This is a genomic window from Hamadaea tsunoensis DSM 44101, assembly GCF_000428945.1.
Taxonomy (GTDB): domain Bacteria; phylum Actinomycetota; class Actinomycetes; order Mycobacteriales; family Micromonosporaceae; genus Hamadaea; species Hamadaea tsunoensis.
Map to the genome: position 1 here is coordinate 1 of NZ_KE386822.1, position 57671 is coordinate 57671.

Below are 57671 nucleotides of genomic sequence, written 5' to 3' on the forward strand. Positions count from 1 at the left end.
CCCCCAGCCCCCAGCCCCCAGCCCCCAGCCCCCAGCCCCCAGCCCCCAGCCTCCAAGATTCCGCTTGGATCAGGGAAATCACCCGAATCATGGCCCAAGATTCGGGTGGTAACCGTGATCCAAGCGGGATCTTGGAGGCGAGGCGCGGCGGCGAGGCGAGGCGAGGCGAGGCGGCGGGGTGAGGGGCGGGGGAGTCAGGCGGCGATCTCGCGGACGACGCCGGCCATCACCTCGTGCAGCGGCAGCCGGAGGCGTACGCTCGCCCGCGCGCCGAGTTCCTCGCCGAGATCGGGGGCGTCCCGGAAGCACGGCGTGATCGCCCGCCAGACGCGTACGCGGGTCTCCGGTTCGCGCAGGTCCAGCGTTGCCGGGTCGAGCCGGTCGAGGATGTGCTCGAGCCGGGCCACCGGCAGTGGCCTGAGCCGGCCGAGCATGATCCGGCTGGCCGCGGCCGGTCCGTGGCCCGCGAGGAGGCTCGCCGGATCGGCCTGGTCGGGCAGCGCCGCGGCCTCCACGATCCCCGGCCACGTACGCAGCAGCGGCACCCACCGCTCGAACGCCTGCCGGCCGGCCGCGTCGCCGTCGAGCACGACGGACAGCGGCGGATGCTCGGGCAGCCACTCGCCGAGCAGGGCCAGGTGCTCGGGCGTCAGCATGGTCCCGCACAGCGCCACCGGGATCACGAGTTCGGGGCGGCCCTCGTGGAGCATCCGGTGGACGGCGATCGCGTCCGTCGGGCCCTCGACGACGACCACGCGCACGGCCCGGATGTCGTCCGGGTCGCGCAGGGCGAGCTGGCGGCCGAGCCCGAACAGCGCGGCGCTCTTCTGGTAGACCGCGGTGGTCGGTGTGTTGAGGTACTTCGGCGCGGCCGGTCGCCCGGACAGGTCGCGCCCGGTGAACCCGACGACGTCGCAGGCCATGTCGTGGATCGGGAACACCACCCGGTGCCGGAAGTAGTCCACGGCCCGCCCGTTGTACGCGCGGTGGGCCAGACCGGCCGCGATCAGCTCGGCGACGGTGAAGCCGCGGCGGGTCAGGTTGTCGATGAGGGCGGTCCAGTGCTTCGGCGCGTAGCCGGGCTGCCACCAGGAGCCGATCGCGCCCTCGATGCCCTGCCGGCGCAGGTAGCGGACGGCCGCCGGCGCATGGGGGAGCCGCGCGGCGTAGTAGGCCGCGGCGGCTGCGTTGGCCGCCCGCAGGCGGTCCGGGGCGACGGGCTCCATCGGAGCTCATTTTAGTACAGGTGTTCTGAAGTTATCCAGGCTTCCATCACATTTCGTTGATGGATGGTGACGGGGGGTGTCGCAGTGCCCCCCGTCGGCGCGTCTGAGGTCAGGGCAGCGGGCGGCGGAGCGAGTACGTCACGGCGAACAGCCGGTGCGGTTCGTTCGCGTGGAAGACCGCGTTGCGGTGGTACGCCTCCCACCCGTCGGCGCCCGCCCGGTTGAGGTGGATCAGGTCGTCGTACCGCTCGTCGGTGCCCCAGCGCTGGACTCCGGAGCCGGTGTAGAAGATGGCGTCCCAGTCCATGAAGCGGTCCGTGCCGAGGGTGCCGGCGGAGCGGTATTCGAGGCGTGCGTACTCCCATCGGGTCATGAACGCATTGTGCCGCATAGGTAGCCGAGCGCCACCGCTGTACGCCGCGCGGGTCCGGTTTCCGTCTACAGAGGCCGGTCAAACCGGGCGGTGGCAGACCGCCTCGACGTTGTTGCCGTCCGGGTCGCGCACATAGGCCGCGTAGTAGTGGGCGTGGTATTCGGGGCGCGGCCGGGGTTCGTGCAGCACGGGCGCGCCCAGCCCGACGGCGGCCGCGAAGAACGCGTCGACGGCCGCCCGCGACGGGGCGTGGAAGGCGATGTGCGCCTCCTTGGCCACCCCCTCGGCGGTCGCCAGGCCGATCCAGAAGTCGGGCCGGGGACCGTCCTGCCCGACCGTGCCGTAACCGATCGTGTCGTCGTAGTCGAACAGCCGCTTGCCGCCCAGCGGGGCGAGCACCGCGTCGTAGAACGCGATGCTCGCGGCCAGGTCGTCGCACGGGATCGCGACATGATCAATCACGGCGATGATTGTCCGTGAGGGGTACGACAATCCTTCCGCCCCAGGCTGTCGGGGCCGGATCAGTGGTCGTAGCCGGATCAGCTGTCGGTGCCGGATCAGACGGTGACGGGCTCGGCCGCCGCCGCGCGCGGCCGGGTCCGCACGCCCCAGGCCACCACCGCCGGGTACGCGAGCGCGGCGCCGGCGAAGACCAGCCCGGTCGCGATCCAGCCGAAGCCGCCGAGCCCGAGCACGAGCGCGGTGACGAGCGGCGGGGCGACCATGTTGCCGAGCTGCCGCCCGGTGAGCCAGGTGCCCTGATACTGGCCCTGCGCCCAGTCCGGCGCGAGCTCGAAGACGACCGCCCAGGTGGCCGAGGAGAGCAGCAGCTCGCCGAGCACGTGGACGACGGCGGCGGCCAGCACCGCCACGATCACCCCGGCCACCGGCAGGACGCCGATCAGTCCCAGCAGGACGCACGAGGCGGCCACGACCAGGGCGCCCCGGCGGCTGGCCCGGGCCGCGGCGGCCGGACCCTCGATCCCGCGGGAGGCGCGTACCTGGAGCAGGACGCAGCCGGCGGTGTTGACGACGAGGGACGCCGACACCAGCCACAGCGGCGCACCGCCCCGGGCGACCAGCCACAGCGGCAGTCCGACCACGAACATGGCGTTGTACAGCGCCGACAGCAGCCCGTCGATCGCCGCGAACACGAGGAACGGCCGGTCCCGCAGGGCCACCAGCCTCGGCCCCGTCGCGGGCGCGGCCACCGGCGCGACCCGGCCGGCCCGGGCCACGATCGCGGCCGCGATCACGAAGGAGACCGCGTCGGCCAGCAGCAGCACCACGTATCCGGCCCGCGTGTCGAGCGCCAGGGGCACGGCGGCGGCGAGCGTACCGAGGCCGATGCCAAGGTTGTTGGCCGACCGGGTGTACGCGCGCAGGCGTACCCGTTCACCGGGAGCGGCGGCCGCGGCCACCATGGCACCGCTCGCACTGCGCGCGGCCGCGTCGGCGGCGCCGACCAGACAGGTGAGGACGGCGTACGACCAGAATCCGTCGATCAGGGTGAGGCCCGCGAAGCCGGCCGCGGAGACGAGGAGCGCGCCGATGTACATGCCCTTGGGGCCGGCGCGGTCGGCGAGATAGCCGAGCGGGGTGGAAAGGACGATGCTGACCGCGGCGGCGGCGCTCAGCCCGAGGGCGACCTGGGCGGGGGTGAGCCCGATGACGCGGGTGAGGAACAGGACGCTGGTCGCCAGGTACGCGCCGTTCCCGACCGTGTTGACCAGGGTCGCGGTGACGAGGACGCGGGCGGTACCGGGCGGTGGCAGCAGGGGCATGCCCTGATTAAACAATACGTACGTACGGTTTGCAATCCCACCCCCTCGCCCCGCCCCCTACCTCGACGATCTTGCGCGAATGTCCGGGCTTTTCCGACATCGCGGACGGAATGCGAGACACTCGCGCAAGATCGTCGCAGCGGGGGCGCGGGGGTCAGTGGGCTGAGAGGAGGGCGGCCAGGGCGGGCGCGAACTCCGCCGGGCTCGTCGCGTATCCGATGTGGTCGCCGGGGAGGTCGGTCACCCGCGACCCGAGCCAGTCCGCGATCACCAGGTTGGGCCGGTACGGCACGAACTCGCGGCCCGCGGCGCCGCCCACGAGCAGGATCCGGTCCGAGATCCGGCCGAGCGCGTCGAAGTCGGGCGCGTACCGGGTGTACTGCCGCAGTTCCGTCTCCAGGAACAGGTCCAGGTTCCGGTTCATCCGCTCGATCAGCTCCACGACGTGCGGCGGCAGCTCGCCCGCGGCGGGGCGCATGGGCGGCGGCGCCCCGATGCGCGCGTTGAACTTCGCCATCGCCGCGATCGCGCCGTTGGCCTGGTACTCGGCGTGGACCTCGTCGAGGAAGGCGAGCCACTCGTCGCCGTCGGGCAGGAGGTGGAGCAGGGGCGGCTCGTGGCAGACGAAGGCGCGTACCAGGTCGGGGCGCCGGGTCGCCAGGTCGAGGCCGACGATCGCGCCTGAACTGGACCCGAACACGTACGCGGGCCCGTCGCCGAGCTGCTCGATCAGCATGGCCGCGTCGGCCGAGTCCTGCGCGAGGCGGTCCCCGGATCCGGAACCGGGGGCGCTGCGCGAGAACCCCCGGCGGTCGTACGCGACGGTCGTGAACCTGTCGGCGAGAAGCTGGGCGGTCGGGGCGAAGGGGCCGGCGTCGCCGTTGCCGCCGGCGATGAAGAGCAGCAGGGGACCGCTGCCCCGGGACTCGTAGTAGATGCCGTTGAGCTCCATGCTGTTGGCCTGCATGCGTCAACCGTAGTTGACACACGGAGTCACTGTCAACCAAAGTTGACGCCAGCTCTTGCGGCTGCCACAGCTCCTATGGCTGCCGCAGCTGTTACAGCGGCTGCACCGCCACCGGCTCCCCGCTGCGGGCGGCCTCGTCGATCGCGAGGCTGAGCAGGTGGTCGTGGCACGCCTCCGCCAGGGGGTACGGCGCTTCGCCCACGCCCCGGCACCAGTCGCCCATGCGGGACAGGAGCGTGGCGATGGCGATCTCCTCATCGGACAGTCGCGCGCCCGCGAACGGGTTGCGCCACACGACCGTGCCGTCGTAGGAGATGTGGTCGAGGTCGAAGCCCTCCAGGTTGAGGTCCCGGCCGAGCTGGCGGCGGCGGAAGCTCGACTGCACCGGCGTACGCGGATCGGCCATGCGCACGACGGTGTCGTCGGCCAGCTCGCCGGCGCTGCCCCGGACCACCACCCGGCGGCTGCGCAACGGATTCCACCACTGGCCGTCGGTGAAGTCGTAGAGGCCCGCCCGGCCGCCGAAGTCCAGCGTCGCCAGCGTCGTCACGGCCGGCCGCGGCGTCAGGTCGTCGCGCCAGCCGTCGCGGTCCAGCGGGTCGGCGAGCGGCGCGGTGAAGGCGGTCGCGCGTACGGTCGCGGGCGTCCGGCCCACTCCCAGGAATCCGCGCAGCATCGACACCGCGTGATATCCGTGGGTCGACGACACCTGCGCCGACGTCCGCTCGCCGATCGCGCCCGCCTGCAGGACCGCGAGCCGCGCGGCGTGGTCGGGCAGCATCAGGTACTGCTCCGCGACCTGCACGAGCTCCGCGTTCTCCGCGCGCAGCAGGTCCGCGAGGCCGTCGCGGTCCGGCGCGGGCGGCGTCTCCGAGAGCACGCGTACGCCTTGCGCCGCCAGTGTTTTCACCAGACCGGGATTCGTGTCCCACGGCACGGAGGTGATCACGAATTCCGGCGATCCCGTACGCACGGCCGACTCGACGTCGTGCACGACGGGAATCGGCCGGTCGACGCCCGCGTCGGGAGACCTCGTCAGCACCGAGGTGACCGTGAACCGCTCGGGCAGCACCGCCGCGAGCTTGAAGAAGAACTGTGCCCGCCAGCCGCGGCCGATCACCGCGTAACGGATGGGGTCGGATGCCACCCGCGTACCCTATGCCACATGATCCGCTGGGTATACGCCTTCCTCGACCTGCCGGCGGCGGCCTTCGACCGGGGTGCCGCGTTCTGGACCGCGGCGACCGGGACGGCGCTGTCGCCGTCGCGCGGCGAGCGGGACGAGTTCGCCACCCTGGTGCCGGCGGGCGCGGACCCGCACCTCAAGGCGCAGGCGGTGGGCGGTGACGGCGGTGTGCACGTGGACCTGTGCGCGGACGACCCGATGGCGCTGGCCGGATCGGCGGTCGCACTGGGCGCCGGGCTGGTGGCCAACCACGGCGACTGGGCCGTCCTGCGCTCGCCGGGCGGCGTCCTGTTCTGCGCGGTCGCCTGGCACGGTGAGACCACCCGCGCCCAGCCGTACGCCGGCAGCCGCGCCGATCAGATCGCGCTCGACGTCGCCCCCGACCGGTACGCCGCCGAGATCGCCTTCTGGGCGGAGCTCACGGGATGGCCCGGGCGGCCCGGATCGCGGCCGGAGTTCCACCTGCTGTGGGATCGGGACCTCCCGTTCCGCCTGCTGATCCAGCGCCTCGACGAGCCCCGGCCGGGCGGTGCCCACCTCGATCTGGCGGCCGGCCCGATCGAGCAGGTACGCGTCCGCCACGAGGAGCTCGGCGCGACCGTGATCGCCGAATATCCGATGTGGACAGTCATGCGTGACCCGGCCGGCCGGACCTACTGCCTGACAGTCCGCGACCCGCACACCGGCGCCCTGTAGCCCCAGGGCGCCGGGGCGGGTCAGGGGCAGACCGGGCGGTAGGGGACCGAGGGAAGGTGGGCGGTCCACTCCTGCGGGGTGAGGTCGCGGCGGACCTGGGCGCAGATCGTGCGGGTCGCCGTCGCCGGGTCCAGCCGCCAGTGGATGATCCGGCCGTCCTCCCCGCCGGAGAGCAGGTCGCCGCCCGGCAGGAAGGCCAGCCCGCGGATCCGGCCGGTGTGCCCGGCGAGCGTGGCGACGAGCCGCCGGCTGCCCACGTCCCAGATCGCGACCGTCCGGTCGTCGCCCGCCGAGGCCAGGAACCGGCCGTCCGGGCTGAACGCGAGTACCTGCACCGGCGCGCTGTGTCCACTGAGGACGGCGAGCGGTTCCAGCGTACGCGCGTCCCAGAGTTTCACCGTCCGGCCGTCCCCGGCGGTGGCGAGCAGGGTGGCGTCGGGACTGAGGGCCAGGTTCTGCAGCGCGCCCTGGCGACCCGGCACGGCCTTGTAGTCCGCGGTCGCCACGTTCCAGGTCTGGATCATGCCGTTGAGGCCGCTGCCGAGCAGCCGTCCGTCCGGCGTGAACACCAGCGAACCGGACAGGTGGCTGGGGTACCTGTCGAGGTAGTGGGGTGCGGCCGGGTCGGCGACGTCGAACACGAACGCGCCGAGCGTCGCCGCGGCGAGCAGATCGCCCCGGGGCGCGTACGCGACGCCGGTCGTGGCGCCGAAGCCGGGCATGACGACGGGGGGACCGAGCCGGTGCCCGGTCGCCGGGTCCCACAGGGTGAGGCTCATGCTCCTCGTCACGACGGCGAGGACCTTGCCGTCCGGGCTGAAGGCCGTCGAGGCGACCTGATCGCCGAGCCCGTCGAGGGTCGCGCGGGGGCGGCCGTCGGCGTTCCAGAGGCGTACGGAACCGTCGCCGCCGGCCGTCGCGACGATCGTGCCGTCCGGGCTGACGTCGACGTCGTTGACCGGTGCGTCCACGGTGAACGGCACGGTCGTGAGGTCGTGCAGCACGATCGAGCCGTTGTAGCCGGCCGAGGCCAGCGCGCCGCCGTCGGCCGCGAGGGCGAGCGCGATCGTCTCGGTCCGCCCCCGGTCCAGGAAGGCCGCCACCCGGCGCCGCTGCGCGATGTCCCACAAGGAGACGACGCCGGTCTCGTCGGCGATCGCGATCCGCCCGCCGACCGGTGCCGAGACGGTCCAGCCGTAGGTTCCCCCGAGCGGGAGGGCGGGCAGTTGCACAGGTGCGGCACCGGACAGGTCCCACAGGAAGGCGCCCTGGTCGTCGCCGGAACCGGAGATCATCGGCCGGTCCGGCCCGAACGCGACGGAAAAGACGTGCGTACGCTTGCCGCCGAGGCGGAACGTCGGTTCCCCGGTCGCCAGGTTCCAGACGATCGGCTGGTCGGCGCCGGTCGCGGAGACCAGCCACCGGCCGTCGGCGCTGAAACTCAGCGAGGTGACGGCGCCCGCACTGCCCGACAGCAGCATACGCCGCCCGGAGTCCAGGTCGTGGACGGCGATCCTGAACCGGTCGTCCTTGCCGAGGCCGACGGCCACCCGGTTGCCGTCGGCCGACACCGCGATCGTGCCGGTCGCGCCCTTCTCCGCCAGCTCCGTACGCCGTGACCAGTCGGCCGCGTTCCACACCACGGTCTGGGGCGCGTCGCCGCGCTTGCCGGCGGTGACGAGCGTACGGCCGTCGCCGCTGAACATGACCCCGGCGGCGTGCGAGAAGCCGGCGTCGAGGGTGGCGCGTTCCGTGCCGGCGGCGGTGTCCCAGATGGACAGCCGCCCGTCCGTCCGGCCCGACGCGAGCAGCTGGTGGTCGGGGGAGAGGGAGACCGAGCCGATCGTCGGACCGTCGAGATTGAACACCCGCCGGTCCGGCACGGAGGCCGCGCTGACGAGCGCGCCGCGGGTCTCGGTGTCGCCGTGCAGGCCGGCGGCCGCCAGGGCGAGCAGGCCGGCCAGGTCGGGGTCGGTCGCCAGCATCGTCTTGGCCTGCAACGCGACCGCATCCGCGAGCGCCGCCAGCTGCTGGTCGCGGGCCTGCTGGCGCTGCCGCAGGGCGACCACGCCGCCGGTGACCGCCAGCACCAGCAGCACCGAGATCGCCGCCACCAGCCGCTTGAGCTGCGTCGCCCGCCGCCGGGCCCGGTCCGCCTCCGACTCGGCGAGATCGCCGCTCGCCGCGAGGAAGGCATGCTCCAGCTTGTTCAGCTCCGCCGGATGCTCGCGCGCCCAGGCCCGCGCGGCGTACAGCTGGGTGCCGCGCAGCAGCGCGCCGTCGTCGCGTTCGAGCGCGTTCCAGGTGTACGCGGCATCCGTCAGCCGGCGCTGGACGACCACGGTCGCCCGGTCGTCGGTCAGCCAGCGGTGCAGCCGCGGCCAGGCCCGGATCAGCGCCTCGTGGGCGACGTCCACGGTGTTCCCGCCGGTGCCGGTGCCGGTGCCGGTGCCGCCCGTGCCGCCGGTGCCGGTGCCGGTGCCGTCGTGGCCCGGGACGGAGTCGTGGCCGAGCACCACGAGGCGCGCCTCGGCGAGCCGGTCGAGGACGGCGTCGACGACTTCGGGCTCGGCCACGCCGTCGAGCTCGTCCCGGGAGATCGGCCGCCGGGTGTCCTCGGTGCCGTCGCCGAGGGCCGTCAACCGCAGCGCGATCTGCTTCATGGCGCGCTGCTCGGCCGGGGTGCAGTTCGCGTACAGGCGTTCGGCGGTCTGCGCTATCGCACCGCGTACGCCGCCCGTCTCCTGGTACGCCGCCAGCGTCAGGGTCGGCCCCCGGCGCAGCCGCCACGTCTCCAGGAGCGCGTGCGAGACCAGGGGCAGCGCGCCGGGCTGCCCGGCCGCGTCGGCGAGCACGGTCGTCAGCAGGTCCGGCTCCACGCCGATGCCGGCATGCGCCGCCGGCTGGACGATGATGTCGCGCAACTCGTCCGGGGTCATCGGGCCGACGAGCGTACTGGCGTCGCCGGCGAGGGCCGCCACGATCCGGGGATGCTGGCTGACATGGGCCAGGAAGTCCGCGCGTACGCCGAGAATCACGGTCGTACGCCGATCGGGCCCCAGGCTGACGTCGAGCAGCGCGTCGAGGAAGCGCGACCGTTCGTCCTCGTCCGCGCAGAGGGTGAAGATCTCCTCGAACTGGTCGACGATGAGCAGCGCCCGGGTGTCGGCGGGACCCGCGGCGAGCGCGCCGCGGATGGCTATGTCGAGCGCGGCCGGATCGGCCGCGTAGGCCTCGGCCACCGGCTCGGCGTCGTCGCCGGACAACTTCGCGACCTGCTCGGACAATGCGCGCACGGGGTGTTCGCCCGGGGTCATGAGCATGATCCGCCAGCGCCGCGCGCGGGCGCGGTCGGCCTGGATCCGGCCGATCAGCCCGGCGCGCAGCAGCGAGGACTTGCCGCTGCCGGAGGCGCCGAAGACGCCGCTGAAGGGCCGCCGCTCGACCTGGCCGAGCAGCTGGTCGACGAGCGCCCGGCGGCCGAAGAACCACTCGGCCCGCTCCGGCTGGAACGGCGCGAGTCCCTGGTAGGGGCAGGGCTCCTGGGTCGGCGGCACCGGCCGCGCGGCCTCCTGGTCGGCGGTCGCCTCCCAGCGGGCCTGCCATTCGGCGGCGTCACCCCCGCACGCCGCCACGTACGCCAGCGTCACTTCGAGCGAGGCCAGCCGGTCGCCCTTGGCCGCCTCGGCGAGCGTGCTGGGTGAGTAGTGGGCGAGCTTGGCCAGCCGCCGATAGCTGGGATTGCCCGCCCGTTCCCGCAGCTGCCGTAGCTGCCAGGCGAATCGGGGCACCGGCCCCGCATCCGGGTCGACCGGCTTCTCCGGACGTCCCATGCTCCGCACCTCCGTCGCGACCGGCCCGCCCGACCCCGGGAGACACCGTCCCAGCTGGACAGATCCAGGTGGACAGTGGCTCATGGTTGTCCGGGGTTGTTTGTCCGGCGGGCGCTACCGTAGCGCACAAGGTCCACAACTCGGCATGCTGCATTCGTTCCACCTTCCTCTCCAAGGGGGCGGCGGCCCGGGGGCGATCCCTGTCCGGCCGCCGCCCCGGCGGGGCCCTGCGACTAACGGGGGAGCAGGGCCCCCGCTCACCTCATCGCTTCCGGATCAGCCGCTTCAGCATCAGCCGCTTCCGGATCAGCCGGTTCAGCATCAGCCGGTTCCGCATTAGCCGCTTCCGGTGGAACGGGGCACCATGGTGAGGTGACGATTCCCGCCCTGCGGCCCGCGACCACCCTGGAAGCGGCCACCCTCGATCAACTCGAACAGCTCGCCGATCTGATGGCGGCCGGCGGGGTGACCGTCCTGAGCGGGGCCGGGCTCTCCACGGAATCGGGCATCCCCGACTATCGCGGCCCGAGCGGCGTAGCACGTCGGCATACGCCCATGACGTATCAAACGTTCACCGGCGACGTGCTCGCCCGGCGGCGCTACTGGGCCCGCAGCCACCTCGGCTGGCGCCGGATCGCCCGCGCCGAGCCGAACGCCGGCCACCGGGCGGTCGCCGATCTGGCGGCGGCCGGGATCGTCGGCGGCATCATCACGCAGAACGTCGACGGCCTGCACCAGGCCGGCGGCGCGCGTACCGTCGTCGAACTGCACGGCAACCTCGACCGGGTGGTCTGCCTCGACTGCGGCGCCTCGACCGGCCGCCTCGAGCACGACGAGCGGCTCCGGACGGCCAACCCCGCCTTCGCGCCCGAGATCCTCGCCGTGAACCCGGACGGCGACGTCACCCTCGACGACGGCGCGCTCGACGGCTTCCAGATCGTCGACTGCACCGCCTGCCCCGGCGGGACCCTCAAACCCGACGTCGTCTTCTTCGGCGAGACCGTGCCACTCGACCGGGTGAGTCACAGCTACGCGCTGGTCGCCCAGGCCCGCCTGCTGCTCGTGCTCGGCTCGTCCCTGACCGTCATGTCCGGGCGCCGGTTCGTCATCCGCGCGGCCAAGCTGGGCATCCCGGTCGCCATCGTCAACCAGGGACCGACGCGCGGGGACGACTACGCCTCGCTCCGGGTGGACGCTCCGCTCGGCGAGATCCTGCCGGAACTCGCGGCCCGATTGCGCTGACCTCTGGAGATTCAAGATATTCAGGTCCCGGGTTCGTCGATCTCACCTCCGCTCCTCGCGCGGGAGACCGTTCCGGCCCTGGGGGCCTCCACTGCCAGGTGAGTGGGGCGACGCATCGTCCGCCGCGGTTCGGTCGCGCTTCCCCGTCGGTCTTTGTCGCGGCTGTCCGCCATGGGCGGCTGAAGCGCGGTCGGCGGTTCGTTCGCGTGGATCTTGACGGATGCCCGGAAGGCGACGTCATCCGGGCCGGGACGATGTTTCTTTCCGGACATCCGTCAAGATCTCAAGAGGTTTCGCCCGCCACGCTGAAGGAGCGCAGCCGGTCGACCGCCAGCACCGTGAACGCGACGCTCACCACGAGCGCCAGGGCCGCCGCCACCGGTAGCGAGATCGAGCTGTGCACCGGCATCTGGGGGGACTGCGCGATGTGGTCGGCGATGGAGACCGCGTACTGCTGGATGGACAGGAAGCGGGTGCCCTTCAGAACGTTGCCGAGCAGCCCCTCCCAGAGCAGCACGTACGCGAGCCCGACCAGCACCGGCCGCCGCGTGAGCAGGCTGAGCGCCAGGAACAGGGCGGAGTACGCGAGCGAGCCGGCCGCCGCCGCCGCGAGCAGTCCGAGTGCGAGCTGCCCCGATCCGGCGATGAGCCCGATGAGGAACATAGGTACGCCGGTCACCAGCGTCGACACCGCGAAGGCGACGGCCAGCTTGGCGAGGATGATGTCCCGGCGGGGCAGCGGCTTGGTGAGGACGTGCACGAGGGTGCCGTCGTCGATCTCGGAGCCGAGCACCCCGGTCCCGACGATCAGGGCCATCACCGGCAGCACCACGGCGAAGCCGAGGCCGACGACGATCGGCGGGGTCCAGTCCTCGGCCGCGGCGCCGAGCGCGTCGGCGAGCCAGGCCAGGCCGAGCAGCATCAGCGGCATCGGCAGCAGCAGCAGGAAACGGCGCCGGCCGAACAGCCCCCGCAGGGTGATCGACGCGATGGTCATGTTCATCTTTCGTCTCCCTCAGGCCGCGACGAGGTAGGAGAAGACGCTTTCCAGCGACTCGTCGGTGGGCAGCAGCTGCTCGACGCGTACGCCGGTGGTCAGCGCGATCTTCGGCAGCGCGCGGGTGAACGTGCCGTAGTCGGAGGCGCGGACGGTGAGTCCGAGTGCCGGGTCGATGTCCACGCCGGCGACGCTGGCCTCGTTCACGAGCGCGACCGCGAGCCGTCTGTCGTCTGTGGACCTGATGGTGAAGACGTGCGGCCGGTTGGTCATGAGCCGGCGGATGCCGCGGTAGTCGCCCGACGCGGCGAGCCGGCCCGCCACGATCACCTGGACGGTGCCCGAGACCTGCTCGACCTCTTCGAGGATGTGCGAGCTGAACAGCACGGTACGCCCGTTCGCGCCCATGTCGTGCAGCAGGCGCATCATGTGCATGCGCTGGCGCGGATCCATGCCGTTGAACGGCTCGTCGAGCAGGAGCACGGCCGGATCGTGGACCAGGGCCGCCGCCACGCGCGTACGCTGCCGCATGCCCTTGGAGTAGGTCTCGATCCGGCGGTCCTGGGCGTCGGTCATCTCGACGAGTTCCAGGGCCCGGCGGGCGGCGGCCTCCGGCTGGGGCAGCTTGTGCAGCTTCGCGCTGGCCAGCACGAACTGCCACGCGGTGAGGAAGCCGTGGACCGCCTCGCGCTCGCTGACCAGCCCGAGCTTGGCGTAGACCGGCGGGTTGCGCCAGGTCGGCTCGCCGTCGAGCAGCACCCGGCCGCGCGACGGGGCGAGGAACCCGGCCATCATGTGCAGCACCGTGGTCTTGCCGGCGCCGTTCGGCCCGAGCAGGCCGGTCACGCCCGGCTCCAGCACCATCGACACGTCGTTGACGGCGACCAGGTTGCCGTACCACTTGGAGACGCCGTTCAGCTCCACCTTCATCGGGCGACCTTCCGGTAGCGCAGCAGGGTCAGCAGGACGCAGGCGGCGATGAACGCCGCCGTCAGCAGGGTGTACGCGAGGCCGAGCCCGCCGACGGGCAGCGCCTGCCAGTCGCCGGGGCCCCGCCGGAACAGCCACCCCCGGACGCCCTGGATCATCAGGTCCGGGCTGAGCAGGCCGCCCGCGTGCTGGATCTTCTCGTTGCCGGTGCCGGCCCCGATACCGATCACCGCCCCGGCGACCGCGCTGGTCACCAGGAAGTACGCCGCGATGATGGCGGCCGCCACGGCCCGCCGCCCGGACAGGGAGCCGACCAGGGTGGCCAGGCTGCCGAAGAGGGCCGCGCAGACCGCCGCGTACCCGAGCCCGGCCGCGTAGTGCCCGGCCTCCTGCCAGATCGCCTTGCCGCCCGGGGCCGAGAAGAGGCCGCCGAGGAACATCAGGGTCAGCGGGGCGGCCAGCACCAGCCAGGCGGCCGAGACGACGGCGGCGAGCTTCGCCAGGGCGTAGTCGCGGCGGGTCAGCGGCCGGGAGAAGTACAGCGGCAGCACCCCGGTACGCAGATCCCGCGAGACCAGTTCCGGCCCGATGATCGCGCAGAACAGCACGACCAGGATCGACACCGAGTCCGTGTAGGCCAGGTAGCCGAGGACGGGCTCGCCCTGGATGGCGCGTACGGCGGTGACGATCACGGCGATGCCGAGCGCGACCGCGACGACGAACCACGGGAAGATCTTGGCCTTGGCGCTGCGCCCGAACCCGAACGCGGTACGCAGCCCGTGGACGTAGAGCGACCGGGCGGCGTACGCGCGGCCGAGGCGCGGGCCGTCGTAGCGCTGGTAGCCGATGTCGTGGATGACGCCTGTCTCAGTGGACAACTTCGGCCTCCGGTGCGGTCGGTGCGGCGGCGTCGGCGAACAGCTCCGCGATGCGGTGGCGGCGCAGGTCCAGCCGGTGCAGGGGCAGGTCCAGCCGGGCCACCTCGCCCATGATCTGGTCGTAGGTCCCCGGTCCGGTCAGCGGGACCAGCAGCAGGTGGTTGTCGCGGGTGACCGGCAGGCCGAGCGCGTCCAGCGCGGCCGCCAGGTCGTCCTGGCCCTCGGCGACCTCGACCGCGAGGACCTCGCTGGAGGTGGTCATCGACGAGACGAGGTCGGCCCGCAGCAGCCGGCCGCCGTCGATCGCGATCAGCGAGTCGCAGATCCGTTCGACCTCGCCGAGCAGGTGCGAGCAGACGATCAGCGAGATGCCGAACTCGGTGCCGATCCGGTGGATCAGGCCGAGCATCGCGTCCCGCCCGGCCGGGTCCAGCCCGTTCGTCGGCTCGTCGAGCAGCAGCAGGTCGGGGTCGTGCACGAGAGCCTGGGCGAGTTTCACCCGCTGCTTCATGCCGGTGGAGTAGCCGCCGATCTGGCGGTAGCGCTCCTCGTACAGGCCGACGTGGCGCAGGGCCTCCGAGGCGCGCTCGCGCGCGGCCACCTTCGGCAGCCCGCTCATGCGGGCCATGTGCGTCACGAACTCGGCGGCGATCAGGTCCGGCGGGAGGCAGTCGTGCTCGGGCATGTAGCCCACGCGGGCGCGGATCTGCTCCGCGTCGGCGCGGGGGTCGAGCCCCAGAACGCTCACGCGCCCCGAGGTCGGCTCGACCAGCCCGAGCAGCATCTTGATCAGCGTCGACTTGCCGGCGCCGTTCGCCCCGACGAGGCCGATGACGCCCGGCTGCACCCGGACCGTGAAATCGCTGAGCGCCAGCACGCCGTTGGCGTACCGCTTGGTGAGCGACTCGGTCGCGATCAGTGTCACCTCGACACCGTAGGCGCCCGCGAGCATGGTGAACATCCGGCGGCAACCCTGAGTTATCCCCCAGGAAACACGCAGCCCACATCCTGTGTGAGTGACGATGTGAGTGATGCCCGCGCATGCCTTTCTCGGCTGCGGGGGTGCCCGGAAGGGAAGAGTTGCGCCTATTATCCGCAACGTGAACGACGCTGATCGGCTGACCTGCATCCGGACCACCCCTTGGATCTCCGAGCTGCTCGCGCGGCTTTTCGACTTCGACATCACCCGCAGCGTCGCGGGGCCGCTGCACGACCTGCAGCTTCCCGGCGGCCAGCCGCTGGAGATGATCGCCGGTGACGCGGGCGGCGGCGCATTCCTCCTGACCGACACCGGTGCCGTGGTGTACGCCGGCTCCGAGGGCGAGGGCGGCCTGGTCGCGTACACGCTGCGGGACGCGATGGCGCTCGTCGTCGGGCTGCCCAGCCTGCACGACGCGCTGGCCAAGCCGCTCGACGAGGAACTGCTCACCTGGATCCTGGCGGCCGACCTGTTCATCCGGGACGACTGGCCGGAGCTGGACGAGCAGCGCGCGCGGCTGCGCGAGACGCTCGACCTGCCGAGGGCCGAGAACCTGCTGGCGCAGCTGCACGAGGCGGCGGCGGACGAGGCCTACCGCCCGGTCAGCCAGTACGGCCCCTACGAGCCGATGCTGGCCAGCCTGCGCGACTGAGCCGTCAGGCCCGGTTGGACTGGGCGGGGATGCGCGGCGCGGCCTCGGCCCGCCACGCCCGCCCGGTGTTGTAAACGATCCGGAACCCCAGGTAGGCCGAGAGCTGCGCCCAGTGCGCCGAGCCCATCCGCAGCTCGACGGAGTTGCTGCGCTGGCCGTTGGCGAGCACGTCGAGCAGCACGGTCTCGAACGCGGCCGACTCCACCCAGCCGACCTGCCGGGTGTAGCCGCACATCATCGCCGCGCCCGTGGTGATGAGGAACTTCTGCAGCGTGGTGGTGGTGGCGTTCATGACCGAGCAGCTGCCGAAGAACAGCCGCTTGCCCTCCAGCTTGCCGGCGAGCTGATCGGCGAGCTCGTCGAGCTCGACGCTGTGCCAGTCGGTCAGGCACAGCCGGGTGGGCTCGCCGTGCATCGCGAAGAAGCCGACGGTGAAGTCCTGGTACTCGCGCAGCGTCCACCGGTCGAGGTAGAACCACAGCTCATCGGGGGTGGCGACGTCCTTGTGGATGAACCGGATGGTCCCGAGCCGCTCCAGCAGCTCCAGCGTCGGCAGGACGGAGCCGCGCTTGCGCAGATCGCGGTTCCATTGCCCTTCGAAGCAGAAGATCCCACGGCCCATGTGCCACGCCCTCCCCGGTCGGCTTCTCCGCACGGTAGCGCAGGCGACCGACATTCGTTTCCCCTCGCCGCGCGGATTGCCGGGCCGATGTGAAGATCCGTCAGTAGGGTTGACGGCATGGCGACGATCGGATTCATCGGCAGCGGGCACATCGGGAGCACGGTCGCGCGGCTGGCCGTGGCGGCCGGGCACGACGTGATCATGAGCAACTCGCGCGGCCCGGAGACCCTCGCCGAGCTCGTGGCCGAGCTGGGCCCCCTGGCCAGCGCCGCAACCCCCGAGGCCGCGGCCGAGCAGGGCGACCTCGTGGTGGTGAGCATCCCGCTCAAGGCGATCGACAGCGTCCCGGTCGCCCCGCTGGACGGCAAGGTCGTGATGGACACCAACAACTACTACCCGCAGCGGGACGGTCACGTCGCGGCGCTGGACGACGACTCGACCACCGGCAGCGAGCTGCTCCAGCAGCACCTGCCGGACGCGTTCGTGGTGAAGGTGTTCAACAACATCAACTACAAGCACCTCGGTACGCTCGCCCGCCCCGACGGCGCGCCCGACCGCAGCGCGCTGCTCGTCGCGGGGGACAGCGAGCCGGCGAAGCAGCAGGTGACCGACTTTCTCGACCAGATCGGCTACGACACCGTCGACGCCGGCGCGCTCGGGGAGGGCGGCCGTAAGTTTCAGGTGGGCTCGGCGGCGTACGGGAACCTCTACGGCGACCTGAGCTCCCCCGACGGTACGCCGGCCGACGCGGCGACGGTCTTGTCCGTCCTCATGAAGGACGCATGATCCACAGGATGATCCACAACTGACCACGACACGTGACGCCGTCCGGATGACAACATCCGGGCGGCGTCGTCATACGTACGCGTGACGCCCGTCCTCGGGTGCCGCGACCGTCCATCTGCTCGTGCATGTTCGTCAATGTCCGAGTCTTCCTTTCGGCGCCTTCGCCTGGTATTCCTGGTGCACCCTCGTTCCCACTACCCCCGCGTTCCCCCGACACCAGGGAGTACCACGTGCGTACCCTGCTCCGCTCGGCCGCCGTCACCCTCGCGGCAGCCGGCCTCGTCCTCGGCTTCGGCCTACCCGCCGCGGCCGCGTCCAGCGTCAACTACGTAGCGCTCGGCGATTCCTACTCCTCCGGCGTGGGCGCCGGGAGCTACATCAGCTCCAGCGGCTCCTGCGACCGCAGCACGAAGGCGTACTCGGCACTCTGGGCGACCGCCCACGCCCCCGCGTCGTACACCTCCGTCGCCTGCTCCGGCGCGACCACCTCCACGGTCAACAGCTCGCAGCTGTCGGCCCTGACGGCGAGCACCACGCTCGTCAGCATCACCATCGGCGGCAACGACGCCGGGTTCTCCAACATCATGTCGACCTGCGTCCTGCAGGGCACGTCGGCGTGTGTCGCGGCGGTCCAGTCCGCCGAGAACTTCGCCAACTCGACGCTGCCCGGCCGGCTCGACACGACCTACGACAACATCCGGTCGCACGCCCCCAACGCCCGTGTGGTGGTGCTCGCGTACCCGGTGTTCTACCTGCTCAACCAGCCGCTGTGCGTCGGCCTCTCGGAGACCTCGCGGGCGAAGATCGACGAGGGCATCAACCTCGTCGACAACGTGATCAAGACCCGGGCCACCGCCCACGGCTTCGTGTTCGCCGACGTCCGCTCGATCTTCGTCGGCCACCAGCTGTGCAGCGGCGGCACCAAGTGGCTGCACGCGCTGAACTTCGCGTCGCTCGACGTGTCCTACCACCCCACCGCCGACGGCCAGGCCGGCGGCTACCTCCCGGTCTTCACCAGCGCGGCCGGCTGACCCGTCGTACCGGGCGCCCCCGCCCGGTACCCTCACCTCGTGATACGTGCGGTGGTCACCGATCTCGACGGAACGATCGTCCGGACCGACGGAACGATCAGCCCCCGGATGGCGGCCGCCGCGCGTACCCTCGCGGAACGCGGGATCCCGCTCATCGCCGCGACGGCCCGCACCCACTACGGCGTCGCCGCCGCGGGTCTCGACTTCACCCTCTCCGTCTGCTCCGCCGGCGCCATCGGCTGGGACCACGACACCCGCGTGTGGCGCGAGACCTTTCCCCACCCGGCCGTACGCGAGGTCGCCGAGGCGATCCTGCGGCTACCGGGCGCCGGTGTCGGAGCGCACGACGGCGACCAGTGGTTCATGACGGCGGCGTACGCGACCCTCAACGGCTGGCGCAGCCGCGGCCCGAGGACCGTCGTCGAGCCGGGGGAACTGCCGCCGTCGGCCTGTGTCATGGCCGCGTGCGCCCCGGATCTCAGCCCGTTCGCGCTGATCGAGGAGCTGGGCGTCGACCCCGCGATCGCCACCCTCAGCACCGCCGGGCGCAACGTCGTCGACATCACCCCGTCCGGTGTGGACAAGGGGACCGGGGTGCTGCGCGCGCTCGCGTACCTGGGGATCGCCCCGGAGGAGACGGTGGCCTTCGGCGACATGGTCGCCGACATCCCGATGTTCGGCGTGGTCGGTCTGGGCGTCTCCGTCGGCACGGCCCACCCGGACGTGGTCGCGGCCGCCCAGCACGTGGCCCCCGACGCCGACTCCGACGGCGTCCCCGAAACCCTCACCCTCCTGGGCCTCCTCTAACAGTTCCGACGATCTTGCGCGAATATCCGGGCTTTTCGGACATAGGTCGCGAAATTCGGGACACTCGCGCAAGATCGTCGGAAGGGGGCGGGTGGGTGTGAGGGATTCACGCGAACGGTGTCGGGGAGGCGGCAGCGCGGGGGAGCGGACGGGCGTGTGATGAACCATGGCCGACATCGACCCACCCGTATGGAAGCTCCGCTGGACGGACCTGTGGTGGCTGCTCGCCTACCCGGTCTACCAGACCCTCGGCACGATCCGGCACGAGGGCAGCCACGCCCTGGTCGCGAAGCTGGAAGGCGCGGACGTCACGAAGTTCGTCATCTACCCGCAGACCGACCTCGGCCGGTTCACGTGGGGATACACGCAGTGGAACAACGCGGACACGGACTGGGTGACGCTCGCGGCGCCCTACCTCTGCGACCTGCTGTGGTTCGTGGGCTTCTTCTTCCTGCTGACCCGGCTGCCCTGGCGCAACCACCTGATCTGGCTCAACCTCGCGATCCTCGGTCTGCTGTCGCCCCTGCTCAACTCGGGCGTGCAGTGGATCGAGGGCTTCATCAACCCCGACAGCGACGTCGCCCGGATCCGCGAGAGCGTGCCCGACGTTCTCGTGCAGCTGTACTTCCTGCTGACACTGACGACCTACGTCATCGGGATCCTGGCGATCTACTGGCGTGACTGGAAGCTCTCCCAGGCACTCCTGCCCGCCACCACCTGAGAATCAGGCGGACGGCACCGGGTCGGGCGTTCCCCACGGGACCGACGCCCGGCACCGGGCCAGCCGCCGCAGGATCAGCCAGCCGCCGCGCAGCAGGCCGAAACGCTCCAGCGCGCCGACCCCGTAATGGCTGCACGAGGGTGTGAAGTGGCAGATCGCGGGCCGGTGTGCCGAGATCTCCGTCTGGTAGCGCCGGATCGCCCGGATCGCCTGTGCCCGCCCCTCCGTCAGCCACACGGTCGGATGGTGGGTCAGCATGGTCATGAGGGCGTCGGGCACCTGCTGGCCGCACATGACCGCGCAGCAGTCGAAGTCGCCCAGGCAGATCCAGCACGGGCAGAACGGGAACGGCGGCTCGGTCAGCATCTCAGTGCCCGGTGGCCCCGTCGGTACGCTCGCGCAGCAGATCCAGGTGGCCGCAGTGCCGGGCCGTCTCCTCGATCATGTGGACGAGCGCGTACCGGAGGGTGAACGTCTGGTCCTCGCCCCGGGCGACCTCGTCGAGATCGGCGTCCACGATGGACGAACGGGACCGCTCGCACTCCGCCGCGTACGCCGAGGCGAGTTCTTCGATGGTCTCGCCCGGCGCGATCGGGAAGCCGCCGTGGGGGTCCTCCTCGCTCCACGGCCAGGGCAGGTCGAGGCCGGCGAAGTCGATGCTGAACCAGAAGCGCTCGACGCCGGTGAGGTGCTTGACGATGCCGGCCGGGGTGAGCGTGGAGGGCGGGACGGGCGCGGCGAAGGCCTGCTCGTCGGTGAGGCCGGCGACCTTCTGGAGCACGGTCGCGCGGGAGAAGTCGAGCATCGCGGTCAAGGTCTCGCGTTCGCCGGCGGCCTGCGGCGGCCGGCGTCGTTCCATCCCCGTCGTCATGCGGCACAGACTAAGGCCGGCCACCGACAAAGGGTGCCCCGCCCGGACGGGCGGTCCGGGCGGGGCGGTGTGGGAGCGGTCAGCTGCCGGTGATGTGGAAGTTGGACCCCGGTTCGATCACGATGTCCCCGGTGGACGAGTTCGTGATGGTCACGCCGGACAGCGTCGCGCTGCCGTTCGACCCGTTCTGGGCGAGGATCCCCGCGCCGTTGTTAGACTTGTCGATCTTCACGTTGGTGATGGTGACGCCGAGCGTCCCGCCACCGGACTTGAACTGGATGCCGTCGTAGGTCGAGTCCGAGATGTCGGTGTCGCGGATGACGACGCCGGGGATGCCGGTACTCGGCGCGTACAGGGTGATGGCACCGAACTTCTGGTTCTCGCCCCAGAAGACGCCGCCGCAGCGGAACAGGGCGTTGTTGGCGATCGTCGTCGTGCCCGAGAACGCGATCGGCGAGTGGTCGGTGGCGAGCATGATGCCCGGGTAGTTCATCGTGTCGTAGACGAGGTTGTTCTCGATCGCGTTGCCGTAGCCGCCGTAGATCGCGATGCCGTTGGCCCGCCACGGGAGCTGGATCGTGTTGTTGGTGAAGTGGTTGTCGTGGCCGATGTCCACCGACTGGTCCTTCACGAACGTGCTGGACCACACCGCGAGGCTGTCGTCACCGGTGGTGCGGAACGACGAGTTGAACACCTTCGAGTTGCGGCTGCCGTTGGACAGGTTGATGCCGTCGGCGTACGTGTCGCGGATGCGCATGCCGGTGAACTCGAGCCCGTCGGCCGGGTTCCAGTACGCCGGGGTGTCGGTGTAGTCGCGGCCGACCCAGGCGCCCACGTTGACGTGCTCGATCCACACGTTGCTGATCTTCGTGTTCTTGCCGAAGCGCCCGTTGAGGCCGTGGCCGCGGTTGGCCCGGTTCTTGGTGGCACCGAAGATGGCGAGGTCGGAGATCTGGGCGTTGTCGTCGATGTCGAAGCCGACGTTGCCCTCGTGCGGGTGGTTGATGTTGCCGACCACGTTCTGCGGCTCGGTGTCGGTGTAGAGCTGGGTGTACCACATGCCGGCGCCGCGGATGACGACGTTGCGGATGCCCTTCTGGTTGTACTGGCCGCGGGCGGGGTCGGGGGTCAGGATCTTCTGCTCCTGCCGCCACTGCCCGGCCGGGATCCAGACGCAGCTGATGACGCCGTTCTGGTCGTCCATCACGGCCTGCTGGATCGCGGTGGTGTCGTCGATCCCGTCGTTCGGCACGGCGCCGTAGGTGGTGATCGACGTGCAGCCGGCCGGCTGGCTGATCTGCGGCGCGACCTGTTCGAGGTCGATGAAGTCGATGATGTAGAACGACGCGCTGTCGGCCGCGTCGCGCTGCAGCTTGAACTTGGTGCCGCTCGGGTAGCTCTGGGCGAGCAGGGCGTGCGACTCGTCGAAGAGCCGGCGGGCCGCGTTCGCCTGCGGGGTCTGCGACAGGCCCTCAGTGTCGTCGGTCTGGCCGTAGAGCCAGCTGAACTTCGACGACAGCGTGATCTTCCGGTCGAAGACGCCGTTGATGTAGAGGCTCAGGCTGTAGTCCTGGCCGCCGCCGCTCGCGCTGTCGGGCACCGAGTTGCGCACGACGATCGAGTTGGTGGCCGCCGTCGAGGTGAACTCGACGTACTGGCCGGTCGTGTTCAGCTGCACCGACTTGCGGCCCGAGGACTCGGTGGCGAAGTTGGTGTGGCCGAACGTCCGCAGCGGGTCGGCGGTGAGCAGCGTACCGGTGTAGTTGGCGTTCTCCGCCTCGTACTCGGTCCACGGCACGGCCGCGCCGCGACCGACCACGATCGGCTGGGCCAGGCTGTTGTTCGTCTCGTTGGTCTCGGCGACCGCGTTGGCCGCGTCGGCTGTGGCGGTGATGGTCGCCCCGCCGGCCACCGCGATCCAGCTGCCGTTGACCGCGACGTTCACGGTCGCGCCGGCGGCCACGGCCGCGGTCGGAGTGTCCAGTGTGGTCGAACCGACGACCACGCGGGTGGTGGTCGTGACGCCGGTCGACGTGGTGCCCCGGTTCTTCAGCGTCACGCTGAACGACACCGGTACGCCGGCCGCCGGGCTCGCCGGGTTGGCGGAGACGCTCAGCACCTGCAGATCGGGGCCGGGCGCCTGGGCGACCGTCATCGAGGTCGGGTTGGCGGCCGTGTTGTTGGATTCGTTCTTCTCGAAGACCGTGTTGCCCGGGTCGACCCGGACCGACACCGCGTACGCGCCCATGGGCAGGGCGCCGACGGACTTCGTGACGGCCGCCGACGCGCCGGCGTTGAGCGCGCCCACGTTGGCCGTGCCCTTGAGCTCGCCGTTGAGGTAGAAGCCGACCGTGGTGGCGGCGGAGGCGAGGTCACCCGTGTTGGTCACCGTCGTCGAGAGCGTGACGGAACTGGTCTCGTCCGGCGAGGCGGGCGTCCACGTCGGGTTCGACACCGTGAGATCCGGGTTCGGGGCCGGCGTACCGCAGACTTCGAGTTCGGCCACCTGGCCCGAGGGGGCGCCGGTGTTGGCGGAGAACTTCAGCTGCACGTCGGCGGTCGTGGCCGTCACCGGGATGCTGACGACGTTGTTGCCCTGGACGAACTGGTAGTCGGCCGCGTTCACCAGGTTCGTGTACGTGGTGGCCGCCTGGTCCCGGCCGAGCACCTGGATGTTCTGCGTACGCGTACCCCACGAGGCGTCGGGGTTGAGCTTCACGTTGACGCCGGTCAGCGTGTGGTTCGCACCGAGCGCGACGGTCAGCGTGGCCGGGTAGCCCGCCGCGCCCTCCCAGTAGGTGGTGAGGTTGCCGTCGACGGCGTTCTGCGGCACGAACGTGAAGACCGAGCCGCTCGCGGTCACCGTCTTGCCCTGCGCCACGTTCGTGCAGCCGGGCGGCTGGGTGCCCGTGCGCGTGACCGTGTTGCCCTGCCCCGAGAGGTTGCCCGCGCCATCGCGCGCGCGGACGAAGTACGACACCGTCGCCGTCGGCGGCTGACCGTCCGAATAGGTCAGCACCGTGCCCAGCGTCGCGACCAGGTTGCCGTCGCGGTAGACGTTGTAGCCCGCCAGGCCGCTGCCGCCGGTGTCCGTCGACGCGCCCCAGGTCAGGATCACCGTGCTGCCCGCCGTGCTCGCGCTCAGCGTGCCGGGCACGCTCGGCGGTGTCGTGTCCCCTTGTCCTGTACGCGTCGCGGTGTTGCTGTTGCCCGACACGTTCCCCGCGACGTCGCGCGCCCGGACGAAGTAGGACACGGTCGCACTGGCCGGCTGGGTGTCGGCGTAGGTGAGCGTGCCCGCGCCGACGGAGGCGATCTGCGTACCGTCACGGAAGACGTCGTAGCCGGCCAGGCCCGAGCCGCTGTCGGTCGACGCGCCCCAGGCGAGCGTGATCGTCGTCCCCGAGGTGCTCAGCGACAGGGTGCCCGGAACCGAGGGCGGTGTGACGTCGCCGCCGCCGCTCGCCGCGTACACCTCGAATTCGGAGATCTGACCCGCGGGCCAGGCGGTGTTCGCGGTGATGTTGATCCGCACGTAGCGGGCGGTGGCCGCGGTGAAGGTGATCGTCTTGGTGTTCCCGGCGGCCGGGTCGAACGCGTAGGCCGCGGATGCCGCGATCGTGGTGAACGTGCTTCCGTTGGTGCTGCCCTGCACGCTCAGCGTCTGTGTACGCGCGCCCCAGCCGGCCGGGACCTTCAGCACGACCTTGCCCACGGACTGGGCCGAGCCGAGGTCCACGCCGAGCCACTGCGGGAAGGCGTTGTTGGTCGACTCCCAGTAGGTGGCCTGATTCGCGTCGACCGTCCGGGACGAGTCGTAGACGTCGGCGTGCCCGCTCTCGGTCGTCGGCCGCCCCTGGGCGAGGTTCGTGCCGGCCGTCGCGGTTCCGTAGACCTCGAACTCGGACAGCTGCGCGGCGGTCCAGCCGGTGTTGGCCGTGATGTTGACGCGGAGGTAGCGGGCGGTCGCGGCCGTGAAGTTGATCGTCACGGCGTTGCCGGTGGACGGGTTGAAGGCGTACGCGGCCGACGCCACGACGTCGCCGAAGGTCGTCCCGTCCGAACTGGACTGCACGGCCAGGGTCTGCGTACGCGCGCCCCAGCCGGTCGGCAGCTTCAGCACGACCTGGTCGACGGCCGTGGCCGCGCCGAGGTCGATCCGCGCCCACTGCGGGAACGTGCTCCCGGCCGACTCCCAGTAGGTGGCCTGGTTGCCGTCGTTGAGATTCCCGGCACCGTACGCGCCGTTGACAGAACTTGCGCCGGCGGCCTTGCCGAGCGCGAGGTTGGGTCCACCGGCGGCATGCCCGCCGACGGATCCGAGGAAGGTGGACACGAGGGTCGCGGCCAGGGCCAAGGCCGCCCCTCGAAGAAGCGGTGATCGATACATGACTGTCCTTGTCGCTGAGGGGTGGAGCGGGCAGTCGTTCTCTGTACTCGCCAGCGAAAGAAGTGAACATTCATTTGTCGAAATTTTGCGCTGACTTGGCCAGGAACGTTACCGGCGTGCTACAACGAAATCAACAGTCATGAAAGGACAAGGTCAGGACGCGACCCTGCCCCCCGTAGGGGTGGGCGGCCGGGGGCTTTCTCCGGGAACCCGCCTGATGCGCCTCGGGATCCGCCCTTCCTACGGTCGATCCGTGAAGACGAATCCCCTCGCCGCGGCCGGCGTCGTCGCCGGTCCGCTCTTCCTCGCGGCCGCGACCGTCGAGGCCGCCACCCGCCCGGACTACCGGACGCTGCGCCACCCCATCAGCTCGCTCGCCCTCGGCCCCGGCGGCTGGACGCAGTCGGTCCTCTTCGTCGTCGCCGGCGTCCTGTGTGTACTGCTGACGATCGCCCTCGCGCGTACGCCGGGAGCGGGCACGCGCTGGGGCGTCTTCTGGCTCGGCCTGTGGAGTGTCAGCCTGGTCGGCGTCGGCCTCTTCGTCACCGACGCGGTCAGCGGCTACCCGGCGGGTACGCCCGACTACCCCGTCGGCACCCTAAGCGGTGCCCTGCACAACGTGTTCGCCCTGCTCGGCGCGATCGGCCTCGTCGGCTCCTTCGTCACGTGGCGGCGACGGGGCGGGGCGGCCTGGAAGGCGTACTCGATGGTGACGCTCTTGATCTTCGTCCTGACGTTCCTGCCGGCGGCGGCCGGCCTGGGGCAGGCGGCGGGCCTGGTGGAGATCGCGGGCGGCCTCGAACGCGTCGCCGTGTACGCGGCCTGGGCATGGATCACGGTGCTCGCCTGGAAGCTCTACGGTGGACGCTTGGCGCTCAGCCAGGCCTCACGTGTTTTAGATCTGCCGGGTACCCGCTTTTAGATTTGCCGGTGATCGGTTTTGGATCTGCCGGGATGAGGGACGTGCTTCTGCCGGCGGGTCGATGCGTCGTGTGACCCCATCTCCCAATGTCTGGCCTGGTGGTTTGCGTGTGAGCGGAATGTGAGGAGCGCTCCGCCAGACTGGCCGGTGGAGCGGGGGCGGGCCGAGCCGTCACTCGCCCATAGCCTTTTTGGGGGGATGACGTGGGGGAGTCGGGCGAACAGCTGGGGGCCGACCTGAATCGCATGTGGAAGGTCGCGAACCGGATCCTGCCGGACCTGTCGGCCGAGTTCGCGGCGGCCCGGCGCGCGGTCTGCGGTACGCGGTCGACGCTGGCCGGATTTCCGTCGGTGCCGGAGGTCAACAACGGCCTGGCGCGATGCGCGTCCGAGCAGCCGTGGCTGGATCTGCGGGACGAGCTGGACAAGATCCTGCTGGACACCGTCGACAACATGAACGACACCGCGACGGCGCTCGACATGGCCACGAAGGCGTACGCGAGCACGGACGCGGCGGCCGCCGCGGAGTTCGACCGCGAGCGCGACCAGATCGGTTACACCCCGCCGAAAACGGGCCACCTCTGGCGGGAGGACTTCTGACATGGGCTTCGCCGAGGATCTGATGGGCAAGGCGGCCGAGATCGAGAAGCAGGCGTTCGAGATCGGTTTCGGCGAGATGGGCGGCGAGATGGACTTCGGCTTCCTGCCGTTCGTCGACCACAACCACAACTGGGACGGCTTCATGGCGAACGTCCAGGGCGTCGCCGGACTGTTCGCACCGTTCACGGCGATGCCGACGGACGATCACTTCGAGGCGGCCATGGCCGAGCTGCGGTCGGCCATGCAGACGCTGAGCCCGGGGGACATGATGAACGACCCCATGGGCGGTGGCGTGGGCGTCCCGGCCAATCCCTACCTGACCATGAGCGAGGTCCACGATCTCATGCACGTCTGGACCGGCGCCGCGGCCGACGACTTCCAGAAGCACTTCGTGGCTCCGTTCCCGGCGTACAGCCACAACCAGTTCATGCTGGCGACCGTGCTGCACAGCGGGCTGGCGGCCCAGCAGGTGCTCTGGAACACCGCGCGGACGGACATCATGAAGGTCGCCGACAACACGCTTGAGGCGCTGAACTGCATCAAGCACGCGGACCACCAGCGGACGTCCATGCAGTGGACCATCCTCGGCGCGGTGGTCGCCACGATCTCGGCACCGGAAGGCGGTGCGGCGATCGTCTTCTACACCGGGCTGTCCAGCGCCTTCTCGCTCGCGGGCGCCAAGGAGGGGCAGATGAAGGACAAGGAGCCGACCGGCTCGGTCGACGGCGACACCGCCGCGGCGGTCCTGCGCAGCATGAAGGAGGCGATCGACACGACCAAGGCCCAGGTCGCGGCCGGCGACCAGAAGATCGCGGAGGTCATGGGGCAGGCCCTGGAGGCGGCCCGGACGCAGCGGGAGCACTTCATCGCGCCGCGGCCCGATCTGGATCAGGCGACGCCGGCCACGGTGATGTCGCAGACATTCCTCGGCAAACCACTGTAGGCAGAAGGCTGTAGACAGAAGAAAGCAGGGGCCGTCCGGATCGGGCGGCCCCTCCTCGGCTCACCAGCCCCGCGCGCGCCATTCGGGGATCGAGGGCCGCTCCGCGCCCAGCGTCGTCGGCTTGCCGTGCCCCGGCCACACCACGGTCCCGTCCGGCAGCCGGTCGAAGATCTTCGTGGTGACGTCCCGCAGCAGCGACGCGAACGCGGCCGCGTCACCCCACGTGTTGCCGACTCCGCCCGGGAACAGGCTGTCCCCGGTGAAGATCTGCGGCGGATCGCCCCGGTGGAGGAGCGCCACCGAGCCCGGCGTGTGCCCCACGAGGTGGATGACCTCCAGGTCCACGTCCCCGACGCGTACCGTGTCGCCGTCGGTGATCGGGTCCGTGGCGACCGGGAGCGCGCCGGCGTCGGCCGGATGGGCGAGCACCCGCGCTCCCGTCGCCGCCACGACCTCCGCCAGCGCGCCCCAGTGGTCGCCGTGGCGGTGGGTGGTGACGATCGTCGCCAGGGGCTCGGGCCCGATCCACGCGAGCAGTCTCGCCGGTTCGGCGGCCGCGTCGATCAACAGCCGGTCACCGCCGGCCTCCAGCAGGTACGCGTTGTTGTCGCCGGGACCGACCGAGAGTGAGCGTACGCGCAAGGTCATATCGGCCAGCGTAACGAAATTGGGGTGCGCCCGCGTCAGCGGCCGTTGACCATGGTGTCAGGTCGGCGCGTGGCCGGCCCGGGAGAAACGAGGAAGATGAAACAGCTGGGGTGGGATGACCGCTTCGCGGACGCGTACGCCCGCTATGACCGGATCGACACGCGACCCGGCCGGGTGATGCGTGTGGACAGGGGCGTGTGCACGGTGCTGACCGAATCCGGCAGCGACCGTGCGAGCCTGGGTGGTGGCGTACTGGCGCAGGGAGCGTCCGACCCGGTACATCTTCCCTGCGTGGGCGACTGGGTCGTGGTACGCGACTGGCCCGATCGGCGTACGACGCTGGAGGCCGTGCTGCCGCGCCGGACGGCCATCGTGCGGCGTACCGCCGACAAGGATTCGACCGGCCAGGTGCTGGCCGCGAACCTGGACGTGGCCGCAGTCGTGGAGCCGCTGGACAGCGGGCCGGATTTCGGGCGTATCGAGCGCCTGCTCGCGCTGGCCTGGGACTCGGGCGCGCGGCCGCTCGTGGTGCTGACGAAGGCCGACGTGACCGCGCACGCGGAAGCCGTCGCCGACCAGGTACGCGAGGTCGCCCCGAACGTCGAGGTGCTGACGGTCAGCGCGGACACCGGCCAGGGCCTGGACACGCTGCGCCCGTACGTGGCGCCGGGTCGCACCCTGGCGCTCATGGGCCGCTCCGGTGCGGGCAAGTCGTCGCTGGTCAACGCGTTGGCCGGGGCGACGGTCATGATGACCCAGTCCGTACGCCGGGTCGACGGCAAGGGCCGCCACACGACGACCTACCGCGCGCTCGTGCCGATGCCGAACGGCGGTGCCGTCATCGACACCCCGGGCCTGCGCGGTGTCGGTCTGCTGGACGGCAGCGTCGGCCTGCAGGAGGCCTTCGCCGACGTGGACGAGCTGGCCATGGACTGCCGGTTCGCGGACTGTACACACTCGACGGAGCCGGGCTGCGCGGTGCAGGCGGCGCTCGACGACGGCGAGCTGACCGCCCGGCGCTGGGCGAGCTGGCTGCGGCTGCGCAAGGAGCTCGAGCACGAGTCCAAGCGGCGGGCGGTCCGCCTCCGCGAAGAGGAGCGGGCGGTCCGCAACCGCTACAAAGGGCGTTAGATCTTTTAGGGCAAAGCATCATCCGCCGCGGCTCGGTCACGGTTTCCCCCCAACCCCCGCCGGGCACTGCTTGGCCCGGCCTTTGTCGCGACTGTCCGACTCGTTCCCGTAGGGGTCGACGATCTTGCGCGAATGTCCGGGCACTTCGGGTGTATCGGACGAAATTCGAGGCATTCGCGCAAGATCGTCGACCACCCTTGAAGATCGGGGCACCGTCCGACCCTGGCGGGTTCCGGCGGGTTCTGGCTTTGTCGCGACTGTCCGATATAGGTGCCGGGCGCGGGTCGGGTGAGGTGATCGTTTACGGCTGCGGTGTCGAAACAGCCACCCGATGCATGATCGTTTACGGTTCTGGAGCGCGTTTGACGGGTTCTGCTACACCTGACGCGTCATCGATCATGCAGATCGGGCCGGATTTACACCCCTGCCGTAAACGATCAAGAAATTAGCGCGCCGTGTCCGCCTGACGGAAGATCGTTCCCGCATCACGGGCAAACGGTTGGTAGCCGAACGGCGTGGACGTGATCCACAGCGGCTGAGATGTCAAAACGTGCCCCATCTCCAAGATTCATAGCGGTCGGGATGTAGGAAAACGGCCTCTACCAATGTCCAAAGCCGCTATATCGGACAGTCGGGACAAAGTCTGGGCGGGGTTCGGGGTCAACGGTGACCGGACCGCGGTGGACGATGCGTCGCCCCACTCAGGTGGCAGTGGAGTCCCCGGAGCGCAGCGACAGGGGCGGAACGGTCTCCCGCGCGAGGAGCGGAAGTGAGGTCGACGAACCCGGGACAATATCTTGAAAAGATCTTGACCATGTCCGTCGACACGCGGCCGGGGTTCGGACACACGTCCGAAGCCTGGGCGCTAGAGTCGTCGGCGGACCCCCGGCCTTCGCGTACGGAGCGTGACGGTGACGTTGGCTACGCTGGTGGGGGATCACGGGCATAACGCGTGATGCGTTCTTGTCATACGTGGGGTCTACAGTCTCGGCAGGGCACTTCTGTGCCCTAAAAGTCCGATTTTGACGTCCGATGGGGATGTCCGATGTTCCTGGGCCTGTTCAGCTGTACCTGTGGGGAGCGACCGTGAGTGACCGTCTGATCATCCGTGGCGCGCGTGAGCACAACCTGCGCGAGGTGAGCCTCGACCTGCCCCGGGACGCCATGATCGTCTTCACCGGTCTCTCCGGTTCCGGGAAGAGCAGCCTCGCCTTCGACACGATCTTCGCCGAGGGTCAGCGGCGCTACGTCGAGTCGCTGTCGAGCTACGCCCGGCAGTTCCTCGGCCAGATGGACAAGCCGGACGTGGACTTCATCGAGGGCCTGTCGCCGGCGGTCTCCATCGACCAGAAGTCGACCTCGCGCAACCCCCGCTCGACGGTGGGCACGATCACCGAGGTCTACGACTACCTGCGCCTGCTGTTCGCCCGGGTCGGCGAGCCGCACTGCCCGGTCTGCGGCGAGGCGATCACCAAGCAGTCGCCGCAGCAGATCGTGGACCGGGTGCTGGCGATGGCGGACGGCACCCGGTTCCAGGTGCTGGCCCCCGTCATCCGGGGCCGCAAGGGCGAGTACCTCGACCTGTTCAGCGAGCTGCAGGCCAAGGGTTACGCGCGCGCCCGCGTCGACGGCGTCGTGCACTCGCTGACCGACGTGCCGAAGCTGAAGAAGCAGGAGAAGCACACGATCGAGGTGGTCGTCGACCGGCTGGCCGTCAAGGCGTCGGCCAAGCAGCGCCTGACCGACTCGGTCGAGACCGCGCTGGGGCTGGCCAACGGCATCGTGGTGCTGGACTTCGTCGACCTGCCGGAGGACGACGAGCACCGCGAGCGCAAGTTCTCCGAGCATCTGGCCTGCCCGAACGAGCACCCGCTGGCGATCGAGGACCTGGAGCCGCGGGTCTTCTCGTTCAACGCGCCGTACGGCGCCTGCCCGGAGTGCACGGGCCTGGGCCAGAAGAAGGAGGTCGACCCCGAGCTGCTCGTCCCCGACGTGGAGAAGAGCCTGCGCGAGGGCGCGATCGCGCCGTGGAACAACGGGCACACCTTCGACTACTTCATCCAGGTCCTCGGCGCGCTCGGCGAGGAGTCCGGCTTCGACCTCGACAGCCCCTGGCGGGCGCTGACGGCCAAGGCGCAGAAGCTGATCCTGCACGGCGTCGAGAACCAGGTGCACGTGCGCTACCGGAACAAGTACGGCCGGGAGCGGTCGTACTTCGCCGGGTACGAGGGCGTGGTGCCGTGGCTGGAGCGCCGGCACTCCGACACCGAGAGCGAGTGGAGCCGGGAGAAGTACGAGGGCTACATGCGGGAGGTGCCCTGCTCGGTCTGCGGCGGCACCCGGCTCAAGCCCGAGGTCCTCGCCGTGACCGTCGCCCGGCACAACATCGCCGAGGTGTGCGGCCTGTCCGTCGGCGAGGCCGCCGAACTGCTGGAGAAGCTGGAACTCACCGACCGGCAGCTGATGATCGCCGAGCGCGTCCTCAAGGAGATCAACGCCCGGCTCAAGTTCCTGCTGGACGTCGGCCTCGACTACCTGTCGCTCGACCGGCCCGCCGGGTCGCTGTCGGGCGGCGAGGCGCAGCGCATCCGGCTGGCCACCCAGATTGGCTCCGGCCTCGTGGGCGTCCTCTACGTCCTCGACGAGCCGTCGATCGGCCTGCACCAGCGCGACAACCACCGTCTCATCGAGACCCTCGTACGCCTGCGCGGCCTGGGCAACACCCTCATCGTCGTCGAGCACGACGAGGACACGATCCGCACGGCCGACTGGGTGGTCGACATCGGCCCGGGCGCGGGGGAGCACGGCGGGAAGATCGTGCACTCCGGCACCTACGAGGACCTGCTGGCCAACGAGGAGTCGGTCACCGGGGCGTACCTGGCGGGGCGCAGGAACATCCCGGTGCCGGGGCACCGCCGGCCGCAGACCAAGGGCCGCGAGCTGACCGTGGTCGGCGCGCGCGAGCACAACCTGAAGAACGTGTCGGTCAGCTTCCCGCTCGGCCAGCTGATCTCGGTCACCGGCGTCTCCGGCTCGGGCAAGTCGACGCTGGTCAACGACATCCTCTACACCGTGCTGGCGAACCAGATCAACGGCGCGCGGATGGTGCCCGGCCGGCATACCCGCATCACCGGCCTCGACCACGTGGACAAGGTCGTGGGCGTGGACCAGAGCCCGATCGGGCGTACGCCGCGGTCGAACCCGGCCACCTACACGGGCGTGTTCGACAACATCCGCAAGCTCTTCGCGGAGACGACCGAGGCGAAGGTACGCGGCTACGGTCCCGGCCGGTTCTCGTTCAACGTCAAGGGCGGCCGGTGCGAGAACTGCTCGGGCGACGGCACGATCAAGATCGAGATGAACTTCCTGCCGGACGTGTACGTGCCGTGCGAGGTCTGCAAGGGGGCCCGGTACAACCGGGAGACCCTGGAGGTGCACTACAAGAGCCGGACCATCGCCGAGGTGCTGGAGATGCCGATCGAGGAGGCCGCCGGCTTCTTCGAGGCGATCCCGGCCATCCACCGGCACCTGAAGACCCTGGTCGACGTGGGTCTGGGCTACGTACGCCTCGGCCAGCCGGCCCCGACACTGTCCGGCGGCGAGGCGCAGCGGGTGAAGCTGGCGTCGGAGTTGCAGAAGCGCTCGACCGGCCGGACGGTCTACGTGCTGGACGAGCCCACGACCGGCCTGCACTTCGAGGACATCCGCAAGCTGCTGCTCCTGCTGCAGGGCCTGGTGGACAAGGGCAACACGGTGATCGTGATCGAGCACAACCTCGACGTGATCAAGAGCTCGGACTGGATCATCGACATGGGTCCGGAGGGCGGCCACCGCGGTGGCACCGTCATCGCCGAAGGTACGCCGGAACAGGTCGCCGCGGTCGACGAGTCGCACACGGGCGCGTACCTGCGGCCGATCCTCGAAGCCGTGCCGACGCAACCGCACGCCAAGCGCACCGCCGCCGGTACGCCGAAGAAGGCCGCTCCGGCGCAGGCGAAGGCACCCGCGAAGCGGACCCGGGCCAAGGTTTGACCCGACGCCGGAACGGGACTATCCGCGTACCAGGGAATGGGGCGTGGGATTGACGAAGCGCTCGCGGGCGCGGGCCCGGGCGGCGCGGCGCAGGCGGGTGAGCTCGTCCGGGTCGTCGGCGAGCTTGCGCAGCGCGATGGCGATCTGCTCGGGGTCGCCGGCCGGGACCAGCACGGCGGCGTCGGCGAACGCGGCGCGCTGCGGGGCGGTGTCGGAGGTGATCACCGCGCAGCCGGCCGCGGCGGCCTGGTAGACCTCGGTCGGGACGAACGAGAGGGCCTCGCCGGAGGTGCCGAAGATGCCGAGGCAGACGTCGTGGCGGGCGACGAGGTCCGGCAGGTCGTGCGCCGGCACCCAGGCGCGCCAGGTCACCCAGGCGTTCGGCGCGGCGAGCGCGCGGGCGACGGCGTGCTCGGGCCCGCCGCCGATGACGGTGAAGGTGAAGCGCGGGTCGCCGGCCAGGGCCGCGATGGCCGCGCCGACGATCGGCGCGCCCTGGGCCGGGGTGAACGGGCCGAAGAAGACGACGTGGACGAGTTCCGTGTCCGGCGCGGGCCGGGCGGCGAACCAGGGCGCGGTCGCAAGCATCAGGGCGTCGTCCGGGGCACCGTTCGGAGCGTCGGGCAGTGGATCGGGCTGGGCCTCGGGCTGGGCCTCGGGCGAGGCGTCGCCGTCGACGGGGGACATCTTCATCATCACTCGATCCAACGAGCGCGCCCGTCGGTGGGCGCCGCGGTCAACGCCCCACATCCTAGAGACCGTTGATCCGCGGGTGTGAGCGCGGCCACACCGCAATCCCGCATGCCGGTACCCGAGGTATATGCGCTCAGGAGATACACAGCCAACCGTGATCGGTGGTCGAGCCTGAAGCCGGGCAAGACGGATAAAGTTTGCGGGTGACCGAGATGATAGAGGATTCAACTAACTCGACCACCTCGCGCCGGGCGATCTTCGCCGGCGTCGGTGCGGTCGGAGCCGCGGCCCTCCTCGCCGCCTGTTCCGACGGCTCCGACACGCCGGCGGCGGCCTCGTCCAGCGCGGCGCCGACCGCGAGCGAGCCGGCAACGGAGCCGAGCGACGACGCGAGCCAGGACGCGCCCGCGGGGGACGCCGTGACGGTGTCGGCCGCCGGCATCGCCGTGGGCGGCGGGAAGATCTTCAACGACCAGGGTGTCGTGGTCACGCAGCCGACGGCCGGGACCTACAAGGCCTTCACGAACCTGTGCTCGCACCAGCAGTGCCCGCTGTCCGACGTGTCCGGCGGGACGATCAACTGCAACTGCCACTTCAGCAAGTTCTCCATCAAGGACGGGGCCGTGGTGAGCCCGCCGGCCTCGCAGCCGCTGAAGGAGTACCCGGTGAAGGCGAACGGTACGGATCTGTCGATCACCGTGGAGTGACCGAGTGTCGGGGGGCGTGGGTAGGCTGACCGGGTGGCCGATCCGTCTACTTATCGCCCCGCTACCGGCACGATTCCCGAGTCGCCGGGGGTCTACCGTTTCCGGGACCCCGGCGGCCGGGTCATCTACGTGGGCAAGGCCAAGTCGCTGCGGCAGCGGCTGAACTCCTACTTCGCCGACCTGTGGTCGCTGCATCCGCGTACGCAGCAGATGGTCACGACCGCGTCCAGTGTGGACTGGGTGACCGTCGGCACCGAGGTCGAGGCGCTCCAGCTGGAGTACGCCTGGATCAAGGAGTTCGACCCCCGGTTCAACGTCCGCTACCGCGACGACAAGTCCTACCCGTTCCTCGCGGTGACGCTCGACGAGGAATACCCGCGGCTGCAGGTGATGCGCGGCGCGAAGCGCAAAGGCGTGCGCTACTTCGGCCCCTACTCGCACGCCTGGGCCATCCGCGAGACGCTGGACCTGCTGCTGCGCGTGTTCCCGGCCCGGACCTGCAGCGCGGGCGTCTTCAAGCGGGCCGGCCAGATCGGCCGCCCGTGCCTGCTCGGCTACATCGGCAAGTGCTCGGCGCCGTGCGTCGGGCGGGTCAGCGCCGACGAGCACCGGGCCATCGTCGAGGAGTTCTGCGACTTCATGGCGGGCGGCACCGACAGGCTGCTGCGCCGCCTGGAGAAAGAGATGTACACGGCCTCCTCGGAGATGGACTACGAGCGCGCGGCCCGGCTGCGCGACGACCTCTCGGCCGCCCGGAAGGCGCTGGAGAAGCAGGCCGTCGTGCTCGGCGACGGCACCGACGCCGACGTGGTCGCGTTCGCCGAGGACCAGCTGGAGGCGGCCGTCCAGGTCTTCCACGTCCGCGGCGGCCGGGTCCGCGGCCAGCGGGGCTGGGTCGTCGAGAAGACCGAGTCGCTGACCACCGGCGACCTCGTCCACCACTTCTGCTCCCAGATCTACGGCGACACCGCCGAGAGCATGGACGTCCCCCGCGAGGTGCTCGTCCCCGAGCTGCCCGCCGACGCCGACGCGCTGGAGGCCTGGCTGGCCGAGCGGCGCGGCTCGCGGGTGAGTCTGCGCGTACCGCAGCGGGGGGACAAGAAGACGCTGATGGAGACGGTCGCGCGCAACGCCGGCCAGGCCCTCGCCCAGCACAAGCTGAAGCGGGCCACCGACCTCACCGCCCGCAGCGCGGCGCTGGAGGAGATCGAGGAGGCCCTCGCGCTGTCCACCGCGCCGCTGCGCATCGAGTGCTACGACATCTCCCAGATCCAGGGCACCGACGTGGTCTCCAGCATGGTCGTCTTCGAGGACGGCCTGGCCCGCAAGAGCGAGTACCGGCGGTTCATCATCAAGGGCGCCACCGACGACGTCTCGGCGATCTCCGAGGTGATCCGGCGGCGCTTCCAGAACTACCTGGCCGAGCGGGACAGCCCCGAGCCCCGGGTGAACGAGGAGGGGCGGGCGCGGAAGTTCGCGTACCCGCCGCAGCTCGTGGTCGTCGACGGCGGCCAGCCCCAGGTGAACGCCGCCTCCGCCGTGCTGGCCGAGCTGGGCGTCGTGGACGTCGCCGTCTGCGGCCTCGCCAAGCGGCTCGAGGAGGTCTGGCTGCCCAACGACGAGATGCCCGTCATCCTGTCCCGGTCCTCCGAAGGGCTCTACCTGCTGCAGCGCGTACGCGACGAGGCGCACCGGTTCGCGATCACGTTCCACCGCCAGCGCCGGTCGCAGCGCATGACGGCCTCCCAGCTCGACGAGGTCCCCGGCCTCGGCGAGATACGCAAGAAGGCCCTGCTGCGCCACTTCGGCTCGGTCAAGAAGCTGGGTGCCGCGTCGGTCGGCGAGATCGCCGAGGTCCCCGGAATCGGACCGCGTACGGCGGAAGCGGTCCTCGCGGTGCTGCACGGCGAGCCGGTCGGCGGATCCCCGGCAACGGACGGCGGTCCCCGGGGAAGTGATCAACCGCCCGGCGAAACGCCGTCGTGAACTCCCCTCGGTAGACTCTGCGGCGGCGCGGCGGCCGACAGGGGTGCGGCGGGTCGCAGCAGGGGGATGAATCGTGGACCGAGCCGAGGCCTCGACCGTGGACGCGGCGGAGCGGGCGCAGACCGATCTGGTGATCGTCACCGGTGTGTCCGGTGGCGGCCGCTCGACGGTCGCGCGGGCGCTGGAGAACGTCGGCTTCTACGTCGTCGACAACCTGCCGCAGACGCTCATGCTGCCGATGGCGGAGCTGGCCCACCAGGCGGGCGGGGCGGCCCGGCAGACGGCCATGGTCCTCGACGTGCGCTCGCGGGCCTTCTCGACGGACCTGGCCGGGGCGATCACCTCGCTCAAGGACCGGGGGTTCGCGCCGCGGGTGGTCTTCGTCGACGCCGATGACGACGTGCTGATCCGCCGCTTCGAGAACGTACGCCGCTCCCACCCGCTGCAGGGCAACGGCCGGCTGTCGGACGGGATCGCGGCCGAGCGGGGCCTGCTGGCGGCCGCCCGGGACCTGGCCGACGTGATCATCGACACCAGTCACCTCAACGTGAACCAGCTGCGGGCGCGGGTCGAGGAGCTGTTCGCCGGCGAGGACGCGCTGAAGCTGCGGGTGACCGTGCTGTCCTTCGGTTTCAAGTACGGCCTGCCGCCCGACGCCGACTTCGTGCTGGACGCGCGCTTCCTGCCCAATCCCTTCTGGGTGCCGGAGCTGCGCGAGCACACCGGGCGCGACGCCGACGTAAGCCGTTTCGTTCTGGGCCAGCGCGGCGCTAATACTTTCGTGGAGACCTACGCCCGTCTGATCAACGCCACCGCGCCGGGCTTCGAGCGCGAGGGCAAGCGGTACCTGACCGTCGCGGTCGGCTGCACCGGCGGCAAGCACCGCAGTGTGGCCATCGCCGAGGAACTCGCCCGCCGGCTGCGCGAGCTGCGGGTTGTGGCCCACGCCCAGCACCGCGACCTGGGGCGCGAGTGAGGATCGTCGCCTTCGGGGGCGGCACGGGCCTGTCGGCGTCGCTGCGGGCGCTGCGCTCCGCGCTCGCGTACACCGCTTCGGGGCGGCCGGCCCGGAACAAGCCGGAGATCACCGCGGTCGTCACGGTCGGTGACAACGGCGGTTCCAGCGGGCGCCTGCGCATGGAGCGCGGGGCCCTGCCCGTCGGCGATCTCCGGCAGGCGCTGGCCGCCCTGGCCGCCGCCGATCCCGTGAGTACGCGCAGCGCACAGCTCTTCCAGCACCGGTTCGCCGGTTCCGACTCCCTCGCCGGGCACCCGGTCGGCAACCTCGTCCTGCTCGGGCTGCTGGAACAGCTGGCCGATCCGGTGAAGGCGCTCGACCACGCCGCGGCGATGCTGAAGGCCGAGGGCCGCGTCCTGCCGATGTGCCGGCAGCCGGTGACGATCGAGGCCGACCTGCGGGGCGGCGACCCCGGCCGGCCCGACGCCCTCGTCACCGTCCGGGGCCAGCACGAGGTCGCGGTCGCCCCCGGCATCATCGACCAGGTACGCCTGGTCCCGCCGGACCCCGAGGCGTGCCCGGAGGTCGTCGCGGCGGTGGGCGCCGCGGACTGGCTGATCTTCGGACCCGGCAGCTGGTACACGAGCGTGATCCCGCATCTGCTGGTACCCGGACTGGCCAAGGCGATCGTGGACAGCCCGGCGCGGCGGATCGTCACCCTGAACCTGGCCAGCGACACCGAAACGGGCGGTTTGTCGCTTGCCGACCATCTCGGGGCCTTGACCCGTTACCTGGGTGATTTTCGTGCCGATATTGTTCTTGCCGACGCCAAAGCCGTCGAAGACCCCGAACCCGTGGCATCTGCGGCACAATGCCTGGGTGCGCGGCTGGTCCTCGCGGACGTGGCGGTCGCGCGAGGCGTACCGAGCCATGATCCTGTCGCGCTCGGGGCGGCGCTCGGGCCCCTGCTGAGGACCAGGCGGGCCAGGTCGCGATGAACGCGGGCGGAAACGGCGTACACATCCGCCGTGCTACTCGTTAAGAACAGACGGCAGGCGGAGCAGGCTAGAGGGTGGGATGGCGCGATGGCGATGACCGCGGCGGTCAAGGACGAGCTCAGCCGGGTGGACGTTCCCAAGCCCTGCTGCCGGCGGGCGGAGATGGCGGCGCTGCTGCGCTTCGCGGGCGGCCTGCACATCGTGTCGGGCCGGGTCGTCGTCGAGGCGGAGCTGGACACCGGGGCGGTGGCGCGGCGGCTGCGCACGACCGTGGCCGACCTGTACGGCTACCCCAGTGAGATCCACATCCTGGCCTCCGGCGGCCTGCGCAAGGGCAGCCACTACATCGTCCGGGTGGTGAAGGACGGCGAGGCGCTGGCCCGCCAGACCGGGCTGCTCGACGTGCGCGGCCGGCCCGTGCGCGGCCTGCCGCCGCACGTGGTCAGCGGCAACATGTGCTGCCAGGTGGCGGCGTGGCGGGGCGCGTTCCTCGCGCACGGCTCGCTCACCGAGCCCGGCCGCTCCTGCGCGCTGGAGATCACCTGCCCCGGCCCGGAGTCCGCGCTCGCCCTGGTGGGCTCGGCCCGCCGGCTCGGCATCACGACCGCGAAGGCCCGCGAGGTCCGCGGCGTCGACCGGGTCGTGGTCAAGGACGGCGACGCGATCGCCGCGCTGCTCGCCCGGGTCGGCGCGCACGCCAGCGTCCTCGCCTGGGAGGAGCGCCGCGTACGCCGGGAGGTGCGGGCCACCGCGAACCGGCTGGCGAACTTCGACGACGCGAACCTGCGGCGCTCGGCGCGCGCGGCGGTGGCGGCCGCGGCCCGGGTGACCCGCGCGCTGGAGATCCTGGCCGAGGACGCGCCCGGCCACCTGACCAGTGCCGGCCGGCTGCGGCTGGAGCACCGCCAGGCGTCCCTGGAGGAGCTGGGCGCCCTGGCCGACCCGCCGCTGACCAAGGACGCGATCGCCGGGCGGATCCGGCGGCTGCTGGCCCTGGCCGACAAGCGAGCCCGCGACCTGGGCATCCCCGACACGGAGGCGGCGGTCACCCCGGAGATGCTGAGCGTCTGATCCGGGGCGCCGCGGGCGGCGCCCGCATGACGAGCGTGTAACCACGATCACACGCCGCGGACAGCGTCGTACCGCGGCGCCCGGCCTTTGTCCTGGCCGGGACCGGCGCCGATCCTCGGACCTGGGAACTACTCCCGGTGACGATTGGGATAGGGTCGCTGAGGAAGGCGACGCTGCCGGACAGATTTATTCGGCCGCCGGCGTGACGCCGGCGCTAGCGAGGAGATGGGACCTGTGACCATCCGGGTTGGCATCAACGGGTTCGGCCGTATCGGCCGCAACTTCTACCGGGCGCTGCTGCAGTCGGGCGCGGACATCGAGCTGGTCGCCGCGAACGACCTGACCGACAACGCCACGCTGGCGCAGCTGCTCAAGTACGACAGCATCCTGGGCCGCCTGCCGTACGAGGTGAAGGCGACCGAGGACGAGATCACGGTCAACGGCAAGTCCTTCAAGGTCTTCGCCGAGCGCGACCCCGCCAAGCTGCCGTGGGGCGACCTGGGCGTGGACGTCGTCATCGAGTCGACCGGTCTGTTCACCGACGCCGCCAAGGCCAAGGTGCACGCCGACAACGGCGCGAAGAAGGTCATCATCTCGGCTCCGGCCAAGGGTGAGGACATCACGATCGTCATGGGCGTGAACCACGACAAGTACGACGCGGCGGCGCACACGATCATCTCGAACGCCTCGTGCACGACGAACTGCCTGGCCCCCATGGCCAAGGCGCTCAACGACGCGATCGGGATCGAGAAGGGTCTGATGACCACGATCCACGCGTACACGCAGGACCAGAACCTGCAGGACGGCCCGCACAAGGACCTGCGCCGCGCCCGCGCCGCCGCGATCAACGTGGTTCCCACGTCGACCGGCGCCGCGAAGGCGATCGGCCTGGTGCTGCCGGAGCTGAAGGGCAAGCTGGACGGCTTCGCGATGCGCGTGCCGATCCCGACCGGCTCGGCCACCGACCTCACCTTCACCGCGGCCCGTGAGACCACGGTGGACGAGGTCAACGCGGCGGTCAAGGCCGCCGCCGAGGGCGCGCTCAAGGGCTACCTGACCTACACCGAGGACGAGATCGTCTCCAGCGACATCGTCACCGACCCGGCCTCGTGCATCTTCGACGCGGGCCTCACCAAGGTCATCGGCAACCAGGTCAAGGTCGTCGGCTGGTACGACAACGAGTGGGGCTACTCGAACCGCCTGGTCGACCTCGTGAAGTTCGTGGGCGCCTCGCTGTGACGATCAAATCCCTCGACACTCTGCTGGACGAGGGAGTCTCGGGTCGGCGCGTCCTCGTACGCGCCGACCTGAACGTCCCCTTCGTCAAGGGGTCGTCGCCGGCCGAGATCGCCGACGACGGCCGTATCCGGGCGGTCCTGCCGACCGTCGTCGCTCTGCGTGACGCGGGTGCGGCGGTCATCGTGGTGTCGCACCTCGGCCGGCCGAAGGGCGCACCGGACCCCGCGTACACGCTGGCGCCGGTGGCCGAGCGGTTCGGCGAGCTGCTGGGCGAGCCCGTCGCGTTCGCGACCGACACCGTGGGCGAGTCCGCTCAGGGCGTGGTGGCCGGGTTGCAGTCCGGCCAGGTGGCCCTGCTGGAGAACCTGCGCTTCAACGCGGGCGAGACCAGCAAGGACGAGGCCGAGCGGGGCGCGTTCGCCGACCAGCTCGCCGCGTACGCCGACGTCTATGTGGACGACGCGTTCGGCGCGGTGCACCGCAAGCACGCCAGCGTCTACGACGTGCCGGCCCGGCTCCCGCACTACGCGGGCGGCCTGGTGCTGCGGGAGGTCGAGGTCCTCCGGGAGCTGACCGGCGACTCGCAGCGGCCCTACGTCGTGGTGCTCGGCGGCTCGAAGGTCTCCGACAAGCTGGCCGTCATCGAGGCCCTGCTGCCGAAGGTGGACAAGCTGCTCATCGGCGGCGGCATGTGCTTCACCTTCCTCAAGGCCCAGGGCCACGGGGTCGGCGGCTCGCTGCTCCAGGAGGAGATGGTGGGCACCTGTGCCGACCTGCTCGCCCGGGGCGGCGACAAGATCGTGCTGCCGGTGGACGTCGTGGCCGCCGACAAGTTCGCGGCCGACGCCGCGGTCCAGACGGTCCCCGCGACGGAGATCCCGGACGGCTGGCTGGGCCTGGACATCGGTCCGGAGTCGGTGCAGCTGTTCGCCGGCGCCCTCGCCGACGCGAAGACGGTCTTCTGGAACGGCCCGATGGGCGTGTTCGAGCTGGCTCCCTTCGCCGCCGGTACGCGTGGCGTCGCCGAGGCGATCACCAAGGTCGACGGCCTGACCGTCGTCGGCGGCGGTGACTCGGCCGCGGCCGTACGCGCGCTCGGCATCGACGAGTCCGGCTTCGGGCACATCTCGACCGGCGGCGGCGCGTCGCTGGAGTACCTGGAGGGCAAGGCCCTGCCCGGCATCACCGCGTTGGAGAAGTGAACATGGCCGAGGTCAAGCGCCGTCCGCTGATGGCCGGCAACTGGAAGATGAACCTCAACCACCTCGAGGCCATCGCGCTGGTGCAGAAGCTCGCGCACACGCTCACCGAGAAGGAGCTGACCGACGTCGAGGTCGTCGTGCTGCCGCCGTTCACGGACATCCGCAGCGTGCAGACCGCGATCGACGGCGACAAGTGGCAGATCGGCTTCGGCGCGCAGGACCTGTCGCAGCACGCGGCGGGCGCGTACACGGGTGAGATCTCGGGCGCGATGCTGGCCAAGCTCGGCTGCCAGTACGTCGTCGTCGGGCACTCCGAGCGCCGGGAGTACCACGGCGAGGACGACGCGCTGGTCAACGCCAAGGTCAAGGCGGCGCTGGCCAACGAGATCGCGCCGATCCTGTGCGTCGGCGAGGGTCTGGAGATCCGGGAGGCCGGCGAGCACGTCGAGCACACCCTGGCCCAGGTCGCGGGCGGCCTCGACGGGCTCAAGTCCGAGCAGGTCGAGAAGGTCGTCATCGCGTACGAGCCGGTGTGGGCGATCGGCACCGGCAAGACCTGCGCGGCCGAGGACGCCCAGGAGGTCGTGGCGGCCATCCGGTCGCACGTGGCCGGCGTGTTCGGCTACGAGACCGCCCAGAAGGTACGCGTCCTCTACGGCGGCTCGGTGAAGGCGAACAACGCGGCCGGCATCATGGCCCAGCCCGACGTCGACGGCGCGCTCATCGGCGGGGCGAGCCTGATCCTGGACGAGTTCGTCGGTATCGCGCGGTTCTCGAAGCAGTCCTGAACAGTAGTCACGAACAGTCCTGTTCGCCCGAAAGGCCGGTCCGCTGGACCGGCCTTTCGCGTCCCCGGAAGATGCCCGGGTGACTGCGGCATGACGGTGCGTGTCCCAAGGTCAGAAGATGGTTGCGATTCCACCGGGGCGCCTTCTGCGGCACCGGGGGGCGCGCCTAGAGTGTCGGAGTCCCGACCTCCACCCCTCGCGAGGACACGATGAGTTCCTTCTCCGCCCAGCACCTCCTCCGCCGGGCCTCGCTGCGTCGCGGCCTGGCCGCTTCGGCGGTGGCACTGATCGCGCTCGGCTCGAACGCGGCCTGCGACTCGGCCGCATCGAGCTCGTCCGACGCACCGACCAAGGGCGGGAACCTCTACGTCTACGTCGCGGCCCTGCCGGACCACCTGGACCCGCAGCAGATCAACGCGGCCACCGACGCCAACGTGTCGCGGCTGATCACGCGTACGCTCACCATGACGAAGGCGGAGCCCGGCGCGGCCAGCAGCGAGCTGGTCCCGGACCTCGCCACGGACACCGGGCGGCCCAGTGACGGCAACAAGACCTGGGAGTTCAAGCTCAAGGACGGGGTGAAGTGGCAGGACGGCGCGGCCATCAACTGCGCCCAGCTGAAGTACGGCGCGGAGCGCAACTTCTCCGACCTGATGAGCGACGGCCTGCCCTACGTCCGGCTCTACCTGGACAAGCAGCCGGCCGGCTACAAGGGCCCGTTCCTCGGCAACAACAACAACGGCAACGGTCTGACCTCCGTGGAGTGCCCGGACGCGCGGACCATCCGCTACCACCTCAAGCAGCCCGTCGGTGACTTCGGCTACGTGGCCGCCCTGACCCAGCTCGCCCCGGTCCGCCCGGAGCAGGACGGCCAGGACAAGAAGAAGTACGACGAGGAGCCCTTCGCGACCGGCCCCTACAAGATCGGCTCGCGGACCGACGACCGGATCACGCTCGTCCGCAACGACAACTGGGACCGCAGCACCGACGCGGTGCGCAAGGCGTTCCCGGACCAGATCCTGGTCGTGGCCGGCCCCAGCGCGGCCGAGCAGACCAACATGTTCATCGACGACCAGGGCGAGGCCCACTCGGGCATCATGCTCGACCAGGACGTCGCCCCGAACTTCCTCCAGCAGGTCGTCAACGACCCCGAGCTGTCGGCGCGTACGGCGGGCGGTTCCACGGGCGCGGTGCGCTACTTCGCCATCAACACGCGCAAGCTCACCAACCTCAAGTGCCGCCAGGCCATCGAGTACGCGTTCGACAAGCGCAAGTTCCGTACCGCGCTGGGCGGCTCGATCATGGGCGACCTGGCGACCGCGATGATCCCGCCGTCGCTCAGCTCGCACAAGGACTTCGACGTCTACGGCAACAACAGCCACCCCGACGGCGACGTCGAGAAGGCGGCCGAGCTGTTCAAGGCGGCCGGCGCGGCGTGCCCGAAGGAGCTGCGGGTCGCGTACCGGGACACCGCCGCCATCAAGCGCCTGATGAAGCCGCTGACGGAGATGTACCTCAAGGTCGGTATCAAGATCACGCCCGTGCCGATGCCCGTGGCCACCTATTACCACGACATCTCCGACTCGGCGCTGAACTTCGACCTGATCTACGCCGGCTGGGTGCCCGACTACCCGAACGGCTCGGCCGTGATCCCCGCCCTCTTCGACGGCCGGGACCTGCCGGAGCCGGGGGACACCGGTACCAACAACTACTCGTTCTTCCACAACGAGGACATCGAGCGCCAGATCGACGAGGCCGTCTCCGAGCCGGACCTCGAGCGCCAGTACAAGCTGTGGGGCGAGCTCGACGAAAAGATCATGGAGCAGGCCGCGGCCATTCCGGTGATCTTCAACGACGCGCAGCGGATCTACGGCTCGAACGTCACCGGCGTCTTCCTGACCCCGATGTACGCGCAGCCGGATCTGTCGGCGATCGGTCTGAAGGACCCGTCCGCGTCGAACGCGTCCTAGTCCGGACGGCGGAGCTGATTTCTCCGGGACCGGGGCGTGCCCTTCGCGGCGCGCCCCGCTATCCTGGTTCACGTTGTTCGCCCGGCGCCCTCGGCCGCCGCGGCGCCCCTGGAGAGGACGACCCGTGCCCATTGCGTTCGCGTACACGCTGATCGTGATCCTGCTCATCACGAGCGGCCTGCTGACCCTGCTGATCCTGCTGCACCGTGGCAAGGGCGGCGGCCTTTCCAGCATGTTCGGCGGCGGCGTCTCCTCCAACCTGGCCGGGTCCTCGGTCGCGGAGAAGAACCTCGACCGCTACACCGTGCTCGTGGGCATCATCTGGTTCGCGTGCATCGTCGGCCTCGGCCTCTGGCTCAAGCTCGCGGTGAAGTGACGGATACCGCCCGGCGTGTCGGGGGTACGCTCTGTCGCCCGGCCTTGCCGATGCGGTAGACTCAGATAATCTTTTTGCGTTGTGGTTCACTCGCGCCGCCTTGCTTCCAAGGTTTCGCGTGCTCCACTGCTTGAAGGTCACGTTGCAGTAAGCACGTGGAAGTAACCCACTCAAGGGAGTAAGGCACACATGGCACAGGGAACCGTGAAGTGGTTCAACGCGGACAAGGGCTTCGGCTTCATCTCGGTCGACAATGGCGGCCCGGATGTGTTCGTCCACTTCTCTGCCATCCAGTCCAGCGGCTACCGTAGCCTCGAGGAGAACCAGCGGGTCGAGTTCGAGATCGCTCAGGGGGCCAAGGGTCCGCAGGCCGAGCAGGTCCGCCCGCTCTGATCTTCAGAGCTGCGAGAAACACAATGAAAGCCCCCGGACGATGTCCGGGGGCTTTTTCGTGTCTGCCGGCTTCCGCCGGACCCTGCTAGGACCGCAGGGAGACCGTCTTCGGCGGCAGGTCGGCCGCGGCGGCCCGGTCGAGCAGCCAGAGCGTCCGTTCCGTGCCTTCCACGCCGCCGGCGGGCAGCTGTACGCGTCCCGCGCCGGAGATCGCCATCCCGATCGGGGCCGCCTTGTCGGGTCCCGTCGCGATCAGCCACACCTCCTCGGCGGTGTTGATCGTCGGCAGGGTGAGCGTGATGCGTACCGGCGGGGGCTTGGGCGCGCCCCGGACGGCGGCCACGGCCCGCGTGTCGTACGCGGCCGGCTGCTCCGGGAAGACCGAGGCGACGTGCCCGTCCTCACCCACCCCGAGCAGCAGCAGGTCGAAGTGGGGGAGCCGGGCGCTGCCGGGTGCCGCCGCGGCGGCCAGTTCGGCGGCGTACGCGGCCGCGGCCGCCTCCGGGTCGTCACCGGCCGGCCCGTCCGAGGGCGGCATCGGGTGCACCCGCGCCGGATCGAGCTTGAGCGCGTCCAGCAGGGCCGTCCGCGCCTGGGTCTCGTTGCGGTCGGGGTGGCCCGCCGGCAGGAACCGCTCGTCGCCCCACCAGATGTCGACCCGGTTCCAGTCGATCGCCGACAGCGCCGGGCTGGCCGCCACCGCCTGGTAGACGGCGGCGGCGACCCGGCCGCCCGTGAGGACGACGGCGACGTCCCCCCGGGCGGACTGCGCGTCGATGAGGCGTACCAGGAGACGGGCCGCCACGGCCTCGGCGAGCAGTTCCTTGTCGCCGTGGACGATGACGGAGTGCTCCGTGCTCACGAGTTCACCAGGATCTTGGCGGTCCGCTTCGCCGGGCGCTTGTCGAGATCGTGGGTGCCGGTGGCGGCCGCCAGCGCCGTCGCGTACGGCTGATCCGCGTCGAGCCGGCGCAACTCCTCCGCCAGCTCTTCGCCCAGGCGGCGGGTGACCAGCGGCAGGATCCGGTCGTCCACGCCGGTACGCGACAGGACGGCCGTCCCTTCCCGCCGGGTGAGCGTCATGTGCCCGTCGCCGTCGGAGCCGGTGAGGGTGAGCGAGACCTCCTCCAGCCGGCCGGAGGCCGCGGGGGAGATCGTCGGGACCACGCCGAGCCGGACACCGAGCCAGCCGGCCAGCAGCGCGGCGGTGGGGTCGTTCTCGGCGGCGGTGACCGTGACGCCGGTCGCCCGCTGCTCGGTGAGGGTGTCGAACGCGCCCGCGATGAGCGTGCGCCACGGGGTCGTCCGCGTCCACGCCAGGTCGGTGTCGCCGGGCGCGTAGTCGGCGGCCCGCTGGCGCAGGGCCTTCAGCGGGTCGGCCGACTGGGCCACGTCGGTGATGCGCCGCTCGGCGACGACGCCCAGCGGGTCCTCGCCGATGCGGTCCGGCGGTACGCCGTGCCACCAGGTGACGACCGGCACGTCCGGCGCGAGCAGCGGCATGACGACGGACTCGGCGTGCCGGGCGACGCCGCCGTGCATGCGCAGCACGACCGCCTCCGCCGGCCCGAGCCGCCCGCCGACGATGATCTCGGCGTCGAGCCGGTCCTTCGCCGGATCGGTGTTGTTCTCACCGATCCGGCTGACCACGATCAACCGGCACGGATGCGAGGCCGCGGCGATGGTCGCTGCGTCCTCGACCGCGCGTACCCGGGCTTCTTCCACGACGACGACCAGCGTGAGCGCGAGTCCGCTCGCCACGCCGCCGGCGGAGTGCCGCTCGGCGGCGAGCTTGCGCACCACCTCGGCGCCGGTGGTGTCCCACAGAGCCAACATGTGCCTGCCTCCTAAGCCCGGCGCCAGGCGCGGCCCTCGCGCGCCAGCATCTCGTCCGCCTCGATCGGTCCCCACTCGCCCGCCCGGTAGGGGGCGGGCTTGGTGCCGACCCACGCCTCCTCGAGCGGGTCGATGACGCGCCAGCTCTCCTCGACCTCTTCGGCCTGGGGGAAGAGCGTCCGGTCGCCGATGAGCACGTCGAGCACCAGCCGCTCGTACGCCTCCGGACTCGCCTCGGTGAACGCCTCGCCGTAGGAGAAGTCCATGGCGATGTCGCGCAGCTCCATGGCGGTGCCCGGGACCTTCGAGCCGAACTTGAGCACGACGCCCTCGTCCGGCTGGACCCGGATGACCAGCTGGTTGTTGCCGAGCAGTTCCACGTCGTCGGGGTTGAACGGCAGGTGCGGCGCCTTCTTGAACAGGACGGCCACCTCGGTGACCCGGCGCGGCATGCGCTTGCCGCAGCGGATGTAGAACGGCACGCCGGCCCAGCGCCGGTTCTGGATGCCCAGCTCGACGGCGACGTACGTCTCGGTCGTCGAGGTGGGCGGGACGTCGGTCTCCTCCAGGTAGCCCGCCGCCGGCTCGCCGGCCACCCAGCCCGCGGTGTACTGGCCGCGTACGGTGCCGGCCGCGATGTCGTCCGGCAGCGTGATCGCGCGCAGCACCTTCAGCTTCTCCGCGCGGATCTCGGTGGCGTCGAACGACGTCGGCTCCTCCATCGCCACCAGCGCCAGCAACTGGAGCAGGTGGTTCTGGAGCACGTCCCGCGCGGTGCCGACGGAGTCGTAGAAGCCGGCACGCGTACCGATGCCGACGTCCTCGGCCATGGTGATCTGGACCGAGTCGACGTACTTCGTGTTCCACACCGGCTCGAACAGGGCGTTCGCGAAGCGCAGGGCCAGGATGTTCTGGACCGTCTCCTTGCCCAGGTAGTGGTCGATGCGGAACACGTCGGGAGCGGTGAACACGTCGTCGACGAGGTCGTTGAGCTGCTTCGCCGAGGCCAGGTCGTGGCCGAACGGCTTCTCCACCACGACCCGCCGCCAGCCGCCCGACTTCTCGTTGCTGGCCATCCCGGTCCGGTCGAGCTGCTTGAGCACGGTCGGGAAGGCGGCCGGCGGGATCGAGAAGTAGAACGCGGCGTTGCCCTTGATCCCGTGCGTCTCGCGGAGCTGGTCCAGGGTCTGCGCCAGCGAGTCGAACCCGGCGTCGTCGTCGAACGCGCCCGCGACGAACTTGATGTTGCCGACCAGCCGCTGCCAGACCTCTTCCCGCCACGGCGTACGCGCGTGCGCCTGGGCGTGCTCCTTCGCGAAGTCCTCGAAGTCGCCGTCACCCCAGTCGCGGCGCGCGTACCCGAGCACGACGAAACCGGGCGGCAGCAGCCCCCGGTTCGCGAGGTCGTAGATGGCGGGGATCAGCTTCTTGCGGGCCAGGTCGCCGGTCACGCCGAAGATGACCAGCGCGCACGGCTCCGGGATGCGGGGCAGGCGGCGGTCCTGAGGATCGCGTAGGGGGTTGCGCGGTCCCTCGACGGTCTTACGGGATCGGGGCATGTCAGGCTCCCAGGCTGCGGGCCGCGGCGAGCAGCCGTTCCAGGCCCGCCGCGCGGTCGGTCAGGTGCAGGTGCAGCAGCGGACGGCCACGCCCCGCGAGGGCCTGGCGGTCGCCCGCGGCCTGGGCCGCCTGCAGCTCGCCGAAGCTGTACGCCTGCCCCGGAACCGCGAGGTCCTCGGCGACCGCGCCGGTGATCTGCAGGAACGAGCCGACCTGCGGACCGCCCTTGTGGAACTGGCCGGTCGAGTGCAGGAACCGGGGGCCCCAGCCGAACGTGACCGGCCGGCCGGACGCGGCGGCGAGCAGCGGGCGTACCTGCGCGGCGGTGGCGTCCCCGAACCGGTCCAGGTACGCCATCACGGCCAGGTACCCGTCGGCGCCCAGCCCGTCGAGCAGCGCCTTGAGGGCCTCCTCGACCGTCTGCGCGGGCGCCGAGGAGTAGCCGGTGACCGGGCCGTCGGTGAACGTGGCCGCGATGGTCGGCGTACCGGATTCGAGGATCTTCTTGGTGTTCTCCTTGGACTCGGTCACGTTGGGCTGGTCGAACGGGTTGATCCCGATGACCCGCCCGGCGATCGCCGTGGCCGCCTCCCAGGCGAGGAAGTGCGCGCCGAGCGGCCCGTTGACCGCGACCGTGCCGGGCGCGGGCGGCGTCGCCATGTCCGTCGCGCCGCCCACCACCACGGTGAGCACGTCGTCACCGGTGGCGCCGGGCGCCTCGGGCGACTCCACGACGACCGGCAGGATTCCCTTGCCGAGCTTGCCCGTGGACTCCGCGATCAGCTGCTCGGCCCAGTCACCCAGGCCGACGATGCCGCTGCCGTCCTCGGCCAGGCTCACCTTGTCCCGGCCTTCGAGCGCCGCCGCGCCGAGCAGCGCGCCGAGCGCCAGCGACGGGTTGCCCTCGGTCGAGGAGAGCCCCTCGCCCAGCTCCGCGGCCTGGTCGAGCAGCTCGGCCACGTCCACGCCGGCCAGCGCCGACGGCACCATGCCGAACGCGGTCAGCGCCGAGTAGCGCCCGCCCACGTTCGGGTCCGCGAGCACCACGAAGGCGCCCATCTCGCGCGCCGTCTGCTCCAGGGGCGAGCCCGGGTCCGTGACGATCACGAAATGCCGGCCCGCCTCGGCCTCCGACAGTCCCAGGTCGAGGAAGGCCTGCCAGTACGCGCGGCGGTGGCTGTCGGTCTCGACGGTCGAGCCGGACTTGCTGGACACGACGACGACCGTGCTCGCCAGGCGGTCGCCGAGCGCGGCGCGTACCTGGTGGGGGTCGGTGGTGTCGAGGACGGTGAGCGGCCGGCCGAGCGTACGCGCGATGACCTCGGGCGCGAGCGAGGAGCCGCCCATGCCGGCGAGCACCACGTGGTCCAGGTCGGCGAGCTCGGCGGTGAGCTCGGCGAGCTGGGGGAGCAGGGCCCGGGAGCGCTCGACGGTGTCGATCCAGCCGAGCCGGATCGAGGCCTCGGGCTGCGCGTCGGCACCCCAGAGCGTCGCGTCCTTGGCCGCCAGCTTCGCCGGTACGCCGTCGTCGACCAGCTGCGCGCGGGCCTGCGACGGGTCGGCGGGGGCGTCGGCCCGGACGGCGAGCCCGGCGGCGAATTCCACTTCGGACATCAGGCGTTCTCCAGTTTCTTGCTGATGCCGTCGAGCAGCTCGGTCCAGCTGGCCTCGAACTTGTCGACGCCCTCGCGCTCCAGGACCGCGTACACGTCGTCGAGGTCGATGCCGGCGGCGGTGAGCTCGGCCATGACCTTCGCGGAGTCGGCGAAGTGCGGGGTGACCGTGTCGGCGGCCGGGTGGCCGTGGTCGGCGACGGCGTGCAAGGTCTTCTCGGGCATGGTGTTGACGGTGTCCGGGGCGATCAGGTCGTCCACGTAGAGCGTGTCGGGGTAGTCCGGGTTCTTGGTGCCGGTCGACGCCCACAGCGGCCGCTGCACGTTGGCGCCGGCGGCCTTGAGCGCGGCCCACCGGTCGCCCCCGACGACCTCCAGATACGCCTGGTACGCCAGCCGCGCGTTGGCGACCGCCGCCTTGCCCTTCAGCTCGGGCCGGCCGAGGCCGTCGAGGCGCTTGTCGATCTCGGTGTCCACCCGGGACACGAAGAACGACGCGACAGACTCGATCTTGGACAGGTCGTGGCCGTTGGCCTTCGCCTGCTCCAGGCCGGACAGCCAGGCGTCGAGGACGGCCTTGTAGCGCTCCAGCGAGAAGATCAGCGTCACGTTCACGCTGATGCCGCCGGCCAGCGTGGCCGTGATGGCGGGCAGGCCGGGCTCGGTGGCCGGGATCTTGATGAACAGGTTCTCCCGGTCGACGAGCCACCACAGCTGCTTGGCCTCGGCGATCGTCGCGTCGGTCACCATCGCCAGGCGCGGGTCGACCTCGATCGAGACGCGCCCGTCCCGACCGTCGCTCGCGTCGAACGCCGGTCGCATCACGTCGCACGCCCACCGGACGTCGTACGTGGTGATCATGCGGGCGGCCTCGTCCACGGTCACCTTGCGGACGGCCAGGTCCTTCAGCTGCTCGGCGTACAGCTCCGAGGCGCCGAGGGCACCCGCGAAGATGGTCGGATTGCTGGTCACGCCCACGACGTGCTGGTCGCGGACGAGGCCGGCCAGCGAGGTCGCCTTGCCGCCGTCGGCGAGGCGCTCGCGGGAGATGTCGTCGAGCCACACCGCGACGCCCGCGGCCGAGAGCTCGCCCAGTATGTCGGTCATTGCTGCCGTCTCCTTCTCGGAGTGATTCGGTCTCAGTTGCCGGTCGTCGAGCCCTGGACCGCACCCGTACGCGACAGCGCCGCGTGGGCCTTGGCCACCACGTTGTCCGGGGTGAACCCGAACTGCTCGAACAGCACCTGGTAGGGCGCGGAGGCGCCGTAGTGCTCCAGGCTCACGCACTCGCCCTCGTCGCCGACGAGGTCGCGCCACGACATCGCGATGCCGGCCTCGATGCTGACCTTCGCGGCCGCCCTCGGCAGAACCTCGTCCTTGTACGCGCGGTCCTGCGCCCGGAACCACTCCTGGCAGGGCATGGAGACGACGCGGGTCGGCGTACCGGCCGCTTCGAGACGCTTGCGGGCCTCGACGGCCAGCCCGACCTCCGAGCCGGTCGCCATCAGCACGACCTGCGGGGTACCGCCCGACGCCTCCACGAGGACGTAGCCGCCCTTGAGGAAGGACTCGTAGCTCATCGCGGCCGGGTCCTGCACCGGCAGCGCCTGCCGGGTGAGGGCCAGCGCGGTCGGCCGGTCCGTGTGCTCCAGCGCGGCCCGCCACGCGTACGCGGTCTCGTTGGCGTCGCCCGGGCGCACGACGTCCAGGCCCGGGATCGCCCGCAGCGCCGACAGGTGCTCGACCGGCTGGTGGGTCGGGCCGTCCTCGCCGAGGCCGATCGAGTCGTGCGTCCACACGTAGGTCACCGGCAGGCCCATGAGGGCCGCGAGGCGTACGGACGGTCGCATGTAGTCGCTGAACACGAGGAACGTGCCGCCGTAGGGGCGGGTCTTCCCGTGCAGGGCGATGCCGTTGAGGATGCCGCCCATGCCGTGCTCGCGGATGCCGAAGTGCAGCGTCCGGCCGTAGATGTCGCCGGGGAACTCCTTGGTGGCGTGGTCCGGCGGGATGAACGACGGCTCGCCCTTCATCGTGGTGTTGTTGCTCTCGGCCAGGTCGGCGGAGCCGCCCCACAGCTCGGGCAGGACCCCCGCCAGGCTGTTGAGCACCTCGCCGGAGGCGGCCCGGGTGGCGATCGCCTTCGCGTCGGCCTTCCACTGCGGCAGCGCGCCCGTCCAGCCGTCCGGCAGCGTACGCGCGACCAGCCGGTCCAGCAGCTCCTTGCGCTCCGGGTTGGCGGCGGCCCACTTGTCGAACGCCTTCTGCCACTCGGCGTGCTCCTCGGCGCCCCGGGCGAGCACCTCGCGAGCGTGGCCGAGCACGTCGCCGGCGACCTCGAAGGACAGCGCCGGGTCGAAGCCGAGCACCTGCTTGGTGGCGGCCACCTCGTCGGCGCCCAGGGCGGAACCGTGGATCTTGCCGGTGTTCTGCTTGTGCGGCGCCGGCCAGCCGATGATCGTCCGCAGCGCGATGAAGCTCGGCCGGTCCGTCTCCGCCTTGGCGGCCTCGATCGCCGCGAAGAGCGCCTCGACGTCCTCGTGGTAGCTGCCGCCCGCGGTCCAGTCGACCCGCTGGGTGTGCCACCCGTACGCGGCGTAGCGCTCGACGACGTCCTCGGACTTCGCGATCTTCGTGTCGTCCTCGATGGAGATCTCGTTGTCGTCGTAGATCACGACGAGGTTGCCCAGCTGCTGGTGGCCGGCGATGGCGCTCACCTCGTGGGTGATGCCCTCCTCGATGTCGCCGTCCGAGCAGATGACGTAGATGTTGTGGTCGAACGGGCTCTGCCCGGCCGGCGCGTCCGGGTCGAACAGGCCGCGCTCGCGGCGGGTGGCCATCGCCATGCCGACCGCGTTCGCCAGGCCCTGCCCGAGCGGGCCGGTGGTGGTCTCGACGCCCTTGGTGTGCTTCCACTCCGGGTGGCCCGGCGTCAGCGAACCCCATTGGCGCAGCTGCTGCAGGTCCGACAGCTCCAGCCCGTAACCGCTGAGGTACAGCTGGATGTAGAGGGTCAGGCTGCTGTGGCCGCACGACAGCACGAAACGGTCGCGGCCGAGCCACTGGGGATCGGCCGGGTCGTGCCGCATCACCCGCTGGAAGAGCAGGTACGCCGCCGGGGCGAGGCTCATCGCCGTCCCGGGGTGACCGTTGCCCGACTTCTCCACGGCGTCCATGGCCAGCACCCGGACGGTGTCCACGGCGCGCTTGTCCAGATCAGACCAGTTCATCGACTCGTCCTGCTCCCCTGCGAATCATGCGGTAACGCTGAATCATGCGGTGATGCTCCGGACGAAGTTTCCGGCCGGAGTATGTCGCTGGCGGCCCCGGTGTCGCCTTTACACCTGTGACCCTACAAGCCGTGTCTAAACCGCGTACGCGATCTCCCTCACTTACCCGCGGGGTGCCGTGCTACCCCTCGGGGCGTGTGACGGGCCGCACGTCGGCGAGGCAGCCGAATGGCCGACCGGCGCCTTCTGTACCCTTTGCCGGTGAGCACGCTCGCCGCAGAGCCGGCCCCGCCTGTTGAGATCCCCCCACGCGACGCCCCCGAAGGCGTGCGCGCGCGGCGGAACGTCCGGGCGGTCTTCGCCGCGTACCTCAGCCTGACCAAGCCCCGGATCGTGGAACTGCTGCTGGTGACCACGGTCCCGGCGATGATGCTGGCGGCCGGGGGCGTCCCGTCGATCGGTCTCATGATCGTCGTACTCGTCGGCGGATCGCTCGCCGCGGGCGCGGCCAACGCGCTCAACTGCTACATCGATCGCGACATCGACGTGCTGATGCGGCGCACCTCCCGGCGGCCGCTGGCGGTGCACAGCGTCACCCCGCGTTCGGCGCTGGTCTTCGGGCTCGTCCTCGCCGCGGTGTCCACCGTCCTGATGGCGGTGTTCACGAACTGGCTCGCCACTCTGCTGACGATCGGCGCGGTCGCGTACTACGACCTCGTCTACACGCTCTGGCTCAAGCGCACGACCTGGCAGAACACGGTGTGGGGCGGCGTGTGCGGCGCGGCGCCCGTGCTGATCGGCTGGGCGGCCGTGACCGGCGGCCTGGCCTGGCCGGCGTGGCTGATGTTCGCGATCGTGTTCCTGTGGCAGCCGCCGCACTTCTACGCGCTGGCGATCAAGTTCAAGGACGACTACGCGCGCGCCGGCATCCCGATGCTCCCGGTCGTACGCTCGCTGCGCCGGGTCGGTCTGGAGAGTGTGATCTACGTCGTGCTGACCATGGCCGCCTCCGTGGCGCTGTGGCCGTTCGGGATGAGCTGGATCTACGGCGTCCCGGCGATCGTGCTCGGCCTGGCCTTCCTGAAGGAGGCCGTCGCCCTCTATGCTCAGGCCCGCCGCGGCGAGACCGTCAAGCCGATGAAGATGTTCCACTGGTCCACCACGTACCTCACCCTCCTGTTCGTGGCCATCGCCGTCGACGCCATCCTTTGAAGCCTTAAGTCGGGACTCGCCCGAATTCACTGCTCGTCGATGACCGTGCCAGTTTGACGGTCCCCTATGTCCCATATTGACTGGGATGAAATTGGGCAAACCTAGGTAAACCGCGAGTTGCTCTCAGGTAACGCGAGTCACAGAACTGCTTCGTTTCGGGCGTCCGCGTCCTCGGTCTGCTTATGGTTCTCCTCATGGCAGATGGTTCCGATACGACCCTCATCGAGACGCCCGAGGCGACGCTGATCTCCGGCATCAAGGAGTTCGCGGCCGCGCACGGCGGAGCGACGGCGGTCATCGAGTACGTCGGCAGGCGGGGCGCCCGCATCGTGCTGGTGGGTACCGACGGCGGCTGGGGCGATCTCGTCGCACCGACCACCCAGGTCGCCCGGGCGGCATGCGAGCAGGCCGGCGTAGAAGTGGAGAACGGCTGGGAGCGGGAGCTCGTGGAGCTCATGCGGCCGAGCAACGACCTCTGGCGGTCGATGTCCAAGCGGACGTTGGCCCGCTGATCTCCATTCGCACCACCCCCTAGTAACGTTGACGACGTGAACAACCCCTTACAGACTGGCGACGCGACCCGGGCCGAGGCCCGGGTCGCTCTCGTTACCTGTCGTGAACTGCCCCTGCTCGAGGACGACGACCGCCTGGTGATCGAGCCCCTGGCCCGGCTGGGCGTGCGCGCCGAACCCGCGGTCTGGGACGACCCGGACGTCGACTGGTCGGCCTACGACCTCGCGGTCGTGCGGTCGCCCTGGGACTACTTCTACCGGTACGCCGAGTTCCTCGCGTGGGCCGCCGCAGTGGACCGGCTCGCCAACCCGGCCGCCGTCGTCGCGTGGAACACCGACAAGCGCTACCTGCGGGAACTGGCCGCAGCCGGCGTACGCGTCGTGCCGACCACCTGGATCGAGCCGGACGACGTCTTCGTGGCGCCCGAGGGTGACTACGTCGTCAAGCCGGCCGTCAGCGCGGGGAGCAAGGACACCGGCCGCTACGGTCCCGCCGAGGCCGGCCTGGCCGCCGCCCACGTACGCCGCCTGCAGGACGCCGGCCGCCTCGTGATGGTGCAGCCCTACCTGCCCGCCGTGGACACGTACGGCGAGACCGCCCTGCTGTACTTCGCCGACCCGGCGACGGGGGAGCTCGCGTACAGCCACTCGATCCGCAAGGGCGCGATGCTGACCGGCCCGGACACCGGCACGGACAGCCTCTACGTCCCCGAGGCGATCGAGCCCCGCGAGCCGACCGCGGCGGAGTTCGAGGTGGCCCGCCAGGTGCTCGCGGCGACCCCGCCCGGCCTGCTGTACGCCCGCGTCGACCTCATACCGGGGGTCGACGGCGATCCGGTGCTGGTGGAGCTGGAGCTGACCGAGCCCAGCGTGTTCCTCGGGTACGCGCACCAGGCGGCGGACCGGTTCGCGGCGGCCATCACGGGACGGCTGAACCGGGCGCCCAGGTAAGGCGGATCACCGTCCCGCACCGCTGCCGGCCGGGCCCGTGGCCGTTACCGGTCGATGCTGAAGGCGCGTGCTTCGTCGAGTCCGCTGCGGACGCGTGCCTGCAGGTCGTCGAGGCAGCCCGCGGTGTCGTCGGCCCGCTGCTGGGCGAGTCCGAGCAGCTCGGAGGCCCGCTCGAACAGTGGCACGGCGTGGGCGGCCTCACCCTGGCGGACCAGCGCGGCGATCGTCTCGACGACCTGGCCGGCGGCTTCGGCGTACCGGATGGCGCCCCAGTAGTCGAGATCCGTGTCGGCCGCGAACGCCTTCTCGACCGCGCTCGCCAGCGCCGTGGGGTCTACCACGGACCGACGGCGCAGGGAGGGGGCCACGCCGCACATCATGCACCGCCGGGTGCGTCCGGTCACGACCTTTCCGGCACACCTGCCGCGTTTGCAACCGTCAAGTTATCTTCCCTTGACCGTCCGGCTGACTGGAGGCGTACAGCGGGGGCGTTCGCGGGGGCTCCGGGGCGCAGCGTCCACCCCAGTCCGAGCGCCGCGACCCAGGCCAGCGCCGCGCCGAGCATGTGCGCGCCGACCAGGATCACCGGCAGGTGCGTGAAGTACTGAACGAAGCCGATCAAACCCTGCGCGGCCAGCACGACGACGAGGATCGCCGCGGCGCGCGTACCCGCCGTGGCGCCGAACGCCCGCAGCGCCAGCCAGGCCGCGATCGCCAGGCCGAAGACCAGGAAGACCAGGTCGGCGTGCACCTGCGCGATCTGCGCCGGGTCCAGGCCGTTGCGGCGCGCATGCTCGTCGCCCGCGTGCGGTCCGCTGCCGGTCACCATCGTTCCCACCACGAGTACGCCGAGACAGGCCGCCACGACGGCGCCGCCCAGCCAGCGCAGTTCCCGGGGGACGGGGAGGTTCGCCGAGGGCGGGCCGGCCGCCCGCCAGAACCCGTACGCGGCCGCGATGATCCCCATCGACACGAGGAAGTGGCCGCCGACCAGCCAGGGATTCAGTCCGGACAGGACGACCAGGCCGCCCCAGACGATCTGCGCCGGAATGCCGACGAGCGTCGCGACCGCCCAGCCCAGCCCCCGCCGGTGCAGGTACGCGAGCAGCAGCGCGGCGAGCATGAAGACG

At 70.9% G+C, this 57671-nt stretch carries 51 protein-coding genes (1 of these 51 running past the window's edge); 26 read left to right on the forward strand and 25 right to left on the reverse strand.

The window, feature by feature from the left end; genetic code table 11:
- Positions 1-194: 194 nt before the first annotated feature.
- The 6 genes from G401_RS53950 to G401_RS0140520 all read right to left on the reverse strand — a co-directional run bounded on the left by G401_RS53950 (position 195) and on the right by G401_RS0140520 (position 5497).
- On the reverse strand, positions 195-1226 hold the full coding sequence (locus G401_RS53950; RefSeq protein ID WP_051367958.1) for a toprim domain-containing protein: 1032 nt from the start codon (positions 1224-1226) through the stop codon (positions 195-197).
- Positions 1227-1335: 109 nt separating this feature from the next.
- The gene (locus tag G401_RS0140500) at positions 1336-1599 is read right to left on the reverse strand and encodes a hypothetical protein (protein ID WP_027346978.1); all 264 of its coding nucleotides are present in this window, start codon (positions 1597-1599) and stop codon (positions 1336-1338) included.
- 78 nt (positions 1600-1677) lie between these two features.
- Positions 1678-2061 (reverse strand): VOC family protein, encoded by a 384-nt coding sequence (locus G401_RS0140505; RefSeq protein ID WP_027346979.1) that lies wholly within the window; start codon positions 2059-2061, stop codon positions 1678-1680.
- 95 nt (positions 2062-2156) lie between these two features.
- Positions 2157-3383 (reverse strand): MFS transporter, encoded by a 1227-nt coding sequence (locus tag G401_RS0140510; RefSeq protein ID WP_027346980.1) that lies wholly within the window; start codon positions 3381-3383, stop codon positions 2157-2159.
- Positions 3384-3537: 154 nt separating this feature from the next.
- Entirely contained in the window at positions 3538-4350 is an 813-nt protein-coding gene (locus G401_RS0140515; RefSeq protein WP_034594679.1) for an alpha/beta fold hydrolase, read from the reverse strand.
- 91 nt (positions 4351-4441) lie between these two features.
- Positions 4442-5497 (reverse strand): Gfo/Idh/MocA family oxidoreductase, encoded by a 1056-nt coding sequence (locus G401_RS0140520; RefSeq protein WP_027346982.1) that lies wholly within the window; start codon positions 5495-5497, stop codon positions 4442-4444.
- An 18-nt stretch (positions 5498-5515) separates the two neighbouring features.
- Between G401_RS0140520 and G401_RS0140525 the strand changes: the two genes are divergently transcribed.
- Positions 5516-6232: a VOC family protein gene (locus tag G401_RS0140525; protein WP_027346983.1), complete on the forward strand. Its 717-nt coding sequence runs from the start codon at positions 5516-5518 to the stop codon at positions 6230-6232.
- A 20-nt stretch (positions 6233-6252) separates the two neighbouring features.
- Here the strand turns inward: G401_RS0140525 and G401_RS0140530 are convergent, their stop codons facing one another.
- A complete protein-coding gene (locus tag G401_RS0140530; protein ID WP_027346984.1) occupies positions 6253-10065 on the reverse strand; it encodes an nSTAND1 domain-containing NTPase in 3813 nt (1270 codons plus the stop codon).
- Between the two features lie 378 nt (positions 10066-10443).
- On the opposite strand from G401_RS0140530, the gene G401_RS0140535 reads away from it, so the two are divergent.
- On the forward strand, positions 10444-11307 hold the full coding sequence (locus tag G401_RS0140535) for an NAD-dependent protein deacetylase (RefSeq protein ID WP_407636977.1): 864 nt from the start codon (positions 10444-10446) through the stop codon (positions 11305-11307).
- Positions 11308-11590: 283 nt separating this feature from the next.
- Here the strand turns inward: G401_RS0140535 and G401_RS0140540 are convergent, their stop codons facing one another.
- Genes G401_RS0140540 through G401_RS0140555 form a run of 4 tightly spaced genes read right to left on the reverse strand, consistent with a single transcriptional unit; the run spans position 11591 to position 15037 of the window.
- The gene (locus tag G401_RS0140540) at positions 11591-12310 is read right to left on the reverse strand and encodes an ABC transporter permease (RefSeq protein WP_084558155.1); all 720 of its coding nucleotides are present in this window, start codon (positions 12308-12310) and stop codon (positions 11591-11593) included.
- Between the two features lie 12 nt (positions 12311-12322).
- A complete protein-coding gene (locus G401_RS0140545) occupies positions 12323-13234 on the reverse strand; it encodes an ABC transporter ATP-binding protein (protein ID WP_027346987.1) in 912 nt (303 codons plus the stop codon).
- Positions 13231-14112: an ABC transporter permease subunit gene (locus tag G401_RS0140550; protein ID WP_027346988.1), complete on the reverse strand. Its 882-nt coding sequence runs from the start codon at positions 14110-14112 to the stop codon at positions 13231-13233. Before G401_RS0140550 ends, G401_RS0140545 begins: the two co-directional genes overlap by 4 nt.
- A complete protein-coding gene (locus G401_RS0140555) occupies positions 14102-15037 on the reverse strand; it encodes an ABC transporter ATP-binding protein (RefSeq protein ID WP_027346989.1) in 936 nt (311 codons plus the stop codon). Before G401_RS0140555 ends, G401_RS0140550 begins: the two co-directional genes overlap by 11 nt.
- 175 nt (positions 15038-15212) lie before the next feature.
- Between G401_RS0140555 and G401_RS51790 the strand changes: the two genes are divergently transcribed.
- Positions 15213-15743: a hypothetical protein gene (locus G401_RS51790; protein ID WP_051367959.1), complete on the forward strand. Its 531-nt coding sequence runs from the start codon at positions 15213-15215 to the stop codon at positions 15741-15743.
- Positions 15744-15747: 4 nt separating this feature from the next.
- Here the strand turns inward: G401_RS51790 and G401_RS0140565 are convergent, their stop codons facing one another.
- Positions 15748-16365, reverse strand: a complete 618-nt coding sequence (locus G401_RS0140565; protein WP_027346990.1) for a DUF6642 family protein — start codon at positions 16363-16365, stop codon at positions 15748-15750.
- 117 nt (positions 16366-16482) lie between these two features.
- Here G401_RS0140565 and G401_RS0140570 point away from each other — a divergent pair, with 117 nt between their 5' ends.
- The 4 genes from G401_RS0140570 (at position 16483) to G401_RS0140585 (ending at position 19710) form a co-directional block, all read left to right on the forward strand.
- Positions 16483-17151, forward strand: coding sequence for an NADPH-dependent F420 reductase (locus G401_RS0140570; RefSeq protein WP_027346991.1), 669 nt, complete (start codon positions 16483-16485; stop codon positions 17149-17151).
- A gap of 230 nt (positions 17152-17381) precedes the next feature.
- Positions 17382-18182, forward strand: coding sequence for an SGNH/GDSL hydrolase family protein (locus G401_RS0140575; RefSeq protein ID WP_027346992.1), 801 nt, complete (start codon positions 17382-17384; stop codon positions 18180-18182).
- A gap of 39 nt (positions 18183-18221) precedes the next feature.
- On the forward strand, positions 18222-18989 hold the full coding sequence (locus G401_RS0140580) for an HAD family hydrolase (protein WP_084558158.1): 768 nt from the start codon (positions 18222-18224) through the stop codon (positions 18987-18989).
- 166 nt (positions 18990-19155) lie between these two features.
- Entirely contained in the window at positions 19156-19710 is a 555-nt protein-coding gene (locus G401_RS0140585; RefSeq protein WP_027346994.1) for a M50 family metallopeptidase, read from the forward strand.
- A 3-nt stretch (positions 19711-19713) separates the two neighbouring features.
- Here G401_RS0140585 and yidD read toward each other — a convergent pair whose 3' ends face one another.
- The 3 genes from yidD to G401_RS0140600 form a co-directional block, all read right to left on the reverse strand.
- Entirely contained in the window at positions 19714-20076 is a 363-nt protein-coding gene (gene yidD, locus G401_RS0140590) for a membrane protein insertion efficiency factor YidD (protein ID WP_245602084.1), read from the reverse strand.
- Position 20077: 1 nt separating this feature from the next.
- The gene (locus G401_RS0140595; RefSeq protein WP_027346996.1) at positions 20078-20581 is read right to left on the reverse strand and encodes a DinB family protein; all 504 of its coding nucleotides are present in this window, start codon (positions 20579-20581) and stop codon (positions 20078-20080) included.
- A gap of 79 nt (positions 20582-20660) precedes the next feature.
- On the reverse strand, positions 20661-24971 hold the full coding sequence (locus G401_RS0140600) for a galactose-binding domain-containing protein (protein WP_034594683.1): 4311 nt from the start codon (positions 24969-24971) through the stop codon (positions 20661-20663).
- 253 nt (positions 24972-25224) lie between these two features.
- On the opposite strand from G401_RS0140600, the gene G401_RS51795 reads away from it, so the two are divergent.
- The 3 genes from G401_RS51795 (at position 25225) to G401_RS0140615 (ending at position 27435) form a co-directional block, all read left to right on the forward strand.
- On the forward strand, positions 25225-25893 hold the full coding sequence (locus tag G401_RS51795; protein WP_051367961.1) for a DUF998 domain-containing protein: 669 nt from the start codon (positions 25225-25227) through the stop codon (positions 25891-25893).
- A gap of 203 nt (positions 25894-26096) precedes the next feature.
- Complete coding sequence (locus G401_RS51800; protein ID WP_034594685.1) at positions 26097-26492, forward strand: hypothetical protein; 396 nt, start codon at positions 26097-26099, stop codon at positions 26490-26492.
- Between the two features lies 1 nt (position 26493).
- Positions 26494-27435: a hypothetical protein gene (locus G401_RS0140615; protein WP_027346998.1), complete on the forward strand. Its 942-nt coding sequence runs from the start codon at positions 26494-26496 to the stop codon at positions 27433-27435.
- A 60-nt stretch (positions 27436-27495) separates the two neighbouring features.
- Here the strand turns inward: G401_RS0140615 and G401_RS0140620 are convergent, their stop codons facing one another.
- A complete protein-coding gene (locus G401_RS0140620; RefSeq protein WP_051367962.1) occupies positions 27496-28083 on the reverse strand; it encodes an MBL fold metallo-hydrolase in 588 nt (195 codons plus the stop codon).
- 96 nt (positions 28084-28179) lie between these two features.
- Here G401_RS0140620 and rsgA point away from each other — a divergent pair, with 96 nt between their 5' ends.
- Positions 28180-29214: a ribosome small subunit-dependent GTPase A gene (rsgA, locus tag G401_RS0140625; RefSeq protein ID WP_027347000.1), complete on the forward strand. Its 1035-nt coding sequence runs from the start codon at positions 28180-28182 to the stop codon at positions 29212-29214.
- Between the two features lie 1086 nt (positions 29215-30300).
- Complete coding sequence (gene uvrA, locus G401_RS0140630; RefSeq protein WP_027347001.1) at positions 30301-33246, forward strand: excinuclease ABC subunit UvrA; 2946 nt, start codon at positions 30301-30303, stop codon at positions 33244-33246.
- Positions 33247-33264: 18 nt separating this feature from the next.
- On the opposite strand, the gene G401_RS51805 is transcribed toward uvrA, so the two are convergent.
- Complete coding sequence (locus G401_RS51805; RefSeq protein WP_211240979.1) at positions 33265-33933, reverse strand: glycosyltransferase; 669 nt, start codon at positions 33931-33933, stop codon at positions 33265-33267.
- A gap of 218 nt (positions 33934-34151) precedes the next feature.
- On the opposite strand from G401_RS51805, the gene G401_RS0140640 reads away from it, so the two are divergent.
- The 11 genes from G401_RS0140640 to G401_RS0140690 all read left to right on the forward strand — a co-directional run bounded on the left by G401_RS0140640 (position 34152) and on the right by G401_RS0140690 (position 45627).
- The gene (locus tag G401_RS0140640) at positions 34152-34646 is read left to right on the forward strand and encodes a Rieske (2Fe-2S) protein (RefSeq protein WP_027347002.1); all 495 of its coding nucleotides are present in this window, start codon (positions 34152-34154) and stop codon (positions 34644-34646) included.
- Between the two features lie 33 nt (positions 34647-34679).
- On the forward strand, positions 34680-36632 hold the full coding sequence (uvrC, locus tag G401_RS51810; RefSeq protein ID WP_051367965.1) for an excinuclease ABC subunit UvrC: 1953 nt from the start codon (positions 34680-34682) through the stop codon (positions 36630-36632).
- A gap of 73 nt (positions 36633-36705) precedes the next feature.
- A complete protein-coding gene (gene rapZ / locus G401_RS0140650; protein WP_245602086.1) occupies positions 36706-37608 on the forward strand; it encodes an RNase adapter RapZ in 903 nt (300 codons plus the stop codon).
- Complete coding sequence (locus tag G401_RS0140655; protein WP_027347004.1) at positions 37605-38588, forward strand: gluconeogenesis factor YvcK family protein; 984 nt, start codon at positions 37605-37607, stop codon at positions 38586-38588. The genes rapZ and G401_RS0140655 overlap by 4 nt, the downstream gene beginning before the upstream one ends.
- Before the next feature lie 87 nt (positions 38589-38675).
- A complete protein-coding gene (gene whiA, locus G401_RS0140660) occupies positions 38676-39659 on the forward strand; it encodes a DNA-binding protein WhiA (protein WP_027347005.1) in 984 nt (327 codons plus the stop codon).
- A gap of 234 nt (positions 39660-39893) precedes the next feature.
- Complete coding sequence (gap, locus tag G401_RS0140665) at positions 39894-40898, forward strand: type I glyceraldehyde-3-phosphate dehydrogenase (protein WP_027347006.1); 1005 nt, start codon at positions 39894-39896, stop codon at positions 40896-40898.
- Positions 40895-42100, forward strand: coding sequence for a phosphoglycerate kinase (locus G401_RS0140670; RefSeq protein ID WP_027347007.1), 1206 nt, complete (start codon positions 40895-40897; stop codon positions 42098-42100). The genes gap and G401_RS0140670 overlap by 4 nt, the downstream gene beginning before the upstream one ends.
- A 2-nt stretch (positions 42101-42102) precedes the next feature.
- Positions 42103-42888 (forward strand): triose-phosphate isomerase, encoded by a 786-nt coding sequence (gene tpiA / locus G401_RS0140675; protein WP_027347008.1) that lies wholly within the window; start codon positions 42103-42105, stop codon positions 42886-42888.
- A 209-nt stretch (positions 42889-43097) separates the two neighbouring features.
- Complete coding sequence (locus tag G401_RS0140680; RefSeq protein ID WP_027347009.1) at positions 43098-44858, forward strand: ABC transporter substrate-binding protein; 1761 nt, start codon at positions 43098-43100, stop codon at positions 44856-44858.
- Between the two features lie 124 nt (positions 44859-44982).
- On the forward strand, positions 44983-45234 hold the full coding sequence (gene secG / locus G401_RS0140685; RefSeq protein WP_027347010.1) for a preprotein translocase subunit SecG: 252 nt from the start codon (positions 44983-44985) through the stop codon (positions 45232-45234).
- Positions 45235-45423: 189 nt separating this feature from the next.
- Positions 45424-45627, forward strand: a complete 204-nt coding sequence (locus G401_RS0140690; protein ID WP_027347011.1) for a cold-shock protein — start codon at positions 45424-45426, stop codon at positions 45625-45627.
- 85 nt (positions 45628-45712) lie between these two features.
- Here G401_RS0140690 and pgl read toward each other — a convergent pair whose 3' ends face one another.
- The 6 genes from pgl to tkt are packed head-to-tail and all read right to left on the reverse strand — an operon-like array spanning position 45713 to position 53866.
- The gene (gene pgl, locus G401_RS0140695; protein WP_027347012.1) at positions 45713-46489 is read right to left on the reverse strand and encodes a 6-phosphogluconolactonase; all 777 of its coding nucleotides are present in this window, start codon (positions 46487-46489) and stop codon (positions 45713-45715) included.
- On the reverse strand, positions 46486-47463 hold the full coding sequence (locus G401_RS0140700) for a glucose-6-phosphate dehydrogenase assembly protein OpcA (protein ID WP_027347013.1): 978 nt from the start codon (positions 47461-47463) through the stop codon (positions 46486-46488). Before G401_RS0140700 ends, pgl begins: the two co-directional genes overlap by 4 nt.
- An 11-nt stretch (positions 47464-47474) precedes the next feature.
- Positions 47475-49022 carry a glucose-6-phosphate dehydrogenase gene (zwf, locus tag G401_RS0140705; RefSeq protein WP_027347014.1) on the reverse strand — a complete coding sequence of 516 codons (1548 nt, stop codon included), beginning with the start codon at positions 49020-49022 and terminating at the stop codon, positions 47475-47477.
- Between the two features lies 1 nt (position 49023).
- A complete protein-coding gene (locus tag G401_RS0140710; protein WP_027347015.1) occupies positions 49024-50637 on the reverse strand; it encodes a hypothetical protein in 1614 nt (537 codons plus the stop codon).
- The gene (gene tal / locus G401_RS51815) at positions 50637-51743 is read right to left on the reverse strand and encodes a transaldolase (protein ID WP_034594691.1); all 1107 of its coding nucleotides are present in this window, start codon (positions 51741-51743) and stop codon (positions 50637-50639) included. The genes G401_RS0140710 and tal overlap by 1 nt, the downstream gene beginning before the upstream one ends.
- A gap of 32 nt (positions 51744-51775) precedes the next feature.
- Positions 51776-53866, reverse strand: coding sequence for a transketolase (tkt, locus tag G401_RS0140720; RefSeq protein ID WP_027347016.1), 2091 nt, complete (start codon positions 53864-53866; stop codon positions 51776-51778).
- A gap of 261 nt (positions 53867-54127) precedes the next feature.
- On the opposite strand from tkt, the gene G401_RS0140725 reads away from it, so the two are divergent.
- From G401_RS0140725 to G401_RS0140735, 3 genes are all read left to right on the forward strand, one after another.
- Positions 54128-55078, forward strand: a complete 951-nt coding sequence (locus G401_RS0140725) for a heme o synthase (protein ID WP_407636976.1) — start codon at positions 54128-54130, stop codon at positions 55076-55078.
- Positions 55079-55272: 194 nt separating this feature from the next.
- Positions 55273-55590 carry a hypothetical protein gene (locus tag G401_RS0140730; RefSeq protein WP_027347018.1) on the forward strand — a complete coding sequence of 106 codons (318 nt, stop codon included), beginning with the start codon at positions 55273-55275 and terminating at the stop codon, positions 55588-55590.
- Between the two features lie 36 nt (positions 55591-55626).
- A complete protein-coding gene (locus tag G401_RS0140735) occupies positions 55627-56541 on the forward strand; it encodes an ATP-grasp domain-containing protein (protein ID WP_027347019.1) in 915 nt (304 codons plus the stop codon).
- Positions 56542-56585: 44 nt separating this feature from the next.
- Here the strand turns inward: G401_RS0140735 and G401_RS0140740 are convergent, their stop codons facing one another.
- On the reverse strand, positions 56586-56882 hold the full coding sequence (locus tag G401_RS0140740) for a hypothetical protein (protein WP_027347020.1): 297 nt from the start codon (positions 56880-56882) through the stop codon (positions 56586-56588).
- Positions 56883-56941: 59 nt separating this feature from the next.
- Positions 56942-57671: the 3' portion of a COX15/CtaA family protein gene (locus G401_RS0140745; RefSeq protein WP_034594774.1), read on the reverse strand. The gene runs 212 nt beyond the window's last position; 730 of the gene's 942 nt are visible here — the last part of the coding sequence; its start codon lies beyond the right edge, outside the window; the stop codon is at positions 56942-56944.

Bases quoted from the DNA above. Each gene is read 5' to 3' on its own strand.
- G401_RS0140570 (WP_027346991.1), top strand. From the start codon at position 16,483: ATGGCGACGATCGGATTCATCGGCAGCGGGCACATCGGGAGCACGGTC.
- tpiA (WP_027347008.1), top strand. From the start codon at position 42,103: ATGGCCGAGGTCAAGCGCCGTCCGCTGATGGCCGGCAACTGGAAGATG.
- yidD (WP_245602084.1), bottom strand. From the start codon at position 20,076: ATGCTGACCGAGCCGCCGTTCCCGTTCTGCCCGTGCTGGATCTGCCTG.
- tkt (WP_027347016.1), bottom strand. From the start codon at position 53,866: ATGAACTGGTCTGATCTGGACAAGCGCGCCGTGGACACCGTCCGGGTG.
- G401_RS0140500 (WP_027346978.1), bottom strand. From the start codon at position 1,599: ATGACCCGATGGGAGTACGCACGCCTCGAATACCGCTCCGCCGGCACC.
- G401_RS0140545 (WP_027346987.1), bottom strand. From the start codon at position 13,234: ATGAAGGTGGAGCTGAACGGCGTCTCCAAGTGGTACGGCAACCTGGTC.
- G401_RS0140690 (WP_027347011.1), top strand. From the start codon at position 45,424: ATGGCACAGGGAACCGTGAAGTGGTTCAACGCGGACAAGGGCTTCGGC.
- G401_RS0140620 (WP_051367962.1), bottom strand. From the start codon at position 28,083: ATGACCTTGCGCGTACGCTCACTCTCGGTCGGTCCCGGCGACAACAAC.
- zwf (WP_027347014.1), bottom strand. From the start codon at position 49,022: ATGCCCCGATCCCGTAAGACCGTCGAGGGACCGCGCAACCCCCTACGC.
- G401_RS0140680 (WP_027347009.1), top strand. From the start codon at position 43,098: ATGAGTTCCTTCTCCGCCCAGCACCTCCTCCGCCGGGCCTCGCTGCGT.
- G401_RS0140510 (WP_027346980.1), bottom strand. From the start codon at position 3,383: ATGCCCCTGCTGCCACCGCCCGGTACCGCCCGCGTCCTCGTCACCGCG.
- G401_RS0140615 (WP_027346998.1), top strand. From the start codon at position 26,494: ATGGGCTTCGCCGAGGATCTGATGGGCAAGGCGGCCGAGATCGAGAAG.
- G401_RS0140565 (WP_027346990.1), bottom strand. From the start codon at position 16,365: ATGGGCCGTGGGATCTTCTGCTTCGAAGGGCAATGGAACCGCGATCTG.
- tal (WP_034594691.1), bottom strand. From the start codon at position 51,743: ATGACCGACATACTGGGCGAGCTCTCGGCCGCGGGCGTCGCGGTGTGG.
- G401_RS0140530 (WP_027346984.1), bottom strand. From the start codon at position 10,065: ATGGGACGTCCGGAGAAGCCGGTCGACCCGGATGCGGGGCCGGTGCCC.
- G401_RS53950 (WP_051367958.1), bottom strand. From the start codon at position 1,226: ATGGAGCCCGTCGCCCCGGACCGCCTGCGGGCGGCCAACGCAGCCGCC.
- G401_RS0140640 (WP_027347002.1), top strand. From the start codon at position 34,152: ATGATAGAGGATTCAACTAACTCGACCACCTCGCGCCGGGCGATCTTC.
- G401_RS51805 (WP_211240979.1), bottom strand. From the start codon at position 33,933: ATGTCCCCCGTCGACGGCGACGCCTCGCCCGAGGCCCAGCCCGAGGCC.
- G401_RS0140600 (WP_034594683.1), bottom strand. From the start codon at position 24,971: ATGTATCGATCACCGCTTCTTCGAGGGGCGGCCTTGGCCCTGGCCGCG.
- G401_RS0140710 (WP_027347015.1), bottom strand. From the start codon at position 50,637: ATGTCCGAAGTGGAATTCGCCGCCGGGCTCGCCGTCCGGGCCGACGCC.
- G401_RS0140730 (WP_027347018.1), top strand. From the start codon at position 55,273: ATGGCAGATGGTTCCGATACGACCCTCATCGAGACGCCCGAGGCGACG.
- G401_RS0140515 (WP_034594679.1), bottom strand. From the start codon at position 4,350: ATGCAGGCCAACAGCATGGAGCTCAACGGCATCTACTACGAGTCCCGG.
- G401_RS0140525 (WP_027346983.1), top strand. From the start codon at position 5,516: ATGATCCGCTGGGTATACGCCTTCCTCGACCTGCCGGCGGCGGCCTTC.
- G401_RS0140595 (WP_027346996.1), bottom strand. From the start codon at position 20,581: ATGACGACGGGGATGGAACGACGCCGGCCGCCGCAGGCCGCCGGCGAA.
- G401_RS0140540 (WP_084558155.1), bottom strand. From the start codon at position 12,310: ATGAACATGACCATCGCGTCGATCACCCTGCGGGGGCTGTTCGGCCGG.
- rsgA (WP_027347000.1), top strand. From the start codon at position 28,180: ATGAAACAGCTGGGGTGGGATGACCGCTTCGCGGACGCGTACGCCCGC.
- G401_RS0140585 (WP_027346994.1), top strand. From the start codon at position 19,156: ATGGCCGACATCGACCCACCCGTATGGAAGCTCCGCTGGACGGACCTG.
- whiA (WP_027347005.1), top strand. From the start codon at position 38,676: ATGGCGATGACCGCGGCGGTCAAGGACGAGCTCAGCCGGGTGGACGTT.
- G401_RS0140700 (WP_027347013.1), bottom strand. From the start codon at position 47,463: ATGTTGGCTCTGTGGGACACCACCGGCGCCGAGGTGGTGCGCAAGCTC.